Origin of the sequence: Agreia pratensis (assembly GCF_900177685.1) — a bacterium.
Classification (GTDB): Bacteria; Actinomycetota; Actinomycetes; order Actinomycetales; family Microbacteriaceae; genus Agreia; species Agreia pratensis.
Map to the genome: position 1 here is coordinate 1 of NZ_FXAY01000007.1, position 57,671 is coordinate 57,671.

52 protein-coding genes (1 of these 52 running past the window's edge) are annotated in these 57,671 nt (G+C 66.5%); 28 read left to right on the top strand and 24 right to left on the bottom strand.

Annotation, left to right across the window (positions count from 1 at the left end):
* Positions 1 to 170 precede the first annotated feature (170 nt).
* Both B9Y86_RS15875 and B9Y86_RS15880 read left to right on the top strand, forming a co-directional pair.
* Positions 171 to 1,640 (top strand): glycosyltransferase family 87 protein, encoded by a 1,470-nt coding sequence (locus B9Y86_RS15875; RefSeq protein ID WP_085487920.1) that lies wholly within the window; start codon positions 171 to 173, stop codon positions 1,638 to 1,640.
* Entirely contained in the window at positions 1,637 to 3,214 is a 1,578-nt protein-coding gene (locus B9Y86_RS15880; protein ID WP_085487922.1) for a glycosyltransferase family 39 protein, read from the top strand. The genes B9Y86_RS15875 and B9Y86_RS15880 overlap by 4 nt, the downstream gene beginning before the upstream one ends.
* 99 nt (positions 3,215 to 3,313) lie before the next feature.
* On the opposite strand, the gene B9Y86_RS15885 is transcribed toward B9Y86_RS15880, so the two are convergent.
* Positions 3,314 to 4,375 carry a LacI family DNA-binding transcriptional regulator gene (locus B9Y86_RS15885; protein ID WP_085487924.1) on the bottom strand — a complete coding sequence of 354 codons (1,062 nt, stop codon included), beginning with the start codon at positions 4,373 to 4,375 and terminating at the stop codon, positions 3,314 to 3,316.
* 67 nt (positions 4,376 to 4,442) lie between these two features.
* On the opposite strand from B9Y86_RS15885, the gene B9Y86_RS15890 reads away from it, so the two are divergent.
* The 7 genes from B9Y86_RS15890 to B9Y86_RS15920 all read left to right on the top strand — a co-directional run bounded on the left by B9Y86_RS15890 (position 4,443) and on the right by B9Y86_RS15920 (position 11,491).
* Positions 4,443 to 5,681 (top strand): MFS transporter, encoded by a 1,239-nt coding sequence (locus B9Y86_RS15890; protein WP_085487926.1) that lies wholly within the window; start codon positions 4,443 to 4,445, stop codon positions 5,679 to 5,681.
* A 104-nt stretch (positions 5,682 to 5,785) separates the two neighbouring features.
* The gene (locus tag B9Y86_RS15895) at positions 5,786 to 6,235 is read left to right on the top strand and encodes a hypothetical protein (RefSeq protein WP_085487928.1); all 450 of its coding nucleotides are present in this window, start codon (positions 5,786 to 5,788) and stop codon (positions 6,233 to 6,235) included.
* 27 nt (positions 6,236 to 6,262) lie between these two features.
* On the top strand, positions 6,263 to 6,958 hold the full coding sequence (nucS, locus tag B9Y86_RS15900; RefSeq protein ID WP_085488151.1) for an endonuclease NucS: 696 nt from the start codon (positions 6,263 to 6,265) through the stop codon (positions 6,956 to 6,958).
* A gap of 79 nt (positions 6,959 to 7,037) precedes the next feature.
* Positions 7,038 to 8,093 carry a sugar phosphate isomerase/epimerase family protein gene (locus tag B9Y86_RS15905; protein ID WP_244894798.1) on the top strand — a complete coding sequence of 352 codons (1,056 nt, stop codon included), beginning with the start codon at positions 7,038 to 7,040 and terminating at the stop codon, positions 8,091 to 8,093.
* 21 nt (positions 8,094 to 8,114) lie between these two features.
* The gene (locus B9Y86_RS15910) at positions 8,115 to 9,068 is read left to right on the top strand and encodes a 3-hydroxyacyl-CoA dehydrogenase family protein (RefSeq protein ID WP_085487930.1); all 954 of its coding nucleotides are present in this window, start codon (positions 8,115 to 8,117) and stop codon (positions 9,066 to 9,068) included.
* A 60-nt stretch (positions 9,069 to 9,128) separates the two neighbouring features.
* Complete coding sequence (locus B9Y86_RS15915) at positions 9,129 to 9,896, top strand: SDR family NAD(P)-dependent oxidoreductase (protein ID WP_085487932.1); 768 nt, start codon at positions 9,129 to 9,131, stop codon at positions 9,894 to 9,896.
* A 233-nt stretch (positions 9,897 to 10,129) separates the two neighbouring features.
* Complete coding sequence (locus tag B9Y86_RS15920) at positions 10,130 to 11,491, top strand: MFS transporter (RefSeq protein ID WP_085488155.1); 1,362 nt, start codon at positions 10,130 to 10,132, stop codon at positions 11,489 to 11,491.
* Positions 11,492 to 11,502: 11 nt separating this feature from the next.
* On the opposite strand, the gene B9Y86_RS15925 is transcribed toward B9Y86_RS15920, so the two are convergent.
* From B9Y86_RS15925 to B9Y86_RS15945, 5 genes are all read right to left on the bottom strand, one after another.
* Positions 11,503 to 12,216: a GntR family transcriptional regulator gene (locus tag B9Y86_RS15925; RefSeq protein ID WP_085487934.1), complete on the bottom strand. Its 714-nt coding sequence runs from the start codon at positions 12,214 to 12,216 to the stop codon at positions 11,503 to 11,505.
* 116 nt (positions 12,217 to 12,332) lie between these two features.
* The gene (locus tag B9Y86_RS15930) at positions 12,333 to 12,794 is read right to left on the bottom strand and encodes a ribose-5-phosphate isomerase (RefSeq protein ID WP_085487936.1); all 462 of its coding nucleotides are present in this window, start codon (positions 12,792 to 12,794) and stop codon (positions 12,333 to 12,335) included.
* Entirely contained in the window at positions 12,791 to 14,557 is a 1,767-nt protein-coding gene (locus tag B9Y86_RS15935; RefSeq protein WP_085488157.1) for a dihydroxyacetone kinase family protein, read from the bottom strand. The genes B9Y86_RS15930 and B9Y86_RS15935 overlap by 4 nt, the downstream gene beginning before the upstream one ends.
* A gap of 105 nt (positions 14,558 to 14,662) precedes the next feature.
* Entirely contained in the window at positions 14,663 to 15,562 is a 900-nt protein-coding gene (locus B9Y86_RS15940) for an NAD(P)-dependent oxidoreductase (RefSeq protein ID WP_085487938.1), read from the bottom strand.
* 14 nt (positions 15,563 to 15,576) lie between these two features.
* Positions 15,577 to 17,010, bottom strand: a complete 1,434-nt coding sequence (locus B9Y86_RS15945; protein ID WP_085487940.1) for a four-carbon acid sugar kinase family protein — start codon at positions 17,008 to 17,010, stop codon at positions 15,577 to 15,579.
* Positions 17,011 to 17,140: 130 nt separating this feature from the next.
* On the opposite strand from B9Y86_RS15945, the gene B9Y86_RS15950 reads away from it, so the two are divergent.
* The 6 genes from B9Y86_RS15950 (at position 17,141) to B9Y86_RS15975 (ending at position 22,724) form a co-directional block, all read left to right on the top strand.
* Positions 17,141 to 17,557 carry an SseB family protein gene (locus B9Y86_RS15950; protein WP_085488159.1) on the top strand — a complete coding sequence of 139 codons (417 nt, stop codon included), beginning with the start codon at positions 17,141 to 17,143 and terminating at the stop codon, positions 17,555 to 17,557.
* Between the two features lie 277 nt (positions 17,558 to 17,834).
* Positions 17,835 to 19,313 carry an MFS transporter gene (locus tag B9Y86_RS15955; RefSeq protein ID WP_085487942.1) on the top strand — a complete coding sequence of 493 codons (1,479 nt, stop codon included), beginning with the start codon at positions 17,835 to 17,837 and terminating at the stop codon, positions 19,311 to 19,313.
* A 57-nt stretch (positions 19,314 to 19,370) separates the two neighbouring features.
* Positions 19,371 to 20,270, top strand: a complete 900-nt coding sequence (locus tag B9Y86_RS15960) for an ABC transporter substrate-binding protein (RefSeq protein WP_085487945.1) — start codon at positions 19,371 to 19,373, stop codon at positions 20,268 to 20,270.
* Positions 20,267 to 21,310, top strand: coding sequence for an ornithine cyclodeaminase family protein (locus tag B9Y86_RS15965; protein ID WP_085487947.1), 1,044 nt, complete (start codon positions 20,267 to 20,269; stop codon positions 21,308 to 21,310). The genes B9Y86_RS15960 and B9Y86_RS15965 overlap by 4 nt, the downstream gene beginning before the upstream one ends.
* Positions 21,307 to 22,029 (top strand): aspartate/glutamate racemase family protein, encoded by a 723-nt coding sequence (locus B9Y86_RS15970; RefSeq protein ID WP_244894799.1) that lies wholly within the window; start codon positions 21,307 to 21,309, stop codon positions 22,027 to 22,029. The genes B9Y86_RS15965 and B9Y86_RS15970 overlap by 4 nt, the downstream gene beginning before the upstream one ends.
* Before the next feature lie 41 nt (positions 22,030 to 22,070).
* On the top strand, positions 22,071 to 22,724 hold the full coding sequence (locus tag B9Y86_RS15975; protein ID WP_176223398.1) for a GntR family transcriptional regulator: 654 nt from the start codon (positions 22,071 to 22,073) through the stop codon (positions 22,722 to 22,724).
* A gap of 33 nt (positions 22,725 to 22,757) precedes the next feature.
* Here B9Y86_RS15975 and B9Y86_RS15980 read toward each other — a convergent pair whose 3' ends face one another.
* The 5 genes from B9Y86_RS15980 to B9Y86_RS16000 form a co-directional block, all read right to left on the bottom strand.
* Entirely contained in the window at positions 22,758 to 24,491 is a 1,734-nt protein-coding gene (locus B9Y86_RS15980; RefSeq protein WP_085487951.1) for a hypothetical protein, read from the bottom strand.
* The gene (locus B9Y86_RS15985; RefSeq protein WP_085487953.1) at positions 24,488 to 27,571 is read right to left on the bottom strand and encodes an alpha-mannosidase; all 3,084 of its coding nucleotides are present in this window, start codon (positions 27,569 to 27,571) and stop codon (positions 24,488 to 24,490) included. Before B9Y86_RS15985 ends, B9Y86_RS15980 begins: the two co-directional genes overlap by 4 nt.
* A gap of 5 nt (positions 27,572 to 27,576) precedes the next feature.
* Entirely contained in the window at positions 27,577 to 28,410 is an 834-nt protein-coding gene (locus B9Y86_RS15990) for a carbohydrate ABC transporter permease (protein WP_228515941.1), read from the bottom strand.
* Between the two features lie 62 nt (positions 28,411 to 28,472).
* Entirely contained in the window at positions 28,473 to 29,432 is a 960-nt protein-coding gene (locus tag B9Y86_RS15995; protein ID WP_085487955.1) for a carbohydrate ABC transporter permease, read from the bottom strand.
* 107 nt (positions 29,433 to 29,539) lie between these two features.
* A complete protein-coding gene (locus B9Y86_RS16000) occupies positions 29,540 to 30,790 on the bottom strand; it encodes an ABC transporter substrate-binding protein (protein ID WP_244894800.1) in 1,251 nt (416 codons plus the stop codon).
* 313 nt (positions 30,791 to 31,103) lie between these two features.
* Here B9Y86_RS16000 and B9Y86_RS16005 point away from each other — a divergent pair, with 313 nt between their 5' ends.
* The 6 genes from B9Y86_RS16005 to B9Y86_RS16030 are packed head-to-tail and all read left to right on the top strand — an operon-like array spanning position 31,104 to position 38,783.
* A complete protein-coding gene (locus B9Y86_RS16005; protein ID WP_176223399.1) occupies positions 31,104 to 32,096 on the top strand; it encodes a BadF/BadG/BcrA/BcrD ATPase family protein in 993 nt (330 codons plus the stop codon).
* Positions 32,093 to 32,860, top strand: coding sequence for a glucosamine-6-phosphate deaminase (locus tag B9Y86_RS16010; RefSeq protein ID WP_176223400.1), 768 nt, complete (start codon positions 32,093 to 32,095; stop codon positions 32,858 to 32,860). Before B9Y86_RS16005 ends, B9Y86_RS16010 begins: the two co-directional genes overlap by 4 nt.
* Positions 32,861 to 32,905: 45 nt before the next feature.
* A complete protein-coding gene (locus tag B9Y86_RS16015; RefSeq protein WP_176223401.1) occupies positions 32,906 to 34,072 on the top strand; it encodes an ROK family transcriptional regulator in 1,167 nt (388 codons plus the stop codon).
* 28 nt (positions 34,073 to 34,100) lie between these two features.
* On the top strand, positions 34,101 to 35,273 hold the full coding sequence (locus tag B9Y86_RS16020; protein ID WP_085487961.1) for an MFS transporter: 1,173 nt from the start codon (positions 34,101 to 34,103) through the stop codon (positions 35,271 to 35,273).
* 41 nt (positions 35,274 to 35,314) lie between these two features.
* A complete protein-coding gene (locus tag B9Y86_RS16025) occupies positions 35,315 to 38,368 on the top strand; it encodes a glycoside hydrolase family 2 TIM barrel-domain containing protein (protein ID WP_085487963.1) in 3,054 nt (1,017 codons plus the stop codon).
* A 16-nt stretch (positions 38,369 to 38,384) separates the two neighbouring features.
* Positions 38,385 to 38,783, top strand: a complete 399-nt coding sequence (locus B9Y86_RS16030) for a hypothetical protein (protein WP_085487965.1) — start codon at positions 38,385 to 38,387, stop codon at positions 38,781 to 38,783.
* A gap of 63 nt (positions 38,784 to 38,846) precedes the next feature.
* On the opposite strand, the gene B9Y86_RS16035 is transcribed toward B9Y86_RS16030, so the two are convergent.
* The 4 genes from B9Y86_RS16035 to B9Y86_RS16045 are packed head-to-tail and all read right to left on the bottom strand — an operon-like array spanning position 38,847 to position 43,198.
* Positions 38,847 to 39,353 (bottom strand): hypothetical protein, encoded by a 507-nt coding sequence (locus tag B9Y86_RS16035; protein WP_085487967.1) that lies wholly within the window; start codon positions 39,351 to 39,353, stop codon positions 38,847 to 38,849.
* A gap of 22 nt (positions 39,354 to 39,375) precedes the next feature.
* A complete protein-coding gene (locus B9Y86_RS17680) occupies positions 39,376 to 41,079 on the bottom strand; it encodes an ADP-ribosylglycohydrolase family protein (protein WP_217809222.1) in 1,704 nt (567 codons plus the stop codon).
* Positions 41,076 to 41,231, bottom strand: coding sequence for a hypothetical protein (locus tag B9Y86_RS17620; protein ID WP_176223402.1), 156 nt, complete (start codon positions 41,229 to 41,231; stop codon positions 41,076 to 41,078). Before B9Y86_RS17620 ends, B9Y86_RS17680 begins: the two co-directional genes overlap by 4 nt.
* A 23-nt stretch (positions 41,232 to 41,254) precedes the next feature.
* A complete protein-coding gene (locus B9Y86_RS16045) occupies positions 41,255 to 43,198 on the bottom strand; it encodes an APC family permease (protein ID WP_244894801.1) in 1,944 nt (647 codons plus the stop codon).
* A 117-nt stretch (positions 43,199 to 43,315) separates the two neighbouring features.
* Here B9Y86_RS16045 and B9Y86_RS16050 point away from each other — a divergent pair, with 117 nt between their 5' ends.
* The 4 genes from B9Y86_RS16050 to B9Y86_RS16065 all read left to right on the top strand — a co-directional run bounded on the left by B9Y86_RS16050 (position 43,316) and on the right by B9Y86_RS16065 (position 47,964).
* A complete protein-coding gene (locus B9Y86_RS16050; protein ID WP_085487971.1) occupies positions 43,316 to 44,389 on the top strand; it encodes a LacI family DNA-binding transcriptional regulator in 1,074 nt (357 codons plus the stop codon).
* A 114-nt stretch (positions 44,390 to 44,503) separates the two neighbouring features.
* The gene (locus tag B9Y86_RS16055; RefSeq protein ID WP_085487973.1) at positions 44,504 to 45,817 is read left to right on the top strand and encodes an MFS transporter; all 1,314 of its coding nucleotides are present in this window, start codon (positions 44,504 to 44,506) and stop codon (positions 45,815 to 45,817) included.
* A gap of 15 nt (positions 45,818 to 45,832) precedes the next feature.
* A complete protein-coding gene (locus B9Y86_RS16060) occupies positions 45,833 to 46,675 on the top strand; it encodes an alpha/beta hydrolase (protein WP_228515945.1) in 843 nt (280 codons plus the stop codon).
* Positions 46,672 to 47,964: a GDSL-type esterase/lipase family protein gene (locus tag B9Y86_RS16065; RefSeq protein ID WP_085487977.1), complete on the top strand. Its 1,293-nt coding sequence runs from the start codon at positions 46,672 to 46,674 to the stop codon at positions 47,962 to 47,964. The genes B9Y86_RS16060 and B9Y86_RS16065 overlap by 4 nt, the downstream gene beginning before the upstream one ends.
* Here B9Y86_RS16065 and B9Y86_RS16070 read toward each other — a convergent pair.
* From B9Y86_RS16070 to B9Y86_RS16080, 3 genes are all read right to left on the bottom strand, one after another.
* Positions 47,864 to 48,334, bottom strand: a complete 471-nt coding sequence (locus tag B9Y86_RS16070) for an RDD family protein (protein WP_176223403.1) — start codon at positions 48,332 to 48,334, stop codon at positions 47,864 to 47,866. The two genes, B9Y86_RS16065 and B9Y86_RS16070, sit on opposite strands and share 101 nt — an antisense overlap.
* Positions 48,335 to 48,423: 89 nt before the next feature.
* On the bottom strand, positions 48,424 to 49,644 hold the full coding sequence (locus B9Y86_RS16075; RefSeq protein ID WP_410372132.1) for an SLC13 family permease: 1,221 nt from the start codon (positions 49,642 to 49,644) through the stop codon (positions 48,424 to 48,426).
* Between the two features lie 57 nt (positions 49,645 to 49,701).
* Positions 49,702 to 50,265 carry a DM13 domain-containing protein gene (locus tag B9Y86_RS16080; protein ID WP_085487983.1) on the bottom strand — a complete coding sequence of 188 codons (564 nt, stop codon included), beginning with the start codon at positions 50,263 to 50,265 and terminating at the stop codon, positions 49,702 to 49,704.
* Positions 50,266 to 50,345: 80 nt separating this feature from the next.
* Here B9Y86_RS16080 and B9Y86_RS16085 point away from each other — a divergent pair, with 80 nt between their 5' ends.
* Entirely contained in the window at positions 50,346 to 51,017 is a 672-nt protein-coding gene (locus tag B9Y86_RS16085; RefSeq protein ID WP_085487985.1) for an HAD hydrolase-like protein, read from the top strand.
* A gap of 9 nt (positions 51,018 to 51,026) precedes the next feature.
* Here the strand turns inward: B9Y86_RS16085 and B9Y86_RS16090 are convergent, their stop codons facing one another.
* Positions 51,027 to 52,037: an endonuclease/exonuclease/phosphatase family protein gene (locus B9Y86_RS16090; RefSeq protein ID WP_085487987.1), complete on the bottom strand. Its 1,011-nt coding sequence runs from the start codon at positions 52,035 to 52,037 to the stop codon at positions 51,027 to 51,029.
* Between the two features lie 11 nt (positions 52,038 to 52,048).
* Positions 52,049 to 52,924, bottom strand: coding sequence for a DMT family transporter (locus tag B9Y86_RS16095; RefSeq protein WP_244894803.1), 876 nt, complete (start codon positions 52,922 to 52,924; stop codon positions 52,049 to 52,051).
* Between the two features lie 55 nt (positions 52,925 to 52,979).
* Between B9Y86_RS16095 and B9Y86_RS16100 the strand changes: the two genes are divergently transcribed.
* On the top strand, positions 52,980 to 54,383 hold the full coding sequence (locus B9Y86_RS16100; RefSeq protein WP_085487991.1) for an aminotransferase-like domain-containing protein: 1,404 nt from the start codon (positions 52,980 to 52,982) through the stop codon (positions 54,381 to 54,383).
* 11 nt (positions 54,384 to 54,394) lie between these two features.
* Here the strand turns inward: B9Y86_RS16100 and B9Y86_RS17805 are convergent, their stop codons facing one another.
* The 4 genes from B9Y86_RS17805 to B9Y86_RS16120 all read right to left on the bottom strand — a co-directional run bounded on the left by B9Y86_RS17805 (position 54,395) and on the right by B9Y86_RS16120 (position 57,336).
* Positions 54,395 to 54,736: an SHOCT domain-containing protein gene (locus B9Y86_RS17805; RefSeq protein WP_085487993.1), complete on the bottom strand. Its 342-nt coding sequence runs from the start codon at positions 54,734 to 54,736 to the stop codon at positions 54,395 to 54,397.
* An 85-nt stretch (positions 54,737 to 54,821) separates the two neighbouring features.
* On the bottom strand, positions 54,822 to 55,598 hold the full coding sequence (locus tag B9Y86_RS16110; protein ID WP_085487995.1) for an SDR family NAD(P)-dependent oxidoreductase: 777 nt from the start codon (positions 55,596 to 55,598) through the stop codon (positions 54,822 to 54,824).
* A gap of 9 nt (positions 55,599 to 55,607) precedes the next feature.
* On the bottom strand, positions 55,608 to 56,456 hold the full coding sequence (locus B9Y86_RS16115) for a fumarylacetoacetate hydrolase family protein (protein WP_085487996.1): 849 nt from the start codon (positions 56,454 to 56,456) through the stop codon (positions 55,608 to 55,610).
* A 16-nt stretch (positions 56,457 to 56,472) separates the two neighbouring features.
* The gene (locus B9Y86_RS16120) at positions 56,473 to 57,336 is read right to left on the bottom strand and encodes an aminodeoxychorismate lyase (RefSeq protein WP_085487998.1); all 864 of its coding nucleotides are present in this window, start codon (positions 57,334 to 57,336) and stop codon (positions 56,473 to 56,475) included.
* 48 nt (positions 57,337 to 57,384) lie between these two features.
* Between B9Y86_RS16120 and B9Y86_RS16125 the strand changes: the two genes are divergently transcribed.
* Positions 57,385 to 57,671, top strand: partial view of a YbjQ family protein gene (locus B9Y86_RS16125; protein WP_085488000.1) — the 5' portion only. 124 nt of this gene lie beyond the right edge of the window; the window shows 287 of its 411 coding nt (coding positions 1-287); its start codon is at positions 57,385 to 57,387; the stop codon falls past the right edge of the window.

Below are 57,671 nucleotides of genomic sequence, written 5' to 3' on the forward strand. Positions count from 1 at the left end.
ACAAGACCTTCAAGACCGACGCCGTCAAGGCCGGCCTCCTCGTCGGAATCGCCAAGATCACCGTCAACACCAAGTAACACCCCAGCACAACCAGAACGGCCCGCCACAAACGTGGCGGGCCATTCTGCTACCCCCGAACATTCCCAGCCCGATGATGCAAGGATCAATCAGTGAGAACAGTCCTGACCCTTGCCGCCACCGCGGCCATCGCGGCAGCCATCGGCTTCGCGACGACCCAGTTGCAACTGTTCACTCGCGCTGACGCTCCCGCTTTCATCGTTGTCATCGGAGCGGCCTGGATCTTCTTCGCCCTCGCCTTTCTCGCCCTCAGAAAGGTTCCGGCCCGTCATGTGACGGCGGTCATCATCGCCGGATCCCTCGCCATCGGCGGAGCAGCGCTGCTCGGGCCGCCGAACACCAGCACCGATTCCGCGCGCTATGCCTGGGACGGCATCGTCACGAACGCCGGAGTCTCCCCCTACGCCCACATTCCGGTGGCCGACTCCATAAAAGAGTTGCGCCCAGACTGGCTCTTCCCCACCCCCGCGGGCACCGCCGTCGCCGACAGCGCCGCCGCCGGCAAGAACGACGTCGATCATGACGCAGACTGCCCGGGCGTCGGAAACCGGTACAACGACACCAAGTCGTCGCCGTCGCGAGAACTGCTCTGCACCGCCATCAACCGCCCGCACGACCCCACGATCTACCCGCCGATGGCCGAGCTCTACTTCGCCAGCGTGCGCTGGTTCGTCGATCCGAGCGTCCAATACTGGCCTTTCCAGGTCGGCGGCCTCCTCATCTCGCTCGGCATCACCTGGATGCTTCTGGTTGCCCTTCGCCGCCGCGGCATGGATCCGAGATGGGCGGCCCTCTGGGCCTGGTGCCCTCTGGTCGCGACGGAAGCGGTCACCAACTCGCACGTAGACGTTCTCGGCGTGGCTCTCGCCCTCGCGGCCAGCCTGCTCGTGGCATCCGGCAGACGCGTCTGGGGCGGAATCGCCCTCGGCGCGGCCATCGCGACCAAGCTCATTCCCGTGATCGTCGCTCCGCCTCTGCTCAAGAAGCGGCCACTCACCCTGATCCTGGTATCCGTCGCCACGTTCGCGGCGCTGTACGTTCCCTACGTGCTGAGCTCGGGCATCAAAGTGCTCGGTTATCTTCCCGGCTACCTGTCCGAAGAGGGCTACGAAGACGGGACCAGCTTCGCCCTGCTCTCGACGATCCTGCCCGGCAAGTCGGCCGTGATTGTGGCCGCGGCGCTGATCGCCGTGATCGCAGGACTCACCTGGTGGCGCGCCAGCCCGACCTCCCCCTGGCTGCCGCAGTTGGTTCTCATCGGAAGCATCCTCATCATCGTGAGCCCCCGCTACCCCTGGTACGCGCTGCTGCTCATCCCCTTCATCGTGCTCAGCCAGCATTGGGAGTGGTTCGCAGTCGCACTGGCCCTCACCGTGCGTCTGTTCGTGCCCACCGTCGACGTAATGCGCGGCGGGCTCGCGCTGGCCACACTGATCGTCGTCGCCGCATGGTTCTACCGACAGCGCCTCGCGAGGGGCGGCGGCGGTCTGCACCTACCGGGCAGAGGGCAGCCGTCGACCCGGCCCGACGCATCCGGTCGCATTCAGGAGGTGTCATCGTGACGCGCATCACAACACTGTTGGCTCGCCGCATCGAGATCCCTCTTCTGGCTTTCGCGGCCATTGTGATCGTCGCCATCGGCCTCGACACCCCGTCGATCTGGTACGACGAGGCAGCCACCATCGTGTCGGCCACGCGCACCTGGCCCGAACTGTGGGCGATGCTGCACACCGTCGACGCGGTGCACGGGCTGTACTACGCGTTCATCCATGTCTGGTTCGACATCGTCGGCTACTCGCCGTTCACGCTGCGACTGCCGAGCGCGATCGTCTCGGGTGGCACGGTGGCGCTCACGATGCTGCTCGCCTCGCGCTTCGGAACCCGCGGCTTCGCGCTGCTCGCTGGAGTCGTGCTCATCACGATCCCCCGCTTCACGTGGGCGGGTGGCGAGGGCCGCTCGTATGCCCTGACCGCGTTGCTCGCGGTGGCACTGACTCTGCTTCTGATGAGGGCGCTCGATGCCGCGAGAGCACCCTCGACCCGATGGGCGGCCGTCTGGCCCTGGCTCGTGTACGCCGCTGTCGGGCTGTTCTCGGTGGGCATCTTCGTCTATCTCTCGCTCGTCGTGGTGGCGCACGCCGTGACCGTGGCCGTGCTCACCATCTCGGGCACTCTCACCCGTCGACAGCTGTTCGCGTTCGGGCGCACGGTCATCCCGCTCGGAGTGGTCTGCATTCCCTTCGTGCTCGTCGTGGCCGGGCAGTCGGGCCAGCTCTCCTGGATCGACCCGATCAGCCAGCGCACCCTCACCGGAATCCTCGTCACCCAATTCGCCCCGAACAACGTGCCGTTCGCGATCTTCACCTGGGTCGTGGTGCTCGTCGGAATCACCACCTTCGTCGTGGCCCGGCACTCGTCCGCGGCCCGCGCCCGTGCCGCCCGCGACCTCATGGCCTGGGTTCTGCCGTGGCTGGTCGTGCCGACCGCGGTGCTCGTGCTCACCTCGGTTCTGATCACCCCGCTGTACTCGCCGCGCTATCTCACTTTCCTCATGCCGGCGCTTGCCGTCGCCATCGCGGGCGGCATCGTGGGCCTCGGCCGGTTGACCCGTCGGGCCGCTCGGCTCTCGACGGGGCCGCGTGCGGCCCGGATGCGATCGGTTCCGTGGACGGCATTGGCCGCGGTCGCCGGGGTGCTTGTTCTAGCCCTGCTCACTCAGCCGAGCTACGAGGGCCAGCGAACAACCGGCGCGAAGCAGAAGTCCTCGTGGTCGCAGGCGGCCTGGCGCGTGGGAGAGGTCACCTCGACCCTGCCGGCCGACGCAGACCCGGCCGTCGTCTTCGGAAGCGTCGCGTGGCATCCGACCGCCACCGCACGGGTGGTCGAGTACTCGTACCCATGGGCGTTCACCTCGCTCGACGATGTCGCCCTCGACAAGCCTGTCGGCTCACTGCCTCGACTCTGGGAGACGTCGCGCCCGGTCGACACACAGATGCTCGAGGGCCACGACACGGTGATCCTGGTGTCGAGCGGCCGCGACCGCGAGGTCAACGAGCAGGCGATCGAGGATGCGGGCTTCGTCGAGTCCGACAGCTGGCACTACCCGAACCTCTGGGTGATGGTCTTCACCCGCTGACGCGATCGATCTGACGAGAAACTGTGCAGCCTGAGCCTGCCCGTGTCGATATACGACGAGGATGGTCTCTACGTGAACAGAATCTGCACAGGGCGGGACTCACGACGAAGGGACTGGCCCCGTCGTCGATCCCACGTGGAGTTCGCACGTGAACGCGATCGGGGTATCGGGGCGCTCTCCCGCTAGCAGCGCGGTGACCGCGGCCCCCGCGGCGTGGCCCTTCGCGCTGGCGGGCTGCACCATGGTCGTGAGATCGTGCGCGAAGCCGTCGATGCGGATTCCGTCGAAGCCGATCACACTCACGTCGACCCCGACCACCAGCCCGAGTTCCTCGACCGCCTGGATCACTCCGACGGCGAGCAGGTCGGCCTGCGCCACGATCGCGGTCGGCCGCTGCGACGCTGCGACATCGAGCAAGGCCAGCGCCGCACGGCGACCGTCTTCGGGAGTGTTGTGCACCGACGAGTATGCCGGCGCATCCGGATATACCTCGCGGGTGCCCAGAAGTCTCTCGCGAGTGACCGACACCGCGATCGCCACGTCGTCGGTCACGGGCCCGGCTTCGTGCCCGTCGGCGATGCCCAGGGTGGCGATGCCCACGAGCTCGTGGCCCAGCGACTGCAGGTGCCGGGCAGCGACCACCGAGGCGGCGCGGTTGTCGAGGGTCACCTCGACGAGCTCGGGCCGAGACGGCCCCTCGACCGAGACGACCGGAATGTCGCGACGCCCGAAGACCTCGATCGAGTGGTCGACACGAGTGGAGCATCCGAGCAGGATCACGGCGTCGACCGCGGCCGTGTCGATCGTGGCCGCTCCCTCGCCCGAGTCGGTGAGCAGCAGCAGGCCGGCGCCCTGCGGGCCCAGCGCGGTGGCGACTCCGTCGAGGGTGATGGATGTCACGGGGTCGCGAAACGCGTACAGCAGGCTGCCCTCGAGAACGACGCCGATGACGCCGCTTCGCCCCTGACGCAGCGAGCGGGCCCGGGGGTCTGGACCGTCGTAGCCCAGCGAAGCCGCGGCGGCGAGCACGCGCTCGCGCGTCGCATCCGACACCGGGCCCGACCCGCTGAACGCGATCGACGCGGTCGAAACGGAGACTCCGGCGGCCTTGGCCACGTCTGCGAGAGTGGGACGGCGGGTGTGTTGATCGCTCGCGGTCATGTTGGTAGCGTAGTCGAATCGATTCGATCTCGCGCGATACCGCTCTCCAACGCATTCAGGACACCCCATGACCACTCCCACGAGCGACGTCGCCGTGCATCCTCCACGGACTCTCATCTCGTGGCGCAACGCAGTCTTCGTGATCTTCATCCTGAGCGGGGTGAGCATCGCCAGCTGGGTCGCTCGACTTCCTGCCGTGCGCGACGACCTCGAGCTGAACACGGCCAATGTCGGCGTGCTGATCTTCGGCATGTCCGCCGGATCCGTCGTGGGACTCATCGTGGCCCCGGCGATTCTGCGCCGCTTCGGACCGCGCGCCGGCATCACCTTCTGCATCTCGCTGATCTCCTCGGGACTCGTGCTCATCGGAGTCGGCGGCGGACTCGCACCCAGCGTGACGGTCGCCTTCATCGGCCTGGTGCTCTTCGGCTTCGGCAACGGAGCCTGCGACGTCATGATGAACGTTGAGGGCGCGGCTGCCGAGCGGGCTATCGGCAAGACCCTGATGCCGCTGATGCACGCCATGTTCTCTGGCGGCACGGTTCTCGGCGCCGGCATCGGCGCCCTCGCCTCGGCTCTCGCCATCCCGGTCTTCGCCCATCTGATCACGATCGCCGTTATTCTCGTCGTCGCGGTGATCGCCGCCGTCAGGTTCATCCCGCACGATCTGGATGCCGCAGATCAGGCCGACGCCGCCGGCTCGGCCCCGCGCATCCCGCTCGGCCAGCGACTCAAGGCGAGCCTGGCCGTCTGGGCCGACGCCCGCCTTCTGCTCATCGGAGCGGTGATGCTCGGAATGGCGTTCGCCGAGGGCAGCGCCAACGACTGGATCGCGATCGCGACGGTCGATGGCCACGAACAGTCCAACACCACGGGCGCCATCGTCTTCGGCATCTTCGTCGCGGCGATGACCGTCGGTCGCGTGGCGGGCGGCCCCTTGCTCGACCGCTTCGGACGGGTTCCGACGCTGCGCGCCACCGCCGTCGTAGGCATCGCGGGTCTGCTGCTCTTCATCCTCTCGACCGACCTCTGGGTCACGATCATCGGAGCGATCCTCTGGGGCATCGGCGCCTCGCTCGGATTCCCCGTGGGCATGAGCGCAGCCGCAGACGACGAGAAGAACTCGGCCGCACGCGTGAGCGCCGTGGCGATCGTGGGGTACACCGCGTTCCTCGCTGGCCCGCCGCTGCTCGGATTCCTCGGCGAACACTTCGGCATCCTGAATGCCCTCTACGTGATTCTCGCGCTACTGGTGCTGTCGTTCTTCGCGTCGCCGGCGACCCGAGAGCGCACGTACACGACATAGGTCCCGCGGGTCCGCGCAAGATTCCCACTTTCGTCACCGCGTTGCGGGTTCGCGTCTGACGCGGCACCACCAGGTGCGGTTGTGCCATGTGGTACAGAGATGGCATGAGTCTTTCCGATGACCCCTTCGCCGGACTCGGCGGCAATGGCAGTGCATTCACACCCGAAGAGCACTCGGGCTGGTATTCGCCAGGACGGCAAGATGCCTTCTGGACTGTCGCGGCCATCGGCACGGTGGTGGTCTGCCTGGCGTGGTTCTGGTACGGACTAGCGTTCTCCGAAGAAATGACCGAGCAGTGCAAAGCGGTGATGGCAAGCTCCTCGATGGCCGGCACAGGACTGCTCCTGGGCGGGGTTCCGTTGGTCTTCGCTCATCTTGCCGTGCTGCTCCCCCTGCTGCTGATCGCCGCGAAATATCGCTCGCCGCGCCGAACGGGGATTCTGGTCGCGGTTGTCGTTGTTCTGGTGGCGAGCGCTCTCGGTATCGCGGTGAATGAGTTGGTGTGGTCTGGCAACTTGTTCGCCATGTCTGCCGATGCCGCTCAGTGCTCGTGAACTGAGCCGACCCCGTACTCTGGGTTGGTGCGTCTTGTCATTGCGAACTGTTCCGTCGACTACGCGGGGCGGCTCTCCGCGCACCTGCCGTTGGCCACCCGACTTCTGATGCTGAAGAGCGACGGTTCGATCCTCGTGCACTCCGACGGCGGCAGCTATAAGCCGCTCAACTGGATGAGCCCGCCCTGCTACATCACCTTCGATGAGCCCGACCAGACGCAGACGGATGCCGGGATCACCCAGGTCTGGAAGGTCACCCAGAAGAAGACCGACGACGTTCTGGTCGTGAGTATCTACGACGTGCTGCACGATTCGTCGCATGAACTCGGCATCGACCCCGGCCTGCAGAAAGACGGCGTCGAGGCGCACCTTCAGAAGCTGCTCGCAGAGCAGATCACCCTGCTGGGCGACGGGCACACGCTCGTTCGTCGCGAATACATGACCGCCATCGGACCCGTCGACATCCTGGCCCGTGATTCGGGCGGTGCAGCGGTGGCCGTAGAGATCAAGCGTCGCGGCGATATCGACGGGGTCGAGCAGCTGACCCGCTACCTCGAGCTCATGAACCGCGACCCCCACCTGTCTCCGGTGCAGGGAGTCTTCGCGGCTCAAGAGATCAAGCCCCAGGCTCGCACCCTCGCGCAAGACCGCGGCATCCGCTGCGTTGTGCTCGACTACGACGCCATGCGCGGCCTCGACGACAGCGACTCCCGCCTCTTCTGATCTAGCCGAAACGGCCCGTCTCATCTGACCCCTTGCGCTGCCCAGGATCGCGACTATATTTCCTATAGGATCTTTTCTTGTGTTCACCGACGAACGCATCGAGCGCAATGGAGCACTGATGACCAAGACAACGACAGGCAGCGCGTCGACCACCGAGGCGAGCAGCGGAGCCCAATCCTGGGAGGGCGTCGACTGGAATCCATCCAACTGGACAGCCGAGACGTGGCCGATCGCCACGTGCCTGCACGGAATTCCTCCGGTCGGCCGCGATGGCGTCGCCCTGCACGACGCGGCTCCGGAGGTGTGGGACGACATGTTCGCTCAGGTGGAGGGCGTCGGATTCACCCTTGCCGAACTGGCAGACAGCCACGTTCGCCCCGCAGACCTCGAGCCGTCGCGCCGGGACGAGTTCCTGTCGATCGCTCGCTCTCACGGCATCGGTATACCCTCGGTGCACCTCCAGCGCCAGAGCGTGATCATGCCGGGTCACGAGGAGAAGAACCTCGCATACGCGCACCGCACGATCGACGCTGCAGCGGAGTGGGGCATGAAGGTCTTCTCGACCGGACTGCACCAGCCCTTCAGCGAAGCGCAGAAGCGCGCCCTCTGGTTCTGGACAGCAGAAGGCCCCAAAGACCCCGACGACGAAGAGGTCTGGAACGCGGCCGTCACCCGCATCCGCGAGTTGGGAAAGCACGCGGCCGACGTGGGCCTGCCCCTCGCCCTCGAACTGTATGAAGACACCTACCTCGGCACCGCCGACAGCGCCGTGCGCCTGGTCGAGGAGATCGGCCTCGACAACGTCGGCCTCAACCCCGACGTAGCGAACCTCATCCGCCTGCACCGTCCTGTAGAGGACTGGCGAGAACTGTTCGCGAAGACACTTCCGTACGCCAACTACATGCACGTGAAGAACTACACGCGTGACGAGTCCGCCGACGGCAGCTGGGCCACTTCCGTGCCCTCGACCATGGAGGCGGGTCTCATCAACTACCGCCAGGTGCTGCGCGATGCACTCGCGGGAGGGTTCCGCGGAATCATCCTCGCCGAGCACTACGGCGGCGACAGCCTCGGCATGTGCTCGACCAACCAGACATACATCCGCTCGCTGCTCCCCCGAGCGGCTCAGGCTTAGAGAAACGGACTCATCATCATCATGAACACACGCACCATCGCCGTCGTCGGATCCGGCTACATGGGCGGCGGCATCGCCCAGGTTCTCGCTCTTTCGGGTGCAACCGTCGTGATCGCCGATATCTCCGAAGAGATCGCCCGCAGCAACTACGAGCGGCTGCTCACGGAGACGGCCCAATTCGTCTCGGACGGCCTGTTCCCGGTCGACGCCGTCGAGCGAATCCGCGCTCATGTCTCGCCAGCGGCGTCGATCGAAGAGGCCGTCGCCGACGCCGACTTCATCGAGGAGGCTGTCCCCGAGAAGATCGAGATCAAGCACGCCACCCTGCGCCGAATCAGCGCCGCGGCCAGGCCCGATGCGGTCATCGGCTCCAACACCTCGACCATTCTGATCGACTCGCTGGCAGAGGCGGTCACAGGGCCAGAACGCTTCCTCGGTGTGCACTTCTCGAACCCGGCTCCGTTCATTCCCGGAGTCGAGCTCATCCCGCATGCCACCACGTCTGAGAGCTCGATCGCGCTGGCAGAGGAGATCGTGGCTGCAACCGGCAAGGAGACCGCGCGGGTCAAGGACAGCACGGGCTTCGTACTCAACCGTCTGCAGTACGCGCTGTTCCACGAGGCCACCCAGATCGTCGAGGAGGGCATCGCGACTCCCGAAGACATCGACACCATCGTGCGCACCACCTTCGGTTTCCGCCTGCCGGTCTTCGGCCCCTTCGCTATCGCCGACATGGCCGGCCTCGACGTGTACGCCTTCTGCTACGCGTCGCTGCAGACCCGCTGGCCGGAGCGGTTCGCGACGCCGGAGTCACTCAAGACCCTGGTCGACGCCGGCAAGTTCGGCACCAAGTCGGGCGCCGGATACCTCGACGTTCCGGCCGAGCGCACGGCGGAACTCATCGCCTACCGCAACAAGGCCTATGTCGCCATCAAGAAGCTCATGGACGAGCTCGGCCCCGCTCCGATCGGCTGAGCTGCCACCTCACTCTCACCCCCTTCGCATCTCCGACACCGTCGTCAGAAAGGCACGCACATGACCGCGTTTCCCCCATCCAGAACCGTCATCCTCACGGGTGCAGCCTCCCCTCGGGGCATCGGTCGTTACTCGGCCCACTACCTCGCCGAGCAGGGCTGGAACATCGGGATCATCGATCTCCGCTCCGAGGACGCCCAAGAAGTGGCTGCCGAGATCGCTGCCGAGCACGGCGTGCACACCGCGGGTGCAGGCGCAAACGTGGCCGATAACGCCCAGGTGCGGGCAGCTTTCGATGCCCTCGAGGCCGCGCTGCCTCCCGTGATCGCCCTCGTGAACCTGGCCGGCGTCGCCTCACCCGTTCCCTATCTCGAGGTCACCCCGGAAGAGTGGCAGCGCGTCATCGACATCAACCTCAACGGAGTGCACTTCAGCACTCGCCGCGCGGTCGAGTCGATGGTGGCGCTCGGCGTCGGACGCGTCGTCAACCTGTCATCCGTCTCCGCCCAGCGCGGAGGCGGCACCTTCTCGAAGACCGCGTACTCGGCAGCCAAGGCAGGCGTCATCGGCTTCACTCGAAGCACGGCCCGTGAGCTCGGCGAAGCGGGCATCACCGTCAACGCGATCTCGCCCGGCCCCATCGACACCGACATCATGGGCGGCACCCTCACCGACGAACGCAAGGCCGCGATGGCCTCCGACGGTGTCCTTCCCCGCATCGGCACACCCCGCGACATCGCTGCAGCCATCTCCTACCTCATCAGTGAGGACGCGGGCTTCGTGACAGGCCAGACCCTGAACGTCGACGGCGGCCTGTACATGCACTGATCAATTCCCCCCTCCCCCAAAAGAAAGGAACCACATGAACAGATACGTCGGAACCTGGTCGATCGGCCGATTCATCTTCCTCGGCGTCGGCATCATCCTCGTCGGCCTTGCCGCCGCGCAGATCGTGCCAGCCATCATCGCCTGACGCTCGGGGCGACTGCCGTTCGAGGCGACTGCCGCCATCCCCTCTGCACTCATGAATCTCAAAGGAGAGACCATTGTCCACACCGTCGCTGTCTGCGGCTATCGGCTCGACGCGCGATCCCGCGCTCAAGTCCGCGATCGCCAAGGCGTCCCGGCATCTCATGCCCATGCTCGTCATCCTGTACTTCGTCGCCTTCCTCGATCGCACCAATGTGGGGTTCGCTGAGGAGGCCTTGCGCGTCGATCGCGGAGTCTCCGACGGCGCCTTCGCGCTGGGCGCCGGAATCTTCTTCATCGGTTACGCGATCTTCGAGATTCCGAGCAATCTGTTGCTCAAGCGATTCGGGGCACGCTTCTGGCTCGCGCGGATCGCGGTGACCTGGGGAATCGTCGCAGCCCTGTTCGCCTTCACGACGAACGACACCATGTTCATCATCCTGCGCTTCCTCCTGGGCGTGACAGAGGCGGGCCTGTTCCCGGGCGTGATCATGTTCCTGTCCGAGTGGTTCCCCAACAAGGTGCGCGTGCAGATGTTCGCGATCTTCTACCTGGCGCAGCCTTTCTCACAGATGATCGGAGCACCGCTGAGCGGTGGCCTGATCAGCATCGGCAACCAGGTCACCCCGTGGGAGGGGTGGCAGGTCATGTTCTTCTCCGAAGGAATGCTGGCCGTGTTGGCCGGTCTCGCGGCGCTGAAGTTCTTGACCAATTCGCCGCAGAAAGCGAAATGGTTGTCGCAGAACGAGAAGGACTCGTTAACGGCCGCGATGAAACGAGAAGACGACGTGCGTTCCGCCGACGGGCCGAAGGGTGTCTGGCGCGCGATGGCGAGCGGCAAGGTCTGGTACTTCACCATCATCTACTTCTGCCTGCAGATCGCGGTGTACGGAACCACCTTCTACCTGCCGCAGCAGGTGTCCAACCTCATCGGCCAGGACGTCGGCTTCCAGGTGGGACTGGTTTCGGCCATTCCCTGGCTTGTCGGACTCTTCGCCTGCTACTTCGTCGGCCGACACGCGAACACCATCCGTCGTCGCCGTTCGTGGGGCAGCCTGTTCTACATCTTCACCGGACTGTCGATCTTCGGATCAGCCTGGGCGGGAGCGAACGGCCTGCCGATTCTCGGACTGCTCTTCATCACCCTCGCGGTGTCGAGCTTCCTCGCCGTCGGTCCGATCACCTGGGCCTACCCGACCGCATTCCTCACCGGAGCGGCCGCCGCGGCTGGCATCGGCCTCATCAACTCGCTCGGCAACCTGGGCGGCTTCGTCGCACCTCTGATGCGGAACGGCTTCAACGAGGCAGTGCCCACCGACAGCGGCGTGTGGGGAGTCGTCTCGCTCGGCGTCTTCGCCTTCCTCGCAGCCGGGATGATGTTCGGCACTCGGTTCTTCCGGGGCGCGAAAGCAGACGAGCTGCTAGAGACGACCAGCACGCCGGCGGTGCACTGACACCGAGAGGATCAGAGCACGGAGTCGCTGCGCGAGCGTTCGCGTACCCGTTCGATATGGGTGCGCATCGCGAGCGCAGCGGCATCCGCGCCCTCGGCGAACGCGTCGACGATCGCCCGGTGCTCGCGCACGGCGTCATCCGCGTCGCTGACCCCGGTCTGCAGCGTCTGGCGCATCCGGTGCACGCGCGTCGAGATGCCCGCGGACATGTCGATGAGAAAGGGATTGTGCGTTCCTTCGAAGATCAGGTGATGAAAATTCCAGTCGACGGCGAAGTAGTCGCGCAGCAGGTCGACGGGTAATTCGCCTGCGGTGGATGCCGCACGCACCACCGCGGTCATCGCCTCGTGCTCGGCGAGAGCGGCCCGCAACCGCGGCACGAGCGCGACCTCGTGGGCACTGGCCAGGGCTGCCGCTCCGCTCTCGAGCACGAGTCGGGCGTCGAAGAGGGCATCCAGCTGGTCGTCGGCGAGCTGCGGGGCCACCCGATATCCCTTGTTGGCCTCGCGCGTGACGAGACCGGTGCGCTCCAGCAACACGAGCGCCTCCCGCACGGGCGTGGGTGATACTCCGAGCTCGCGGGCCACCGCCTCGATCGAGAGCCGCATGCCAGGCGTGGTGTCGGAGCGCAGCAGCACGTCGAGCACACGGTCGTAGACCCTGTCGCGCAGCCCGCGCTGCTTGATGACGTCGGCACTCGCGAGGCGGAACACGGAGTCGGTCATCACAGCCTCGCGGGATCGTACGGCAGGGGAAAGAAGACCGCCATCACTGGCACGGCCCTGACGACAGCATACTTATATGCGCGAAGTCGAAGCCGAGAGACTCTCGATCACCGCTGTCACGACCGCTCGTAGGTGACGATCTCCTGCACTTTCTCGTTCGACGCACTGCTCGAATCGAAGACATAGCCGAGCCACTCGCGCACGTTTCGTCGGGCGAGCTCGATTCCGATCACGCGCTGTCCCATGCAGAGCACCTGAGCATCGTTCGAGAGCACGCTTCGCTCGACCGAGTAGCTGTCGTGCGCGGTGACGGCGCGGATGCCTCGAACCTTGTTCGCGGCGATGGCGACTCCGAGGCCGGTTCCGCAGATCAACACCGCGCGATCCGCCTCTCCCCTCGCGACCAGCTCGGCGGCCGTCGTGGCGACGGTGGGATAGGCCGTATGTCCGTTCGCATCCACACCGATGTCGACCACGGAGACGACACGGCCATCGGCCTCCAGGTCGCGCTTGATGATCTCCTTGTAGTCGTAGCCGGCATCGTCCGAGCCGATGACGAGTCTCCACGCGGTGCTCACGATGTCTCCTCCGTCGCTCCGCTCGTCGAGGGTGCTGGCGTGTCGAGAAGCGGGGCGACCGTCTCGACGATCAGAGCGAACGAGACCGCTCCGGGGTCGGGCGTACCGAGCGACTTCTCACCGTGCAGGCGGGCACGGCCGAGGCCGGGCATCATGTCCGCGGTGGCATCTGCGGCCTGACGGGCGGCACCGGACGCGGCCACCCACGCTGCCGACAGCGAATCACCCGCGGCAACCCGCGCATCCAGAGCGTTCGCAAAGGGCTCGAGCGCGTCGACCATGGTCTTGTCTCCCACGCTCGCCTTTCCGTAGGCCCGTACGGCATCGGATGCGGCGGTCACGCCGACACTCACCTCGGCGGCCGTCACGGCCTGGTCGTCGCCGAGGGCCTCGCCGAGGGTGCGCAGGATCTCTCCCCACAGCGCTCCCGAGGTTCCGCCGGCTCGATCGGACCACGCGTCACCCGCACGGACGAGCAGCGACCGGGCTCCGGCGCCGCGCTCGAGCACCGCCTGCGCCTCCGTTGCCGCAGCGCGTGCACCGCGCTGCATGCCGATGCCGTGATCGCCGTCGCCCGCGATCGAGTCCAATCGCCCGAGCTCGTCGGCGTTCTCGTCGATCACGTCCCGGATGGCGCCGAGGGCCTCAGCGGCGCGGGTGGCCGCCGCGCGCGACTCGTCACTCGCCTCTCCCACAACCTCGTCGACCGCGTCGTCGTCGGAGTCGACCACAGCGACGAGGGCACCTCCGTCGACCGCGCCGGTGCGGAAAGCGGGGGTGTCGCTGGGCGCGCTCCAGAGCGTCTCCAGCTCTTCGTCGACCCAGAGGAGAGTGAGCGAGGCACCGGCCATGTCGAAACTGGTGCAGAACTCCCCGACCTGCGGGTCGACGATGGTGACACCCCGCGCCTCCAGCAGGTCGGCGACCGTACTGAACACCACGAACAGCTCCTCGCTCTTGACAGATCCGAGGCCGTTGAGAATAGGCACCACCCGCGCACCGTCGAGGGACACCCCATCAGGGATCTCCGCCTCTGCGAGCAGGTGCGTGACGAACAGCTCGCCGAGTTCCGCGGCACTGGGGATGTCGACCTCGTCGGTGCCGGGCTCTCCGTGGATGCCGAGACCGATCGCCATCTTGCCTTCGGGCACCGAGAACAACGGCTCATCTGCGCCCGGAAGGGTACATCCGGTGAAGGCGACGCCCAACGAACGGGTACGGGCGTTGGCCAACCCAGCGACTCTCTCGACGCCGTCGATGTCATAGCCCGCCGCAGCCGCGGCTCCGGCGACTTTGAAGACGGTGAGATCGCCCGCTATGCCACGACGGCGGTGCGCCTCGCTCGGAGGGGCACTGAAGATGTCGTCGGTGACCACGACCGTTCGGCAATCCACACCCTCGGCTCGCACCACATCTTGCGCCGCGGTGAAGTGCAGAACGTCGCCCGCGTAGTTTCCGTAACTGAGCAGAACCCCACGGCCCTGCTCGCTGGCCCGAATCACGGACTCGACCTGGTGCGCCGACGGGGAGGCGAAGAGGTTGCCCATGGCCGCCCCGTGCGCGAGACCGGGCCCGACCAGGCCGGCGAAGGCGGGGTAGTGTCCCGATCCTCCGCCGATGACCACAGCCACCTCCGGCTCGTCAGAACGGGTGGAACGCGAGACGCCACCGTGCACCTTGCGCACCCAGCGCCCGTTCGCGCGGACGAAACCGTCCACCATCTCGTCGGCGAAATCCGCCGGTTCGTTCCATAGACGGGTCATGCGCGTCAGCTCCTCATCATCGAGTTCAGCGGCCCGAGGGCCAGACATAATCGATCCTATAGGATTCTCATGCCGGCGACCACCGACATCCGAGCCCCACGACACTCACCGCTGATTCGGCGCGACGACCCGGATGACGGCCGAGTCGTCCTCTGCCGCGAGACCGTTGGCCGCGCCGAGGATGTAAAGCTGCTCGGCCGCTGCCGCGACGGGAGTCGCTACCCCAGCAGATCGCGCCGCGGCCGTGACGATTCCCATGTCCTTCACGAAGATGTCGAGGCGGCTGAGAACCTCGGCGCCGCCTTCGTCGTAGGCCTGCAGCATCCGGGGGCCGCGATTGCCCAGCATGAACGAACCGGCAGCGCCGGCGGCGAGAGTCTCGAGGGTGGCGGCCGCGTCGAGCCCGAGAGCCTCCGCCAGAGCAAGCGCCTCGGCACCCGCGGCGATATGCACCCCGCAGAGCAGTTGGTTCACCGTCTTGAACGCTTGGCCGTCGCCAGGGCGATCGCCGATGACACTCAGAGTCGAGGCGAGCAGGTCCAACACGGGCTTCGCTTTCTCCCGGGCCACGGGCGTCGCGCCCACGACGACGAGGAGGTCGCCCTCACCCGCGCGAACCGGCCCGCCGCTCAGCGGAGCGTCGACGAGGTGCACTCCGCGCTCGGCCAAGAGATCACTGACGGCCACGACATCGTCGATGCCGACGGTACTGGTCATGATCACGACAGATCCGTCCAGGAGCGTCGAGGCGATGCCGTTCTCGCCGAACAGCACGTCTCGCAGCTGTGAGCCGTTGCGCACGGCGAGCACGACGGCATCCACCCCCGCAACGGCCTCTCTGGCCGAACCGAAGGGGGTGACGCCTGCGTCTGCCGCGAGCGCGAGTCGCGGCTCGGCGATGTCGAAGCCGTGCACGGTCAGTTCGGTAGCTAATCGGGTGGCCATCGGCAACCCCATGGCCCCCAGTCCGAGAACGGCGACGGAATACGAAGTGGTTTCGGGCATGATCTTCCTTACGTCTAGAGCGGTCGGTGCGTCAGCGTCGAGACGACGGTCGCCAGCGAGTCGTCGTCGCCCACGTTTCCGGCGAACACGACATAGGGGATTCCCTTCGCCGGGCCATCCACTGGCTCCCAGAGCGAGACCAGGCCTGGCAGCATCGGCCCCCGCACCATGGCATGCCGGATGCCCAGCCCGGCCGACGCGACGTCGCTCGACGTGATGCCGCCCTTGGCGACGACGAAACGCGGCGCCGTGCTGGCGAGGATGCGCTGCACGACGGCAACGACGGCCGCAGACACCGTTCGTGAGATGGCGAGGCTTTCTGCGGGGTCGTCGGTCTTCACGAGCATGCGGCTGGTGTGCATCGCGACGTCACCCAGGGCGAGGGCGGCGACGGCGCGCGCGCTGACGTCGTCGAGATGGGCGTCGATCGTCTCTGAATCGAGAACGAGCCCTGTGTCGATCTCGATCGTGTCCTCCAGTCGTCCAGCATCTCGGAGCACCCCGAGTTGACGCGAGGTGAGCCCCACATGCGACCCGACCACGATCAGCCCGCCGATTGCCCGGGAGCCGTCACCGTTGCCGAAGATCTCATCGGCCCTGAGCGGCGGTCGAACGGCCTGGCCGATACGAGCCCTCACGAAAGGAGGGCCGACTCGGTAGAGCAGATTCTTTCCGAGGTTCTCTGCTCGGGCGACGCCGAGCGCGAGCAGACGCAGATCGTTCTCGGTGACTGCGTCGACCACGACAGGGGTCGCGCCGCGCAGCCCGAGCAGGGCTTCCGTGATCGCATCCGGCCCGCTGCGGATGGTTGCGAGATCGAGCGTTACGACGGCATCTGCGGGCCAGCGCCCGTGCGTCTTCTCCTCGACCCACACGCGGAGGTCGGAGTTCTCGTAGCCGAAGGTCGCGTCCAGGGCGAACTCCGTCTCGGCGATCGGGGTGAGGCCGCCGTCGCCCCGCATGTAATGAACGCCGCCGATCGTGACGCGGCCCGCGTCAGGGAAAGCGGGGACGATGATCACCGCATCGACACTCTCGCCCGTGCCGGCGAGGACGGCCTCAGCGATAGCGTCCGTCTCGACCGGGTAGTGCCCGCGCAACGTGGAATCGCCCCTGCTCACAAAGGCGAGGCGCCGCCCCAGCGGCCCGGCCGCGCGCGACGCATTCTGCACGACCTCCCGATTGCGTGCGGCAGCAGCGTGCGGGTCGAGGCTGCGGGTGTTGGTGAGCACGTAGATCGCGGGCGTGTCCTCACCGAGCGCCCAGGCGAAGTCGCTCTGCTGCCACTTCGTGAGCACGGGCAGGTCGGCGACCGACTGCGTTCCTGTCGGATCGTCGTCCAAGACGATCAGGGTCGGACTCGATCCGGAGACCTCCGACGCGACGTCGCCGGCATCGACGGCGACCTCTTTCGGATACTCGGCCAGAAGGCTTTGCTCGTCGATCACCAATACTCCTGACGTGTCGTCGCAGCTCTGCAGTAGACACCAGCGATCCTACGAGTTCCGTCGACACTGTCAACACAGCACGATGCCCGTACAGTGGTTCGAAGCAGACCCCGACCCTCCGGAGCCTTCGATGCCCAAGCGCCCCATCCCCTTTCCACGCAGCTATGTCAACACCGCTGTGCGCGACGCCCTCGCCGCTTTCGAGGCCGAGCCGAGCGTGGCCGGCATCGAGAAGGTTCTGTCGCTGGCGACGGCGGGCGGGTTGGTTGTGGATGTGACGGGCTCGACCCCCGAGTCCGGCCCGCGTGTGCGCACACTCACCTCGACAGACGGCCAGCTGGTGCTGCCCCTGTTCACGAGCCTCGCCGAGCTCGGGCTGGCGGTTCCCGAGGCCGAACGCGCCGAGGTGCAGGGCACGATCCTGGCCGGTCGCGATGCACTCGCGATCGTGCAGAGCGCCGATATCGTCGCCGTGCAGTTCGATCCGGGCAGCCGTCAGGTGATCGTGAAGCGCAGCTTCGTCGACGAGGCGCTCGGCGCGCAGTAACGGCCCGTCTCCGGCTCAGCGGCGTTCACCCCTGGCCGGAGGCTCTTTGGCGCGCCTCGAGGCCAGTCACTCGCCAGTTCGTGCGCTTGTCATTTTGTATCCCAAATTTGAATCGCCACAAAATAAATGCGTGCGACAAGCCCGCTTGAATGCGGATATAATCAATTCGTAGCATGCAGGAAACCTGCCCGAAACAGCATCTGGGATACAAAGTAACTACACAGCGGAGATCAGTCCGATCAGGCCGCGCCCATACCTCACACGCTGGGAGTTACACATGACTGCTGTATCCCGCACCACCCCCGCGACAGGATCCACCTCCCCGACGACACCCTCCGTTGGGTCGGGTCACTCCGTCGCCTCCGTCCTCGACTCGATCGGGTTCACCCGCGCTCAGTTCTGGATCTTCCTTCTGATCCTGGCCGGGGAGTTCTTCAACACCCTCGAGCAGAACTCCGTCGGCGCGATGGCTACAAACATCAAGGCCTCATTGCAGATCGGCGATGTTCAACTCACCGCGATCAACACAGCTACCGTCGTCGGCGGCCTGATCGGTCGCGTGCTGGCAGGCTTTCTCGCCGATCGTTACGGTCGCAGGTTCTCACTCAGCCTCAACCTTCTCATCTACACGCTCGGCGGGCTCCTGAGCGCTCTCTCGTTCAATTACGACATGCTGCTGGTCAGCCGCCTCACCGTAGGTATCGGCATCGGCGGCGAGTTCATGATCGGCATCGTCATGATCTCCGAGATGGTGTCCACCCGCTTCCGTGGCACCGCTATCGGAGCGATCAATGTGGGGGCCGGCGGCCTCGGCAACTTCATCTCATACGGCCTGTTCCTCCTGTTGCTCGGTCCCCTCGCGATTCCGCTCGGAGGAGACGACACCGTCTGGCGCTGGTCGTTCGTGATCCTGGCCGTGCCCGCCCTACTAGTGGTGTTCTATCGCAGGCGACTGCCCGAGACCCCGCGCTTCCTGCTCTCGAAGGGTCGCGTCGACGAGGCGAACCGCTCGCTGGCGATCATCGCCTCGAACTCGCTCAAGCCCTCCGGCGCACGTCCCCCGGTCGAGCTCACGCCGGAGGACCTGCCGCCCGCTCAGATGCACTCCAACCCGGCCGTCCTGTTTCGCCGTCCTGTTCTGCGACGCACTGTCGCTCTCGGCGTCGCCTCGTGGATGGCCTTCGGATCACAGGTCACGTTGAACTTCCTTATGCCGACCCTGCTCGTCGAGCGCGGCTACTCCGTCTCGGAGAGCCTGCTGTACACGATGATCATGAACATAGGCTCACTCCTGGGAGCTACCGCCGCAGCTCTAATCGCAGGCAAGGTAGGCCGTCGCCCTGTTGTCACCACTGCAGGGGTGCTCGGATGCGTCACCGCCCTCTCGTTCGCCGCGTTCGGCAACGCGACGGGATCGATTCTCGTACTGGGAGCCTTGTTCCAATTCTTCACGATGGTCACGAACACGACCCTCGCCACATGGACCGCCGAGGTCTTCCCGACCGCCATCCGGGCATCCGGCGCATCGATCGTGAACGGAATCGGCAACATCGCCGGTGCAGTGATGCCCTTCCTCGCCGTCGCCCTCTACGGCTCGTTCGCCTTCGCAGGGGTCTTCGGACTCGCTGCAGTCATGTACGCGGTACTGGTACTCGCAGCCCGCTTTGCACCGGAGACGCGGGGTCGCACGCTCGAGGACGTCAACGAGAACGCCTTCGCGGCAGAAAGCACCACGCAAACGGCCGACACGAAGTAACCGAATCCACCCGAATCACCGACCATCCGAACCACCAACCCCTCCCGGAGGAACCCCATGGACCAACTCAACATCTCGGCCACCGCCAACGGCCTGAACTACCTGCCCGAGTACGTCGCGGACGTCGGCGGACTTTTCGCAGCGAACGATCTCTCGGTCACAGCTACCGCCTGCGACCCGTGGACGGGTGTGCTCGATGACCTCGAGTCTGGCGCTGCCGATCTGGCCCTTGGCGGGCTCTGGGTTCCCGGCATGTACGCCGGCATGGATCGCCGCCTCACTGTCGTCGGTCAGCTGAACCACGCCTTCCCCATGACGATCGTCGCCCGCGAGGCTGAAGCTCCGATCTCGCTCGACTGGCTCGCTGGCCGCGTCGTTCTCGCTCCGGGAGCCGGCGGCAGTGCACCGTTCGAATTCACCGCAGGCCTCATCCGCGAGGCAGGGCTCGACGTGGCCGCGACCCGGTGGGTGCGCGACCTGTCCACCGCCATGCTCATCGACCTCTACGAGGGCGGCCTCGGCGACGCGATCATCCTCGACCTGTTGTCGGCGAAGGAACTCGTCGCCGCGGGCCACGGCACGATCGTGTTCCAGCACCTCGATGCAGGCGTGATGCCGAACAGCGTCTACTACTGCCTCACCGAGCGCGTCGAGGAGCTCAGCGACCGCACTGCCCGATTCATGGATGCGATCGCCACGGCCATGGACACGATCACTGCAGGTACGGCGACCGACGCCATCGAGACGGTGTTGACCCAGCGCTTCGGTGACCGTGATCGTGGCCTCCTGCGCGAGGCCGCGGCGGAAATGGCTCTCGGCGGCGTGTGGGACACCACCGTCATCGACCCGGACGCATCTGATCGCTGGATGCGGATCCTCGCCGAAGCCGGCCTCATCGTTCGGGCGCCGTCCCTCGCCGAGCTCACGGGAGCTCGCCCCGTCGGCGCCTCCTCGTGACGCTCGTCCTCGGTGCCGACCAGCTCGCGGAGCTGGTTGGCACCGTCGACGTTCTCGGGGCGGTTGAGGCGATCTTCGCCGACCTCGGCACGGGCTCTATGCGGCAGCCCGCGCCCACAACCCTGGCGGCTGCCGGGGGCGGCAACGCATCCGGCGGAGATGCCATCCTGCTGCCGATGGTTGCCAGATCAGACAGGCTCGGCCTCGCCGCGGTGAAGTTGATGGCCGATATCCCCGAGAATGCGGGCCGGAATCTTCCGACCCAGCGCTCGACCATCATGGTCACCTCCGTAGAGACAGGCGAGTGCATCGCAGTTCTCGACGGCGCGATCATCACCCGGATGCGCACAGCGGCGGCGTCCGCGGTCGCCACCCGTCATCTCGCACGTCCTGAAAGCCGCGTACTCGGCCTCATCGGCGCGGGCAATCTCGCGATCGAACATGTTCGCGCACTCCGGGCGACAACAGGGATCGACGAGATCGTGGTCTGGTCTCGCTCGGCCGCAACCATCGAGCGTTTCAGAGTCGCGCTCGACTCGGGCCTTCGAAGCATGACGGTCGCCGCAGACCCCCGCTCCGTCGTCGAGAACTGCGATGTGCTGTGCACGTTGACACCATCGGTCGAGCCGATCATCGAGGGCGACTGGCTGCATCCCGGCCAGCACGTCAACGCGGTGGGCGCGCGACCACGGCCGACGCATCGTGAACTCGACGGCGCGGCAATCGCTCGAGGAACCCTGATCGTCGACAGCGCGGCCACGGCCCTGGCGAAGTCTGGCGACCTGCTGCAAGCGATCGCCGACGGAGCGGTGCCCGCTGACGCGTCGCTGCGCGAACTCGGCGCCGTCATCGCCGGCATCGAACCTGGCAGAGTCAGTGATGACGAGATCACCGTCTTCAACTCCGTCGGGCTCGCCGCGCAAGACCTCGCGGTCGCCGCCGAAGTGATCGAGCTGGCGCGACATCGCGGTTGTGGCACCGAGATCGCGATCTCGGCCGCGCCCTCGTTCGGGTGGAACCGCCCGGCGGTGAACGCATGATGCGCATCGCGGTCGTCAACTGCAACACCACGGAGTCGATGACAGAGACGGCCGCAGCGCGGGCCCGCCTGGCCGTCGGGCCCGACACGACCGTGGTCGCCATCACCCCGTCTTGGGGTGTCGCATCCGCCGAGGGCTGGTACGACAGCTTCATCAGCGCGGCCGCAGTTCTGCACACGCTCGAGCGCCTCCCCTCTGATATCGGCGGGATCGTGATGGCGGGGTTCGGCGAGCACGGCCGCGAGGGCGCCAGAGAGCTGCTCGACATTCCTGTGGTCGACATCACCGAGGCATCCGCCCATCTAGCCATGCTGCTCGGTCGCCGATACGGCGTCGTCACCACGGTTCGCCGAGCTGTAGGTCAGATCGAAGACAGCCTCATGAGTGCCGGATTGCTCGGCCACTGCGCCGCGATCGAGGACACGGGTCTCGGTGTTCTCGAGATCGATGCCGACCCCTTGGCAACAGCGGACGCGTTTGTGGCGGCGGGTGAACGTGCCATCGCACGAGGCGCCGAGGTCATCTGTCTCGGCTGCGCAGGCATGGCGGGCCTCGAGGAGCACGTCCGTGATCGACTGCCTGTTCCCGTGATCGACGGGGTCGCAGCTGCGGCCGCCCTGGTTGAGACCCTCATCCGGCAACGCCTCACCACAAGCAAGCTCGACAGTTACGCCCGACCCCTCGCCAAGGCACGTCGATGGCCCGGTGCCGACGGCTGAGAGTGTTAGATAGGAGCGTCGCCTATCGAAGGGAGTTCCACATGACCGTTCTGGCCCCCGAGGACTCTCTTGCCGAACAGACATACCGAACGCTCCGTCGCAACGTCATTCTGGGCCACTACCCTCAGGGATCGCGACTGGTGGAATCGGCGCTGGCGTCCGAGCTCGATGTATCCCGCCTGCCGATCCGGGAGGCGCTTCCGCAGCTCGAGAACGAGGGGTTCGTGCGCTCGCTTCCCCGCCGCAGCTCGCGCGTTATGCTCTGGACCGTCGCCGATGTCACCGAACTCTATGACGCCCGGCTGAGCCTCGAAACGCTCGCCGCTCGACTGGCCGCACGCGCGGTCGCAGCGGGAGCCTCGCTCGATCCGTTACAGGCGGCGATCGACGCCGAGCACCGCGCGCTCGACAGCCAGGACTGGTTGGAGGCGGCCGAAGCCTCGACGGTGGTGCACGAAGCGATCGTCGAGATCGGAGGCAGCACGCTTCTGACCTCCCTCATGCGCGGCATCTCCGGTCGCACTACCTGGCTCTCGTACCTCACCTCGAGCCGGGATCAGCATGTGCAGTGGGCCGGACATCACGGTCTCCTCGACGCCATCCGCACCGGCAACGACCGACTGGCCGAGTCGATCGCCTTCGCGCACATCGAGCAAGGACGCGAGCCGTCTCTCGCGATCCTCGCAAAGGCGTAACCGCGCCTGGCCAGCGATACGCCGTCGACCGGGTCAGACGAGGTCTATTCGCAGAGTCGATGGCGTCAGGGTCGAGCCGGAGAGCAGGATTCTGGTGCCGGGAATATCGTCGTTTCCGCCGACGTAGCCGAACACCTCGCCCTCGTCGAAGTCGGGACGCACATCGTCGAAGCCCGCGGCCTCGATCGTGGCGCCAAAACCCGAGCCTGCGAGCTCGGCGGCACTTCTTCGAAGCCACCAGCCCGCTCTGTCGTCTGAGCCAGAGAGCGGTTCGGCCCCGCTCACCGTGAGCTCACCGTCGAAGACGAGCTCGACGGCGTAGCGGGTGGCCACTCCCTCGAAGCCGACGTCGATGCTCACGCCGTGGTCATCGACGGTGGCGGTCACGATCGTCGTGAGCGACATGGCATCGATCGAACGGTTCTCGAAATCCATCGATGCGAAATAGCGCCCCTCGGACACAGGCTCGGACAGGTCACGTGGCGACCCCGCACCAAGTGGCTCGTAGTAGCCGGACCGGCGCGTCTCACTGAGAACCGCCCCGTTCTCGATCCGCTCCAGGCGCTGCGGGCGGACGCAGCCCATCGAGAAGAAGGTCGGGGCGAGCCGAACGGAACGGAGAACGGCGCCACCGCGACGGGCCCTCACCAGGGTCGCCGAATTGGCAAGCCCTGAAGCGATGCGCCCGGTGCGCGAGAAGTCGCTGCCGGCGAAGAGCGACGCCGATACCGGTCCTCGGCGCACGCGCAGGAGTCTGCTCTCAGGGTAGAAGGCATCCTCGGCACAGGGCGATCCAACAGCGACCGGCAGGTGCCGAGCCAGCGCGGGATGCCGAAGGATCTCGGCGAGGTGTCGCCCGGGGTGTCGCAGGCCTCTCGAGACGATCCCCGAAGCCAGCGCGGCCAATCTGCCGTCGTCGTGCTCGATCGCCAGCTGGCGCAGCGGAGAAAGGAACAGTTCGACGTCGTAGGCGAGCCGCTGATCCTGCCTGCGGGAGTGCACGTTCTCGACCTCGCCGTCGTCTTCGACGAGCCCCGTATAGGCGAGAAGATTGCGCAAGACCACGTCGCGTAACTCCGGGCGGTCGAGGTTGCGTGCGATGTTCAGGAGGCTCGGGTTCGTGACCTCGGCGGCATAGATTCCGCTTCGTTCCGAATAGAGCCCGTCGGCGTCGATGTCGATGCCCTCCGCCAGCCAGAGTTCGGCTCGAGCGCGCACCCTGTCGTCGGGCCAGAGAGAATTGAGGCCAGCGAGGGCGCTCGCCACCTCCCAGCGATGGTTGGGCGTGTGCACGCCTCCCGTGGCCAGAGCCGGGGCCGCGCGAAGCGCGATGTCTTCGAGCTGCCGCCGGATGCCCGACCATCGGTCCCTTTCGGGGTCATCGGCCCCGTCGACCAGCGACACGGCCGAACAGAGGTCGTTGATCGTGAACGCGGTGTCGGGCGGCGAGTCGAGGTTTCCCTCGCTCGAGAACAACCCACCGTCACCCTGCATGCCCGCGAGGGCATATACGAAACGTTCTGACGCCTCTAGCCACGATGACAGGCGCCCCGCGCCGTGCGCGATGTCTGTCGCGAGGAGGACGAGGACGGCACGCATCAGCTCACGATGCCCCCACGTCGCCACCTCGTCTGCCCCGGTCGTCGTCAATTCGGCAGCCTGGTCGAAGGCTCCTTGGAGCAGAGCCGATACAAAGTCCTGGTCGATCAGCGCCTCGTCCTCTCCGAGAATCCGCAGAAGGCTCGTGCTCGTCGTGTTCGCGCTCATGCGTTCTGGGCCTTTCGGATGCGGAGTGTGACGACCTCGAAGGGTCTCAATTCGAGGAGGAACCCGCCGTCGGGTTGGGCGGGAACTGCTGCGCCATCGGCTCGTGGACGTTCGAGGAGATCGACGATCGCGCACGACTCCGTAGCGAAGCCCGCCTCGATCCTGACACTCGATCGCCGCCCCTCGCTCTCGTACAGCCGCACGATCACATCGCCCGACGCATCTGCCGCCAGTTTCACCGTCTCGGCGATGACCGACGTCACCGTGCTTCCGGCCGGTGCGACTGCAGCGATGAGTCGGGATGGAACCCGGGCTCCACGCACGACGCGAGTCGGCGCATCCGCCGCTCGCCCGGCCCTGATCGCGTCGGCGATATCAGGGGCCACCGTGAGGGTGCTGGTGATGATGTGGTCGCCTTGATCCGCCTCGGGGTCGGGGAAGGTCGGCGCGCGCAGGAGGGACTGACGCACCACGGTGACGACGCGGCCATCGTCGACCTGGCGCGTGACATCGTGACCGTAGAGTCCGTCGTTGGCTATGGCGGCGCCGAATCCCGGCTCACCGACGTGAACCCAGCGGTGGGCGCAGACCTCGTAGCGGGCGGCATCCCATGACGTGTTCGTGTGAACGGGGCGACTCACGTGGCCGAACTGCGTCTCGTAGGCGGCTGCGGGCGCGTGCAGATCGAGTGGGAAGGCGAGCTTCAAGAGCTTGCGACGCTCGTGCCAGTCGATCTCCGAGCGAATGCGCACCGTCGGCGCGTCACCGTCGAGCTCGATGCGCTGCACGACACTGCTCGAGCCGAACTGTCGTCGAACGATCACGGCGTCGCCGTCGCGCACGGCAGTTCCCTCGATGAGATCGTGGGAACTGGCGCGGTACGAGGCGTCGAGATCCCAGGCGTCCCACTGGTTCGGTTCGTCTCGGTGCAGCTGCAGAAGATTCGCCCGTCGACCGTCGGCGATCAGATCGCGCCCGGTGACCTTGTCGCTCATGCGACTGATCGTGCCGTCGGCCTCGACCACGACCACGACCACGTCGTTCTCGAGTACGAACGAACCGGCTCCGCTGTGAGCGGGGGCGCTAGCGCTTCCCGTCATTGCCGATACCTGAGCCGCGTCTTCTTCGACGACGCGTGCCGCGCGCGCGCGGATGCCCCGCACGGTGACCGGCGAGGCGTTCAGCGCGATCGCCACCTCGCCCTCGCCGGTGAGGTGCCGCAGCGCGGTCGCGATGATCTTCTCGAGCCGTTCGGTGGTCTCGGCGTGGCTCGCCTCGGCCTCACGGTGAACCCAGGCGATGGCCGTTCCGGGCAGGATGTCGTGGAACTGCAGCAGCAGAACGGCCCGCCACAGCTCATCGAGCTCGGCGCCGGGGTAGGGCGCCCCCGTGAGCACCGTGGCCGCGGAAGCCCAGGTCTCCGCCTCGGCGAGCAACCGCTCGTTGCGACGGTTGCCGCGCTTGGTTCGGGCCTGGGAGGTGAAGATGCCGCGGTGGAACTCGAGGTACATCTCGCCCGACCAGACGGGTGGGTCGACATACTCAGCCTCGGCCTCGGTGAAGAACTCGCGCGCGGTGGCGAAGCGCAGCTTCGGCGATCCCTCGAGGTCGCCCTGCAGCCGGCCGGCCGCCATCATGTCGCGGGTGGGCCCGCCGCCGCCGTCGCCGTAGCCGAACGGCATCAGCGAGGTGCTTGCCATGCCGTGGTCGCTGAAGTTGCGGTTGTCGCGTGCCAGCTCAGTAGGGCGCATGTCGCCGCTGTAGGTGTTCACCGGCGGAAAGTGCGTGAAGATGCGCGAGCCGTCTATGCCCTCCCAGACGAAGGAGTGGTGCGGCATCGCATTGGTCTCGTTCCAACTCATCTTCTGAGTGAAGAACCAACGCAGGCCGGCCTGTCGAAGCAGCTGCGGCAGCGCACCGGAATACCCGAACGAGTCCGGAAGCCAGCCCACGTCAGCGGCTTGGCCGAACTCCTCGATAAAGAACCGGCCCCCCTCGAGGAGCTGACGTGCAAGCGACTCTCCGCTCGGCATCGTGACGTCGGACTCGACCCACATGTTTCCCACTGGAACGAAGCGCCCCTCGCTCACCCGAGCGGCGAGACGAGAGAACAGCTCTGGATCGGCGGCCTTCACCCAGGCGTACTGCTGAGCCGACGAGCACGTGAAGTTGAGTTCGGGATCACGATCCATGAGGTCGAGCACGTTCGAGAACGTGCGGATGCACTTCCGCACGGTTTCGCGGGTCGGCCACAGCCACGCGGAGTCGATATGCGCGTGCCCGGTCGCGACGATCCGATGGGCGGAGTGAGCAGCGGGCGCCGCAAGGACGGGCTCGAGGACGGCCCGACCCGCCGACACACTGCCACCGAGGTCGTCGGGATCGAGGGCGTCGAGCGCAGCGCCGAGGGCGAGGAGGATGCGGAGTCGACGCGGATCGGAGTCGGCGAGTTCGGCCATCAACCCCCTGAGCACCCTCAGCTCGAGCTCGAACGACTCGAGTTCTACGTCGATCAGTCGCAACTCCAACCGGCCCAGCGTGTATAGCTCACCCGCCGGCGCAGTGCTGCGGTCACCGAAGGGGGTCGGGGCGAAGGCCCGCTGGCTCTTGAAGTCGTCGCCGCCCGAGAGATCGGGATTGGAGGCGGCTTCGACATAGAACTCGAACGTCTCCCCCGGCAGCGCATCGAGGGGCACGTGGTGGTTGCGCGGCTCCAGTCCTTTGACCGCACGGCCGGCGGGGGTGCGCACGAGTCCCTCGCACTGGAATCCCGGTTTCGACTGAGAGAACCCGAGATCGAGGGAGAGTTCGATTCGGTAGCGACCGCCCTGCGTCTGCCACCGTTCGGGCACCGTTCCCGTGATGTGCAGCCAGGTCGTGCCCCACGGCTCGCCCCACCGGGTTCCGCTGGCCATCGGCGTGAAGTCCGCGTCGCGCGCTGCCGAGAACGGCACCGGTTCGCCCGCGACCGTCCAGGCTCCGGCAGCGACCGGCACGGACTCGTGGACGATGGCCGTGGGCAGGTATTCGCCGAGAAAGCGATCCACCCGTGCGGCGGACTTGTCTTGATCGAGGTGCATGAACGTCAGTCGCGGAGGCCCGTGTTGATGTCGGAACTGGTGATGTATTTCTGAAACACCAGATAGAGGAGTACGAGCGGAATCATCGAGATGACAGAAGCGGCCAAGAGGATGGCCCAATCGATGTTCTCCGACCCGAGCAGGGTGCGCAGCGCGATCTGCAGCGTGAAATTCTTCGGGTCGCTCAGAATGATGAGCGGGAAGATGTAGTCGTTCCACCGCCACTGGAACGAGATGATCGCCAGCGTCAGCATGATCGGCTTTGCGAGGGGCAGCATGATGCGGAAGAAGATCGACAGCTCGTTCGCGCCATCGATTCTGGCCGCGTCGAGCAGCTCGTCGGGCACCGTGATGAAGAACTGCCTGAACATGAATACCCCGGTGGGCGTCAGGATCGAGGGCAGGATGACGCCGATGAGCGAGTTGTAGAAGCCCAGGTCACGCACCACGGAGAAGGTCGGGCTCAGGATGACCTCGCCGGGCAGCATGGTCATCGACAGAATGCACAGAGCGAACACGGAGAGCCACGGAGCGCGGTACTTCGCGAGCGCATACCCCGCGGTCGCGCAGAAGAAGACGGTGAGAGCTGTCGTGAGGGTGGCCACGACGATCGTGTTTCCGAAGTAGCGCACGAAGTCGATGCGCTCCCACGCACGCATATACCCGTCGACCGTCCACTCTCGAGGCAGGAAGGAGAGCGGATAGGTGAAGAGCTCGCCGCCTCCCTTGAAGGAGGAGAGCAGGAACCACAGGAGCGGAAAAGCCATGAGGATGGCGAGCACCCAGAGCATGGTGGTCGGCAGGATGGACCGACGGATCTCGCCGGACTTCTTGCGCATGACAGCTCGGGGTGATCGACGGAATCGTGAAGCTGTCGCCTGGGGCATCGTCTCGGTCGCCATTAGCGAGTGGCCTTCCTGTTGATCGCGATCTGGATGAGTGCGATGACCATCAGAATGACGAGAAGCACCATCGACGCCGCGCTGGCGTAGCCCACATTCGATTGGGCGAAGCCCGTCTGGTAGATGTACTGCACGATGAGCTGGTTCGAGGTACCCGGGCCACCGTTGTTCAGGGCCTGGATCATGGCGAACTCCTTCATCTGACCCAGCGTCGACAGAAGGATCACCAGAACAGATGTGGGGGCGATTCCGGGGAGCGTGATTGACACGAAGCGCTGCCAGCCGTTGGCCCCGTCGAGTTCAGCGGCCTCGTAATACGACTTCGGCACGTTGTTCAGAGCGGCGATGAAGAGAAGCATGTTGAACGCCGCTCCGGCCCACGCTGAGGCCACGATGACCACCATCAGCGACAGGTTGGGGTCTGACGACCAGGGCACCGCGCCGCCACCGAGTGAGGTGATCACGTAGTTCACGAACCCGAAGTTCTCGCCGAACATCCAGCGCCAGATAACACCGGTGACGATCGGCGACACCAGCCAGGGCAGGAAGAAGATGATGCGGGCCGCCGTCTTTCCTCGCGCCCGCAGGTTGGTGAGGGCGACTGCGAGGGATAGCGACAGTGCGTATCCGAGTGGCACGGAGAAGACGGTATAGATGAGCGTGCGACCGAGCGCTGCGTAGAACGTGGGATCGCTGGCCAGCTTGGTGTAGTTGTCGAGGCCGATGAAGGTCATCGGCCCGAAACCCTTGTACGAGGTGAACGAGTATGTGAGGCCGAGCACACCCGGCCAGATGAAGAAGAGCGCCATGAGGATGATCACCCCGGCCGACAACACGAGAGGCGTCAGGCGATAACGCCGCTTCGCTCGGCGACGGCGAGGCTGCACCGTGCCGGTACTCACGTCGCCCGGCTCATCCTGGGCCTCTGCACCAACGACGCTGCGCATCGTGCTGGTCATGTTCTCTCCTCGGGTGGGGTGTACGGATGGCTCACGAATGCGACGTGCGACGCACGACCGCGGCCGGGTTCCGGTGCGCCGTGGGGACGGCGCACCGGAACCGTTTCTCAGCCGAGGGCTGCCTTGGTGGCCTTGGTGATCGCGTCGATCGTCTGGTCGATCGTCTGCTCACCGCTGAGATACTTGATGGTCTCGTCCTTCAGCGGCTCGACCTCGAGGCTCTTGCCCTCGTACCCCTGGCGCAGCTGATCTGTTGTCTGCACCGCGGACACGTCCGGTGAGGCCGCGATCTCCGCGTTGTACAGCGCGAATGCGTCGGCATTCTTCGGGTACGAGACATTCAGTCCGCTCACCGATGGCAGGCATCCCGCGATTTCGCAGTACGCGGTGTAGTTCTCAGGCTGGTACAGCCACGAGATGAACTTCGTCGTCGCCTCGTCTTTTCCTCGCCCGCTGAAACCGACGATCCACGATGCGGCGCCGTAGTTCGTCGCCTTGACCGGCTGCTGCGGAGTCGGAACGGAGGCCCAGGCGAAGTCGGTGATGTTGGCCTGGAAGTCCGCGATCTGCCACACGCCGGAGTAGTACGCGGCGACCTGTCCGCTCTTGAAGGTAGCGCTTGCGTCGTCGCCGGCTGTCCAGACCGACTTCGGCATGAAGCCGTCGTCGTTCATCGACTTGAAGTACTCGAGGGCGGTCTTGCCCTCATCATCGATAGAGAAGTCGTCGCCGTCCTGAACGACGCCCTGGCTGCCGAACTCGTAGAGGAACGAACGCAGGCGGTGGGCCGAGGCATCCATCGTGAGCCCGTACTGGGCACCCGCTCCGGCCTGGACCTGCTTGGCCTTGGCCACGAATTCGTCCCACGTCCACGTCTGACTCTCGTCGGTCGGGTAGCTCACTCCGGCCTTGTCCCACAGGTCTTTGTTGATGAACATGCCCACCGAGGTGAGGCTGGAGGGAAGAGCCTTCACCTTCTTGTCGGCCGGGTCCTCGACGGTCAGGGTGGGAAGCACATTGGCATCCTTGGAGATGCTCGTGAGGTCGAGCAGCTGGTCCTTCCACAGCGGGTCGACGTTTGCCGCCGCGGCGATGTTGGGAAGGTCGTCCGCCTGGGCGCTGTTGCGCAGACGCGTGGTGAGGTCGTCTCCCGGAACGTCGACGATCTCGACCTTGGTGCCGGTCTCCTCGAAGTACTTGTCGGCCATCTTCTGGTAGCCGCCGCCCTGAGTCGCGTCGCCCGAAAGCACGAACTTGAGGGGGGCCGAGTCGTCACTCGCACTGGAGCACGCGGTCATGGATGCCAGCAGCGCACCGAACGCGACAACTGTCGCAGCGACGCGAATTCTGTGATTCACAAGGAGCCTTTCATGGGGCGGGTGAGGGCGAAGCGCTGTAATTCATCGCTTCTCAGTTGATCTTTTGTATCAGTGCAAGGGTTATCTGGTCAACGACCAAAAGCACGCGAGTCCGCGAACTTCTTCGGCTTGAAACAGGCGTTTACACACATGAAACATTTGTTCTCACCTGTAAGGGCGTGATCTTCAGGAAGCTTGCAGTGAACGGAAGAGCGTGCTTTATTATCACTATGAGGCAATGATGCAGCCGATCGCCTCGCGAAAGGATGGACCTCCTCACCCGCTACTGACGAACGAAGAGAACCGGAGAGTCGTGCTTTCAGGCGCCCAACCACCCCGCCACCCGTCGTCGAACCCGAATGCGGGTGGTGACGAGGTGTCGCTCTCGGTCGTCGGGATCGATGTCGGTGGAACGAAGACCCACATCCGCGCCATCGACTCATCGGACTCCACGAGCGAGATCGTCGTGCCCTCCGCAGAGTGGAGACGCGGCTCACTCTTCTCTGATGACGACAATTTCGTTCGGCTCAGCGCGACCGTGCGCTCGCTCGGCTCTGTCACCCGAGACACGGTCATCGTCGCCGGCGTGCACGGATGCGACACCGACGAGCAGATCATGCTGGCCGAGGCCAGGCTCGGATCCCTTTTGGACGCCGAGGTGACCGTCGTCAACGACGCCCTGCTGTTGCACCACGCCACGACCATCCGACCGACAATCGAAATGATCGTCGGGACCGGCGCGGTGATCAGTGGAACGACCGCGGCCGGCACCCGTGTGACGGTCGACGGCTATGGCTGGCCCCTCGGCGACAAGGGGAGTTCTCACGATCTCGTCTCTGCGGCCCTGCGCGCCACCCTCGCCGCCGCAGACAGGGGCGAAGTCGATCAAGACTCCTTGTTCAGCGCGATGCTCGGCGCCTTTCGCGCCCGCGGTGCAGCAGAACTGGCGGAACAGGCGTCATCGGGCGCCAGCGGAGCGGCCTGGGGGCGGCACGCATCCATCGTCTTCGATCAGGCGGCAGCCGGCTCCCCCGCGGCGGCGGCGATCATCGACCGTGCCGCACTCGCCCTCGCCGAGGGTGCAGCACACGTGATCAGAAGAGGCGCCATCGGTCGCACCGTGGTGGCCGGCGGTGGCGTGATCGTCAATCAGCCGAGCTACGAGGCCGCGGTCCGCGCTCACCTCGAGCGGATTCTGCCGGGTGTAGATCTCCTGGTCGTTCGCACCCCTCCCGTGCAGGGCGCGGTGCAGTGGGCCGGCGAACGACGAGCCGCGCTCGCCGAGCGATCGGTGCTCGAGTCATGAGTTCCGCTTCTCTCGCTCGCCCGCTCACCTCGCTGAGGGTCTGCGTCGCCTCAGACGCCGAGGCCGCGGCAGAACTGGCGGCCACTCGCATCCTGGCCCTTCTCAGAGAAAAGCCGACGGCATCACTCGGCGTCGCCACCGGCTCTACGCCCTCGCCCGTCTATCGCGCCCTCGCACGGGCCATGCGGTCGACGCCCCTCGACCTCTCGCGGGCGAGAGCCTTCGCCCTGGACGAATACGTAGGCATCGACCCCCGCCTGCCCCAGAGCTACCGCAGTGTCATCGACGCAGAGGTGACCGAACCGCTCGGATTCGACCGCCGTCTCGTCTCCGTGCCCGATGGTTCGGCCACCGATCTCGCCGCGGCCGCCAGCGCCTACGAGGCAAGCATCGACTCGATAGGCGGTGTCGACCTGCAGATTCTCGGCATCGGCCACAACGGCCACATCGGATTCAACGAGCCCGGCTCCGCACACGACTCGCTGACCCGTGTCGTAGACCTGGCCGAGGAGACCCGAGAAGCGAACGCACGGTTCTTCGACGGCGACGTCGACCTCGTGCCGCGCCAGGCCATGACCCAGGGAATCGGCACGATTCTCAAGGCTCGTTCGATCGTGCTGCTCGCATTCGGCTCCGGCAAGGCCGAGGCAGTCGCCCAAGCACTCGAGGGCCCGATCGACCAGGCCAGTCCCGCGTCCGCGCTCCGGCGGCACGCCGACGTCACCATACTTCTAGACAAGGCCGCAGCGTCGTCGCTGAGCTGAGACCGCCGATACCGGGCCCGCTGTCGAAAGAAGAGATCGATGAACATGAAGAAGCGAACAGCAACGACCCGGGTCGTCACGCAGATCAACCGAACGGCGATTCTCGATTGCCTCGAAGAGAACGGGCCCCTCTCTCGCAAACAGATCGGTGCAAAGACCGGGCTGAGCCCGGCCACGGTCGAACGGCTCAGCGCGGCGATGCTCGCCGAAGGCATTCTGGCTCATGAGGGCATGCAGCAGTCCTCGGGCGGACGCCCATCCAACCTTCTTCGAGCCGCCGGCGAATCGCGAGTGATCGCGGCAATCGAGGTGCGGCGCGACTCGGCTCACGGGCTCCTGCGCGACTTCGGCCGCAAGACCGTCACCACCGAGGTCGTCGAATTCGACGAAGATCCGGCCACCGGCGCCGTTTCCGCCTCCACCCGGCTCGCAGGCACTCTCGCCCTGACGCAGAGACTCGTCGAGGCGGCCACGAGCGAAAAACGCGAGCTGATGGGGATCGGCATCTCTGTGCCCGGCATCGTGCACGACGGGCGGGTGATGAACACGGCTGAACTGGGCTGGCGCGACATCGCGCTCGCCTCGATCGTCGCGAGCGCGACCGACCTTCCCGTGCACGTCGAGAACGATGCCAACTGCATCGCCTTCGGCGAGTGGGCCCTCGGAGCGGGCAGGGGAACCCAGAGTGTGGCGTCCTACCTCCTCGGAGAGGGTGTCGGCGCTGGCATCGTGAACAACGGAGAGATCTACCGGGGGTTCCGCTCCGCTGCCGGCGAGGTCGGCTTCCTCTTCACCGAGCGCGGCGCCCTCGCTCGTTATTTCACCGACCAGGGAGACCTCGAATCGAGAATCGCGGGCGTCGCAAGCAGCCACGGTCAGGTGCGATTGGCGGCGCCAGAGGCGATGCAGAGGCTCCTCGACGATGCGGCCGACAAGATCCCCTCGGCAAAAGACGCCGCCGACGAGCTGTTCGACCTGCTCGCCTTCTCGTGCGGAGCGCTCGCGACCGTGCTCGACCCCGAGGTCATCATTCTCGCCGGACATCTCGCTCGGCATCCGGCTTTCGCGATTCGCGAGATCTCGGCTCGTCTCGTGGGACGCATCCCGTTTCCTCCGCGCCTCGTGGCGGGAACTCTCGGAGATGACGGAGCGCTCCTGGGTGTGGCGGAGATCATCACGAGACAGGTAAGAGGGTCAACCTATCTTGCGTGATTCGACCGTCAGGACGCCGTTCTCCTCCGTGCGAATCGGCATCCTGCTCGCCTATTTCTTCAATGGTCTCGCCCTGTCGTCGTGGATGGTCCGGCTTCCGGGAATCCGCGAGGGTCTCGACCTCTCGGTTTCCGAGGTCAGCCTGTTTCTGAGCGCCGGAGCCATCGGAACGCTGGTGATGGTGACCTTCGCCGGTGCAGCCGTCATGCGCTTCGGCCCGCTTCTGACCTACCAGATGGCCACCGGCGCTTTTGTGCTGGCGTACCTGCTGCTCGGCCTCTCCATGGATGTCGGCGGACTGCCCATCCTGCTTCTTGCGAACGTGCTGCACGGCGCCGCATTCGCCCTCACGAACGTGCCGCAATCGATCCTGGCAGCGGCGAACGAGCGATCCGTGGGGCGCACGATTCTGCCTCAGTTCCACGCCGGCTACTCGATCGGCTCGGCCGTGGGCGCCGCCACAGGAGGCGCCGCGGCGGCGCTCGGCGTGACTGTTCTTCCACAGCTCTTCGGACTCGCGGTCGTGGCCGTCATCATTCGCCAACTGGTGGCCCGGCTCGTGCGCCCGCTTGCACTCGAGGTGCAACAGAATCATGTGGCCGCAGCGCAAGCGCTTCCCATCGCCAAGGGCGCGTCGCTGCGCGTCTGGGGAGAGTCGCAGACACTGCTGCTCGGAGTGATCGTCTTCGCAGCCGCGCTCTCGGAGGGCACGGCGAACAACTGGGCGGCCCTCTCCGTGGTCGATGCCTTCAGCGCGCCCGAGAGCGAGGGCGCCATCGCGCTGACCGCGTTCCTCATCGCGCAGACCGTGGTGCGCCTCATCGGAGGGCCGGCGATTGACCGCCTCGGCCGACTGACGATGCTCCGGCTCTCCGGCGCCGTCTCCGTTCTGGGCCTCGGCATCTTCGCACTGGCGCCCTCGCTGCCCCTGGCCATCTGCGGGATGGCCTTGTGGGGCGCAGGGTCGGCCCTGAACGTGCCCATCGGAATCGCGCTCGCCGCCGCCGACCCTCTACGAGGGCCCGCCAAGGTCGCCGCGGTAACGTCGCTGTCGTCGATAGCGAACATCGTCGGCCCGCCGGCGGTCGGAGCTCTGGGCGAACGGATAGACATCCGGCTCGCCATGGCGTCGATCATCGCCGTCATAGCCGCGGCTGTCTCGGTTTCCGGTCGCGCCGTGCGGTCGCTGCCTCGGCCCTGAACCACTCCCCCGCATCCACCACCACGAGAAAGAATCTCGCCATGACAGAATCCCCCGATCACGAAACCTCTCTGTCGTCTGCCGATGCGCTCGTCGCGGAGCTCTCCGACCCGGGGCCCGGCCGCGGGTCGCTCGCGCCCCGCGCTCATCTGCAGAGCGACGCGCCGAAGCGGAGCCTCGACGGCGAATGGATGTTCCGCCGGTCGCTTTCTGCACGAACGGCACCCCAGGATGGCTGGATCCACGGCGCTGCCGCGAGTGGCGATGCCTCATCGAGCGCCTGGTCACCGATCACCGTTCCCGGCCACTGGAACCTCCAGGGACACGGCTCTCCCGCCTATTCGAATGTGGACTTCCCCTTCCCCGTCGACCCCCCGTACCCGCCCGACGCCAACCCCATCGGCGACTACCTGCTGGTCTTCGATGCCGAGCCGCAGTTTCTCGTCTCCCCGAGCATCCTGCGCTTCGACGGCATCGAGTCGGCCGCGACGATCTGGCTCAACGGCGCGGAGCTCGGCACGACTCGGGGCAGCCGACTGACCCACGAGTTCGACGCGAGCGCCGTGCTTCGCGCGACCGGCAATGTGCTCGCCGTGCGGGTGGCTCAGTTCTCAGCGGCGTCATACATCGAGGATCAAGACATGTGGTGGCTGCCCGGCATCTTCCGCAGCGTCACCCTCGAGGCGAGGCCGGCCGGCGGCATCCGCGACGCCCAGGTGCACGCCTCGTTCGACGCGGCAGACGGCTCCGGCCGACTGCGAGTGGATGTCTCGCTCGAGTCGGGCGCAGAGGCGCCGATTGCCCCGAACACCGACGCGCTCGTGTGGGCGCCGGCCCTCGGCATCCACGGATCGCCCGCTGGTGTGGAGCACGTGATCGCCGGGGTCGAGCCGTGGACCGCCGAGACACCGACGCTGCACGAGGTCGTTGTGAAGACAGCGAGCGAGACGGTCACGTTGCGCGTCGGATTCCGCTCGGTCTCGACCCGAGACGCGGTGCTGCTCGTGAACGATGCGCCGATCACGCTGCGCGGGGTCAACAGGCACGAGCACGACCCCGAGAGAGGGCGCGTCGTCTCTCTGGAGGCCGCGCGCCGTGAGCTGCTCCTGATGAAGGCGCATAACATCAATGCGATCCGCACCTCGCACTACCCGCCTCACCCCGACTTTCTCGACCTGGCAGACGAACTCGGCTTCTGGGTGATTCTCGAGAACGACCTCGAGTCGCATGGCTTCGAACCCGTCGGGTGGCGAGAGAACCCCAGCGATGTCGACCAGTGGCGCGAGGCCTATCTCGACCGCATGCAACGCACCGTCGAGCGCGACAAGAACCACCCCTCGGTCATCATGTGGTCTCTGGGCAATGAGGCAGGAACCGGGGCGAACCTCGAAGCCATCGCCGAGTGGACCCACCGCAGAGACTCCTCGCGGCTCGTGCACTACGAGGGCGACTGGAGCAGCACCTACGTCGATGTCTACTCGCGCATGTACGCCTCGGTCGCGGAGGTCGAGGCGATCGCACTCGAGCACGATGCTCCGGCACCGCCCGACGCCAGCCCCGAGGAGCTGCACCGCCGCGGCCTGCCCTTCGTACTGTGCGAATACGCGCATGCCATGGGCAACGGCCCGGGCGGGCTGACCGAGTATCAGCGCCTGATCGACGAATCGCCCCGTGTGGCGGGAGGATTCATCTGGGAATGGGTCGAGCACGGCCTCGCGGTCAGGGGCCCCGACGGACGACGCGTCATCCGCTACGGCGGGGATTTCGGGGAGGCGGTGCACGATGGCAACTTCGTGATCGACGGACTCGTCAGCGCCGATCGTGAGCCTCGACCCGGTCTCGCCGACTTCGCACAGCTCACGGCGCCCGTGAAGATCGAGGTGGATGCCGATGACCTCACGGTGACGATCGGCAACCGCTACGACACCGTCGCGCTCGACCACCTCGAATTCCGCTGGCAGCTCGAAACAGAAGACGGAGTGCTGCGCTCGGGAACTCTCGATGTTCCTCCGGCACCGGCACACAGCCGCATCGCGGCCGCGCTGCCTCCCGAAGCGCGTTTCGCATCCGTCGACGGGGGCCGGATGCATGCCGTGACGGTCCTCGCCATGCTGCGGCAGGCGACATCCTGGGCCCCCGCGGGCCACGTCGTGACCTGGGGCCAATCAGCCGTGCAATCGGTGGATCTCGACGCACCGGCACCCACGCGCGAGGCGAGCCTCGCTGTCAACCCACCAGCGGTGGCTGCCGACGGTATCGCTCTCGGCACCAGCCTGATCGATCCCGCAACCGGCCGACTCCTGCGGCTGAACGGCGTCGCCGTGAGCGGTCCTGCGGTCGGTGTCTGGAGGGCACCGGTCGACAACGACCGCGACGTCGGCTGGGACGAGCCCGAGCTCCCACCTCTCGCTGATCGCTGGCGCGACGCGGGCCTCGACCGTCTGGTTCCGCGCGTGCGCGGCATCCGCCTGGACGGCGACACGATCGTGGTCGACACCCGCTGGGCCCCGCCCATGCGCGACGTGGGCATCGACACCAGCTTTCGGTGGCATCAGACCGCGGAGGGGCTGCAGCTCGACGCGTCGTTCGAGCCTGTCGGCCCATGGCTCGTCGACTGGGCTCGGCTCGGAATCGACCTGACATTCGATGAGCCGACGAGCCGACTCGACTGGGTCGGGTTGGGCCCGGGAGCGGGCTACGCCGATACCGGCCAGGCAAATCGCTGGGGACACTGGTCGGCGGGGCTGGATCAGCTGCGCACCGCACACGTTCGCCCCCAGGAGAGCGGCGCGCGGCGAGGCGTCAGCGAGGCGCAGCTCCACCTTGTCGACGGAAACGTGATCGAGGTGCGCGCGCACGACGCCGAGACGCCGGAACAGGCGTTGATCGTGACCGTGTCGCCCTGGTCGAGGCAGCAGCTCGACGCGGCTCTCCACGCCGATGAGCTGGCCCCGAGCACACGCACCCACCTGTCGATCGACGTGCTGCAGAACGGGGTGGGCACCGCGACATGCGGTCCGGGTATCCTGCCCGCCTACCGTGTCGCGCCGCAGTCGGCGCGCCTCTCGGTCACCTTCGTGGCGCAGGGCGTGTGACAGTAAGCTCCCACCCATGGAACCAGAAAAGAGCGCGCTCAAGCTGCTTCCGAAACCGATCGTCAACAGGCAGGCCCGCGTCGCCGCCGTCAACGCCACGCTCGCGGGCACCCTCGCCGCGATCGGCTTCATCGTGCTCTGGGCGCCGCTCTATCTGCTCCGCGCAGACGGCCAGCTCGTGCTCGCGCCCTTCGTCTTCATCTCCATCCCGGTGATCTGGTACTTCGCCATCCGCGCGATCGTCTTCGCGCGACGCGGCCTGCGCTGGGCGACAACTCCCGAGGCCGCCGGAGCCACGGGATTGGGTGTCCGCGCCGCTCGCCGCAGCCTCATCGGAGGTATCGCAGCTGTCGTCCTCCCGGTGCCGCTGTTCCTCTTGGGCGGGCTCCCATTGACACTGCTCGGTCTCGGCTGAGCGAGACAGCGCAGCTGGCGCCCATGCCCAGAAGGGCACGCCCGGAACCCTAAACCGAGCGACTCACCCTGCGGGAAGGATCGCTGAGCTGAACTTACCCGGCGACGAGACCGCCGCCGCGGGAGTAGACAGAGACTCCCCCACGCGCGCGTGGGCGTTCGCCACGATCTCTTCCACAGACGAAGGAATACGGCCACCACGCGTCGGCTCGACCCACGACCCGGCCGGGCTTGACTCGACCTCATCCAACACGACCACTGTCATCGGGCCGACCTGGAACTGACTCAGCGGACAGAGCAGGAGGCCCGGAAGAATCACGACCTCTTCATCACCCGCCTCACGTGAAAGAGGCCCCAACACTCGGCCGTTCGCACTCACGATGCACAACAGCACCGGAGAAGTGAAATTCTCACTCGCCACGCGCGGATTCTGAGAAGCCGGCAGCAAGCCATTCGTCACAAACGGAGCCACCGCCGCCGCAAGAGCCGGGTGCCCCCGGAACACGAGGTCTTGCACCCGCGGCAGGCTCCGCACAATCTCCATGAACTGCTCAAAATCCGGATTAGCCACGATGTTCCTTTACTCGTTGGTTCTACGCTGCAGACAGGGCATCAGCAACGCGGGTGATCGTCGGCAGGCCCTCGAGCCGCGCGACAAGACCGGCGGGCAGCGCCTCCTCGCCGTGCAGAGCGCCGAGCAGGTTGCCGCAGATCGCTCCGGTCGAGTCGCTGTCGCCGGAGTGGGAGACCGCGAGCGCCAGCGCATCCAGAATCTGGTGCTCACGCGGATACACCAAAGCGCAATAGACGGCGATGCCCAGCGCCTCTTCGGCGATCCAGCCGCCGCCGAACTCCTCGATGCGCTGCGGGCTCGGGACACCCGTCGTTGCTGCGTGCAACGCCCACGACAGAGCCTTCGCCGTGGCCTCGTCGCTGTAGAGACCGGTGCGCACCTCGAGGCTCAACAGTCCCGCGAACACGCTCTGCTGCAGATCGCCTCCGGCGAGCAGCAGCCGCACGATTCGAGAGAAGACACCTGCCGAAGCGGCGGCAGTGGCGTGGCCGTGCGTGATGCGGGCTGCATCGGCGGAGTGCCGGGCGGCCTCATCCGGAGTCCAGTCGGCCACCAGCCCGAAGGGCGCGCTCCGCATGACGGTGCCGCATCCCTTGCTGTCATTGACGGCATCCGGCACCGGTGTGCCCACGGCTCTGGATGCGGCCCGGTCGAGCGCGCCCATGATCGTTGTGCCCGGCGCGCGTCGGCTGTAGAGCCAGCGCTCGGCGAGCAGGCTGTCGGCTGGCGCCGACACCGCTCGGCCGAGCGAACCGCCGAGCTGCGTGTCGTACCAGTCGAGGTAGGCCTCGGCCTCGGCGTCACGCAGGCTCGTCGAGCCGTCACCGCCGTCGAGGAGGCGACTGATCGCATCCGCCGTGAACAGGGTCATCTGAGTGTCGTCACTGATCGCACCATCGGGCAGGCCCGAGATGGGCAGGTAGTCGCGTACCGCCCCTCCCGCCCGGTTCGTGAGCGCCGCGAGCGAGTCGAACTCCACGGGAAACCCCAGCGCGTCGCCGACAGCGCCGCCGAGCAACGAGCCGCGCACACGAGACACACGCCCAGGCCAGGGAGACGACCGCCGCACGTGTTGCTCCAGCGAGTTCTGCGTGATGTACGCGATCGTGTCATCCACAGACATGGCCCCGGCAAGCGCGACCAGTCGGGCCTTCTCCTCGTCCTCCGCGACAGGCCAGAATCCGACGATGCCTGCGGGCGGCTCGACGACCCAGCCCGGAGACCACGGATGCGTGGACGGCGAGATGGTCAGCGGCTGCCGCGGACGAAGAGGGCCCTCGAGCACGGGGATCCCTGCGGCAGTGGCGGCCAGCACAAGAAGCACCCGCGCGTAGACCTCGTTGCCCGAGAAATCCGCGACCGTGGTCAACTGCTTCGCAGAGCCGATGCGCACGATCTTTCGCCCGATTTCGAACGCAACAGCGACGACACCACCCGACGCAAAGCTGAGTGTGACCGTCGCCTCGTCAAGCGCCAGGTCGGTGCCGTCGAAGAGGTCGGCTATATCGAGCAGAATCTGCGCCTGGTGACGCATAGCGCGCTCCCACTCCGCAACGCCGGTTCCATCGTCGCCGCCGAAACCGTCCTCGCCCATCCACTTGCGAAAATCCTTTCCGTGGATGGCGCCGCCGTTGTAGTCGAAGCGGATGCGGGTGGCCAGCAATTCGCCGAGAGCAGCCGCGTGCGCCGTGACCTCGTGTCCGAATGGCATCGCGGCGCTCACGAGTTGAACACGATCCAGGCAGGCCACTCGGCCGGGTCTGTCACGGACACAACGAACACTCCGTGGATCGGTTCTTCAGGCCGGAAGCCGAATTCATAAGACGCGATCGTGTCATCCGAGAAGGTCTTCTTCGCATAAGCCATAAAAGCCATGGATCAATCCTCCACCCAGTCGGTCAGCTCACATGGACGTCTGGCCTGCGCCGCGGATTCGGCTCCGCGCGGCGCAATACCTCTCGGGTGACCGGGGCCACCTCGCCGCCGCCCGTGATGAGGTACTTGAACATGTTCGAGATCGGGTTTCCCTCTGTCCACTCGAAGTAGATGTCGGGCACCGTTCCCGTGAGGTCGCGGATCTCGAGCAGCACCGTGGCGACCGTGTTCGGAATATTGCCGCTCGACACCTCGAGCACCCGGTTGCCGTGCTTGACGACCCCACGCACCTCCAGGTCTTCCTCGAAGTTCGACGAGTCGGTCGGGTACACCTCGAGAAAGATCACAGGTCGGCGCTGCGGAATCCCACTGTCGCGACGCTCGTCCGAGATCTTCTGCCGATACTCGTGAGCGCTGCCGTCGTCGGGCTCGTTGGCCACGATGAGAACCTGGTCGTACGCATCCGCGTCGGCCAGCACGAAGTCTTGCGCCGTCGCATCCAATGTCACGCTCGTCGCGCGCAACTGGAACGAACGCTGCACCCGCGACACGATCGACACCACGAGAATGCCGAGGATGAACAGCGCCGCGATGCGCACGCCATCGGGCCGCTCGAAGACATTCGTGATGGTCGTATAGACGAAGACCACCGCGATCGCGCCGAAGCCGACCGTGCGCTTTCGCTGCTTCTTGTTCAGGGCAGACAGCGTGACGGCCACGGATGCCGAGGTGATCAGCACCAGCACGCCGGTGGCGTAAGCACCGCCCTGCGCATCGACGTTCGCCTCGAACACGATCGTGATCACGAAGGCGATCAGGGTGAACACGATCACCATCGGACGCACGGCCCGCGCCCACTGCGGCGCCATTCCGTAGCGCGGCAGGTAGCGGGGCACCAGGTTGAGTAGACCGGCCATCGCCGAGGCGCCGGCGAACCACAGGATGCAGATGGTGCTGATGTCATAGGCCGTGCCGAACGCGGGCCCCAGGTATTCGTGCGCGAGGTAGGCGAGGGCACGCCCGTTCGCCTCGCCGCCGGCCTTGAACTCCTTTTGCGGAATGAGGAACGTCGTCACGATGCTCGAGGTGATGAGGAACGTCGACATGATGATCGCGGCCGTCGTGAGCAGCCGCTGCGCGCCCCGGATGCGACCGGCCGGGTTGGCCTCGGTGTCGCCGGGCTTTCCTGAGATCTGCGGCATCACCGCCACTCCCGTCTCGAAACCGGAGAGGCCGAGAGCGAGCTTCGGGAAGACGATGAGCGCGATGCCGACCATCACGACCGGGTTGCCATGCTGGGCCGTGAGCGCCGCCCACCAGTCGGTGATCACGACGGCGTTCTGGGCGACGTGCCCGATCGAGACAGCGATGACGATGGCGTTGAGCACGAGGAACACGGCGACGAGCACCACGGCGATGTTGATGGCCTCTTTGAATCCGCGCAGGAACACGGCGGCGAGCAGCGCCACGAGAACGAGCGTGATCACGACCTCGTTGCCGTGGAACCAGCTCGGCGCGAACGGGTTTTCCACGGCGTGCGCCGTCGCATCCGCGGCCGACAGCGTGATCGTGATCATGAAGTCGGTGACGGCGAAGCCCAGCAGCACGAGCACGAAGAGCTTGCCACCCCACCACGGCAGCAGGCGCTCGAGCATGGCGATCGAGCCCTCTCCGCGGAAGCTCTCGCGGGCGACTCTTCTGTATACGGGGAGGGCCCCGAAGAGCGTGAGCAGCACGAGCACGACAGTGGCGAAGGGCGAGAGCAGGCCCGCAGCAACGGCAGCGATCGCCGGCTGGTAGCCGAGGGTCGAGAAATAATCGACGCCGGTGAGGCACATCACCCGCCACCACGAGTGCGTCTTCTCGATCTTCGCCGCGTGCGGACCCTGATGCGCACCGGAATCGTCGGTCAGGCCATCGAGAAGCCATGCCCCGAAGCCGCGACGCCGCGCAGAGGTAGTCGTCATATGTACAGCTTGCATGGTTCTGATGAAGCGGATGCGCTCAGATACTCAGCATCACTACAGTCCTAACGAATTCCTAACGGGCCGACCCGCGTACCGTTCCTCGCATACTCTTGGCTGATGGGCGCCGAATCTGCAGCCGCGCGAGCACCTCGGCGCCGCGTGACGCTCGCGCAGGTCGCTGAACGAGCGGGCGTCTCTCGCAGCGCGGTGTCGTTCGTATTGACGGGCCGAACCGACCAGCGGCTCTCGGTCGAGACGACGGAACGTGTGCGCAAGGCGGCCGAAGAACTCGGCTATCGACCCAACATGACGGCCCGCACGCTGCGCACGGGCAGGTCGGGCACGGTCGCCCTGGTGTCCGACTTCGTGAGCAGCACGTCGCATGCCAACTCGATGGTTCGCGGAGCGCTCGACGCCTTACGTGAGCGGGACACCATCCTGTTCACGGTCGATACGCAGGGCGATGCCGGCCAAGAGAAACAGGTGATCGACAGCCTGCTCGACCGCACGATCGACGGGGTGCTCTACGCCTCCATGTTCACCCGTGCGGTGACCCCGCCTGCCCTGCTCACCCAGGTTCCCTTCGTGCTGCTGAATTGTGTTCCAGCGGTCGGCGTCGCGCGCGCGGTGGTGCCGGATGAGGTGGCCGCTGGAAGAGACTCAGCCAACGAGCTCCTTCGGTTCGGCCACCGCGATCACATCTGGTTCATCGGAACCCTCCCCCCTGGCGTGACCGGGGGTCTCTCCTGGCGCGGCTGGGCGCCGCTCGCCCTCTCCGAGCGACTCGAAGGCATTCGACAGGCTCTCGCCGATGTCGGTGCGGAGCTGGCCGGAACACAGATGGTCGACGACGACTGGACCACCGAGGACGGACGGGAGGCGGTGACCCGGCTACTCGCAACGGGCGCCCACCCGTCCGCACTGATCTGCGCGAACGACGCCGTGGCGGCGGGCGCATACCAGGCGCTGCACCGGGCCGAGTTGCGCGTGCCCGAAGATGTGTCGGTCGTCGCCTTCGATGGCAGCCCGATCAGCCGGGCGATCGATCCGCCTCTCACCTCGATCGCACTGCCCCAGGTCGAGCTCGGTCGACGTGCCGTCGAACTCCTTTTCGATAAAGAAGCTCAGCCGGTCATCCATCGCATCGCGATGACGATGGTGCGTGGCGGATCGGTCGGCCCAGCCCGCTGAAGACACCCGATAATTTTCGTGTCGATTTCTCAGCTATATCGATATAGCATCTGGTCTGACGCGGATTGCACTGAGCTCTCAGACTGCGGCGCGGCTTATACAAAGGGGTATGACATGACGACGACGGCACCGACGCGGAGCGGCCCGAATGCGTGGTGGGTGGGATTCGTGTGCGGTATGGCCACGTTTGTCGACGCCGCGGCGACGACGGGCATCGGCATCGCGCTCGTTCTCTTCTTGGCTCCCGGGCCAGGCGCACCCGGCCTCACGAACGATCAGCTCGGCCTTCTTACCGGAGTGCTCACCGCTGGCGTCGCAGCCGGAGCGCTGATCGGCGGCCGTCTGGGCGACCGATACGGTCGCCGAAAGGTGTTTCTGGTCACGATGTCCATCATCGTGATCGGCGCGGCCACCCCCTTCATCGGCGTCTCGATAGCAGTGCTGCTACCCGGGGTCGCACTCATCGGCCTGGGCGTCGGCGCAGATCTTCCCGTCGCGCTCGCGACGATCTCAGAGGCCGCCACCGACAAGAATCGCGGCAAGATCCTCGTCTTCTCGAATCTGCTCGGTGGCTTCGGCATTCTGCTGGCCGTTCTCATCGGCATCTTCTTCGGCTCCGCCGGAGCCACCGGCGGTCACATCATGTTCGCCTCTTTCGGCATCGTCGGCGTCGTCGTGCTCGTGTTGAGGCTCACGATCCCCGAGTCGGCCTCCTGGTCTGTGGCCAGAGAGGAACGCATCGAGGGCGTACGAACCGTGCGTGCCCAGCGCGGGCGCATCGCAGACTTCGGCCGACGCCCCTACCGCAGGGCCTTCATCACCCTGCTCATCTTCTACACGCTCACGTCGATCTCGATCAGCGTGGCCGGCAGCTTCGGCACGTTCGTCGCTGTCAGTGTCGCCTCCATCCCGGTCAATGAGTACCAGTCCTGGACCATCCTCGCGATGCCCGCAGCAGTGCTCGGCGCGCTCTGGTTCATGAGCGTCGCCGACACCCGGTTCCGCATGAAGTACTTCGTCATCGGCTCGATCGCCGTCGTCGTCTTCAACCTCGTGCCCGTCGTGTTCGGCTTCACCCTGCCCACGCTGGTCGTCTCGGTCGTCGGCTCGACGTTCGCCGGTGCCTTCTGCTTCGAGACGATCATGAAGGTGTGGACCCAGGAGTCCTTCCCGACTCTGCTGCGCTCCACCGCTCAGGGCACGATCTATGGAGTCGCGCGCTTCGCTACCGCGGGCTTCAACGTCGTGACGCCCGCTCTCATCATTCTCAACCCACAGGCCGTGTACGTCGCCGTCTCGGCCGTCGGAGCCGCAGGATTCCTCATCGGCTGGATCGGCTTCCGGCGTGGAACCGGAACAGCCTTCGACACCGAAGACCACACAGTGCCGCTCACCGCGGCGACTCCAGCAGTGCACGCGACCGCGTAGAGATCGTGACGCAGAATGATCGACACAACAACCTATAGAGGAAGCACCGTGAACATCCGACCCTTCGAAGCCCGAGTTCGCGGTCTTGCACTGCGCGGGTCCCACCACCTCGTTGATCAGCCGGGGCAGCACCCCACAGCAGTGTTGATGCACGGATTCGGCGGCTCCCGAGTCGAGACGACCGGCGTCTTCGTCGAGCTCGCTCGGCGCCTCGTGCGATCGGGAATCGGCGTCGTGGCATTCGACCGTGCCGGCCACGGAGAGAGCGACGGCGACTTCTTCGACACAAGCGCATCGGGAGACGTGGCCGACACGCTCGCGGTGCTGGAACAGATAGCGGCCCTGCCCGAGGTCGACGCGCAGAACCTGCACCTCGTGGGCATGAGCCTGGGCTCCGTGATCTCTGCAACGGCGGCAGCCCGCGTGGCCGAGCAAGAGGGCGGCGGCGGGCCAGGCATCCGGTCGCTCACGATGTGGTCGACGGCGGCCGTCTTCGTCGACGACATCCGAGGCGGGTCGATTCAGGGCCGCCCGCTCGACAGCCTCGACACCCTCGGCTATTTCGACTTCGCGGGCATGCGCATGGGCCCGGCGATGCGAGACGACGCGCTCGGATTCGACCCCTACGCCAGCGCCGCCGCGTACCGGGGGCCGGCGCTGCTGCTGCACGGCACGGCAGACTTCGTGCCGGTCTCCTACGCCGAGGCCTACCTGGCGCCAGACGTCTTCGCAGATCGCGCAGAACTCGTGGTGGTCGAGGGCGCGGATCACGGCTGGGCCCAACTTCCTCAGCGCGACGAGGTGCTCGATCGCACCGTCGCGTTCGTCCGTGCGCACGCCGCCCCGGTGGCCTCATGACGGGCGAAGCAGCAACGGCCACATCCGCTCTGGTCGTCGAGCTCGGCGGCGGTTCCGTTCTGCTCGAGGGACACCTCGACGTGATGCCGGTGGCGGGCGGCGTGCGACCCGTGCGGCTTCCGCTGGATGCCTGGAGATTCTTTCCGCCCGCCGGCGAGCTGCTGGGCGCGACGGTCTCCACCGCCAGCGGTGTGCGCATCCGCTTCGATACCGATGCCCAGCAGGTCGAGCTGCGTGTGCGCTGCACCCGGCTGCAGTACGACGAGTTGCCCGGGCCGCGGAATACCTTTGTGGCCGAGGTGAACGGGATCGATCTCGAACCCGTCGACGCTCCCATCGATGCGCTGCGTCGCATCACGATGCTGGGTGACCAGGCGACGGATCTGCCGAGGAGCGAGTCTTCAGCCGTTGTCCTCGATGGCCTCGGCACACACGAGAAGAGCGTCACGGTGTGGTTTCCGCAGGGTCTGATCGTCGACCTGCTCGATGTCATGGCCGCGACACCCGTGCGAGCATCGGCGCCCTCGGCGGCTGCGCGCTGGATTCATCACGGCAGCTCGATCAGTCACTGCGTCGAGACACCCCACCCCACCGGAACCTGGCCGGTGGTCGCCGCACGACGGGCGGGCCTTGATCTGGTGAACCTCGGCTTCGGTGGTCAGTGCATGCTCGACCCGTTCGTCGCCGATGCCATCGCCGCGCAGCCGGCCGACGTCATCTCGCTCAAGGTGGGCATCAATATCGTGGGGGCACGATCCATGGATCAGCGCACCTTCGCCCCGGCACTGCACGGCTTCCTCGACCGGGTACGCACCGGCCACCCCGACACACCGATCGTTCTGGCCTCATCGATCTTCTGGCCCGGCAGTGAAGACACTCCCGGCCCTCCCGGGGTGGAGTTCGAGGAAGAGAACGTGCGCTGCTTCGCCGCCGGCGACCCGACAGACGTCGCCAAGGGCGCGCTCACTCTCGCGCAGTCACGACTGCAGATCGAGCATGTCGTGCGCGTCAGAGAGGCCGCGGGAGAGAACATCCACTACCTCGACGGACTCGCGCTGTATGGCCCCGACGACACCGATCGCTTCACCCTGCCCGATGGTCTCCATCCCGACGCCGCACTCTACGCAGAGATGGGCGCGCGCTGGGCAGAACTCGCCTTCGGGGCACGCGGCCTGGTGCCGATGTCGGCTATCTCGGGTCGAGCCCGTGGCGCACGTTCAACACCATCGTTCGCGAGAGCGAATCGTGCAGACCCTGATGCCGCCCCGACTTGTCCCGCACCGCGGTGACGAGCAGCATCACCAGCCAGGGCCAGAAGAAGATCGGGAGCAAGAGGATTCCGCGCCCCAGTGCGCGCCCGATACCGGCTCGCATCAGCGTGTCTTCGCGAACGACCCGCAGGCCCAGAATGATCAGGCCCGGGGTCCATCCGGCCAATCCGAGCGTCACGATCAGAGCGATGAGGTAGGCACCAATCACAATTCCGAGAGCCGTGAAGATGACCCCGCCTTCACCCGACGTCGATCCATTGATGAGGGCTCCGACTCCAACCCCGATGTTCGCGACGATGCCGAGAAAAACGATATCGAGGGCGAACGCGATGATCCGCGCTCCGATGCCGCCGACGACGAGTTCGGTTTTCGCAGAGTCAACAGTCACCGTGGCATCGTAGCGAACGACGCTCGGCAGTAGTTCCCGACGCGGACAAGATGTACCAGTGTGCCGGCAACTATTGTCCGCGTCGGGGACTAGTGGCTGCCGGCGACCAGCCAGAGCGCAAGCGTCGCCAACGGCACAGTCAGAAGCACCACTCCGAGGCCGGCCAGCATGAACTTCGGCCACGACAGTGTCACCCCGAGGCCGGTGATCTTCTGGTGCCAGAGCAGAGTCGCGAGCGAAGCCCAGGGGGTCACGAGCGGGCCGAGATTCACGCCGATCAGCAGCGCGGCGAGCCGCACGGGCGAGTGGCCGATCGGTTCGAGCACGAGATAGGCCGGCAGATTGTTGATCGCGTTCGACGAGACCGTGCCGAGAGCCGAGAGCTGCAGCAGGCTCAGCAGATCGGTTCCGTTTCCGCCGATGTTCGATATGAAGGCCGTGAGCCCGCGAGCATGGGCAGTCTCGACGAGCACGAAGAGACCTGCCGCTATGCCGAGCGGCTGCCAGGGCACGAGGTTCACGCTGAGGGCGCCGGGGCGCCGGATGCCGAACAGCACCACGATCACTACTGCAGCGACGGCGGCCGGAATCCAGACGGGAAGACCCGACACCAGCAGCGGAAGCAGCGCCGCGACGACGATCGCGCTGACGAGGAGGAGAGTGCGATCGGGAGCGCGCTCGACCGGCGGCGCGGAGTAGCGCCCACGCAGCTCCTTGCGGAACATCAGGCTGAGCACGATCACCGGAACCAGGATGCCGACGGCGGCAGGAGCGGCGACGAGGGCAGCGAATGCGGCCGGGCCACCGACATCCATTCGCCCTTCGGCGAGCAGATTCGTGAGATTCGACACCGGCAGCAGCAGCGATGCGGTGTTCGCCAGCCACACCGTGGCGAGCGCGAACGGCAGCGGCGGCAGACGCGCGTGCAACGCGAGCAGAACGACCACCGGCGTCACGAGAACCGCCGTGGTGTCGAGCGAGAGGAAGATCGTCGAGACCACCGCGAGCGCCAGCACGAAGAGCCAGAGCAGGATGCGGCGACCGCGACCCCAGAGCGCCAGTCTGCCGGCGAGCGCAGAGAAGACACCGGCCTCGGCAGCCAGCTCGGTGACGATCGTGATCGCGGCCACGAAGCCGAGAACGGGCACGACGCGGTCGGCCAGCACAAGGGTGTCGCGCCACGGCAGGATGCCTGTGGCGATCACCACGAAGGAGGCCGCTAGGAGAGAGACGACGACAATGAGACCGCGGCGACCGGGGGGCTGTGGCGTGGAGGCGGAATCCGACGCGGCCGAGGAGTGCTTTTCGATGTCGCGATTCTATGACTCCGACGCTGACAAGAGAGCGAGTCTTCGCCCATGCGGCGACTACCCCAGTTGCGCCGCCCCGAATCCGACGCTGAACTGCACGCACCAGAGTGACACGCTGCGGTAGGCGCTCAGGTCGACATCAGCGGGAATCTCATAGAGCTGGTTGCCCTGATTGCCCTTGATGACGCCGAGGTCGACGTAGGCGGCACCGCCCGCCAGGAACCAGCCGTCGTAGCCCTCGACCGCATCCGCCGCACTCAGCCAGACGTGAACATCCGGACCATTGCTGGTGTCGAGATTCTCGATAGCGAGCACGCGCGTGCCATCGGGGTTCTGGATGATGGTGGCCGTGCCCGTGGTCGAATGCTCCTGGCTGACGAACGAGCCCGAGGCGAGCGCTACGGGCACCGGATCGGGAGTCGGCGTTGCCGACGGTGGCGCGCTGGCGTCTGGCGTTGCGACCGGTTCTGACGTTGCCGCGGGTTGAGAACGCTGCGCAGTGGGCAGCGTCTCGTCGACCCGCACGTCAGTGAACAGCAGCCACGGCTTGAACACGACCAGCCCGACAACCAGGGCGGCCGCGATCACAATGCCGCCGATGACCAGAACTGACCGCTTCATGGCTGCAGTGTAACGGCGCGACCTCCGCCCCACGATCGTGCAAGAGGGACCTCGCCGTGCCGCCCAATAGGATGTCTGCGATGACTAGCCACGCCCCCTCCAAGCCCTGGTCGACGATTCTGTTCGATCTCGACGGCACGATCACCGACTCGGCCCCGGGCATCCTGCACCGGTTGGCGCGCACCCTCGAGATACTCGGCCATCCCGTGCCGCCGCCCAGCGACTTGGTCAAGTTCGTCGGCCCGCCGATTCTCGACGGCTTCCGCGCCGTCGCTGACATCGACGCGGAGGGCGCCCAGGAGGCGCTCGTCGTGTATCGCGAGCTTGCCGCGACAGACGGGCCCGAGGGCGACAGCGTGGTCTACCCCGGAATTCTGGGGATCCTTCGCGAGATCCACGCGGCGGGCATCCCCCTCGCGATCACGACCTCGAAGTCCGAGGTACAGGCCGTGCGCATTCTGCAGCACCTCGGCATCTCCGACCTCTTCGCCACCATCACCGGCTCGAGCGAAGACGAGACGCGCAGCGCCAAGGCAGATGTGGTGGCCGAGGCTCTTGTGCGGCTGCGTGCCAAGAACGTCGACCTGTCGAACACGGTTCTCGTGGGCGACCGCCACCACGATATCGAGGGCGCGGCCGAGCATGGCATTCCCACGATCATGGTGGAGTGGGGCTACGGCTCCCCCGCCGAGGCGGCCGGTGCGATCCACATCGTGCACTCGATGGAGCAGCTGCGCGGGCAACTGCTCTAGTCAGCTGCCTTAACCGGCGCGGATGCCCAGGGTCGCCACGACCGGGCGGTGATCGCTCCCGGCCGCGTCCTCCGTGCTCAGAACCTGAGCCGCGGCGGCGTGCCAGTCGCCCGTCGTGAGCACGTGGTCTATCGGGGATGAAAGAAGCGGCGGCAGCGACGTGGGCCAACTCCCCTCAGCACCGGCGCCCGCCTCGGCGAGTGCGTCGGAGCATCCGCCCAATGGGCCGAGGTGATCGAGCGTCGCGTTGAGGTCGCCGCCGAGAACGAGGTCGGGCTGGCCGCAAAGCGACAGCACCCAGTCGAGGTCGCTGCGCCATAACGACATGATCGAGGGCAGCGGGGGCATCGGATGCGCCGCCACGATCACGGGGCCGGTGCCGTCGGCGGGCCGCGCCACGACGCTCGGCATCGTGCCCGTGTCGCCGAGCTCGTCGGTGATCTCGTAGGCGCCCAGCTCGTCGGACACGAGCAGGGACGTCGGAGGGGTCTCGGCGGGATCGCCGCGCTCGGCTGTGAAGACCTGCATGGGCCGGCCCGCGGCATCCATGGCACGCCCGACGGCCTCGGCCGTCTCGCGCGAGGTCTCGGGCAGCGTCACCACCGTCGACCGCTCGGCGAGGGCCACCCGGGCGATGTCGTCGGCGGTGACCGTGTCGTAGGTGTTCCAGGTGAGAACGCGCATGCTCGTGGCCGGGTCTGCCGCGTCGGTCACCGATGCCGGTGCCGCGTCTGATCCGAATCCTCGGCCCGCCTGCACGGCGATGTTTCCACCCGCCGCGAGCAACGCGATCGCGGCCAGCCCGGCGACGACAGGGCGGGCCGTGCGCGCCCGGCCCCGCAGCATCCAGAACAGCAGCGCGCCGACGACGCCGAGCGCCACGAAGCCGAGCGCGAGAAGCCCGCGGAACGCGATCAGCTGCGCGAACACGAACTGGCGCTGCAGCCCGAAGAGTCCGGGTGCACTGACGAGAAACACGGTGCCGGCGAACACCACGAGCAGAACAATCCGACCCCACATGCCGCCCGACCCTACCGGCTCAGCATCCGCGCGCGCACCGCCGTCGCCGCGCAGACGACCACGACCACCGCGCCCAGCCAGACCAGCAGATCGAGGCGCTCGCCCACGATGAGGGCCGACCAGATGATGGTGAGCACCGGTTGCACGAGCTGAATCTGGCTGACCTGGGAGATCGGCCCGATGGCGAGACCGCGATACCAGGCGAAGAACCCCAGAAACATGCTCACCAGCGCGAGGTATCCGAAGGCCAGCCAGTGCGAGGCCTCCGCCTGGGGCCAGCCCTTCGCAGAGACCGAGACCGCCGTGAGCGGAATCATCACCGGCAGCGCCACGAGCAGCGCCCAGCAGATCGTCTGCCACGAGCCGAGCTCGCGCGACAGGAGAGCGCCTTCGGCGTAGCCGATTGCCGCCAGGACCACGGCGCCGAGCAGCAGCAGATCGCTCGGATGCAGCCCCTCGAGGCCACCGCCCGCGAGGGCGATGAACGCGATCACCGCCGCGACGCCGGCGCCCGACGCGATCCAGAAAGCAATGGATGGCCGCTCTTTCGCGCGGATCACCGCCGCGATGGCCGTCGCCGCCGGCAGCAGGCCGATGACCACGGCGCCGTGCGCGGCCGGAACCGTCTGCAGCGCGAAGCTCGTGAGCAGCGGAAACCCGACGACGACTCCGATCGCGACGACAGAGAGGCGCAGCCATTGAGCACCTCTGGGCAGGCGCTGCCTGCTCGCTGCGAGCACCAGTGCGGCGAGGGCAGCGGCCACGATGGCGCGACCGGCGCCGATGAACAGCGGATCGATCTGTTCGACCGCGATGCGGGTGAACGGCAGCGTGAACGAGAACGCGAGAACCCCGAGGAATCCGAAGACCAGGCCTCCGCGGGTCATGTTCGGTCTCGATAGCGCTGGTGAAGCGGAAAGAGTAGCGCTACTGTCATTATTCATGAACGACGATAGCACTTCACTGGTCGAGCGCCATCTGCGGCGCCTCGTGGAGTCCAGCCCGGCGGGATTCCGCCTGCCCTCGACCCGTGCGCTCGTCGCCGAGCACGCGGTCAGTCCACTCACCGTGCAGCGAGCGGTTCAGCGCCTGGTCGGCGAGGGTCTCATCGAGACCCGTCCCGGCGCCGGTAGCTTCGTGGCGCGACCGCGGGCCGTACGGCAGGCCGACTTCGCGTGGCAGACTACCGCGCTGGGAGCGCCCCGGGTCGACACCTCCGCTGTCGGCACGGCCATGGCGGCGGTCGGGCCCTCAGTCATCGCGATGCACTCGGGGTATCCGGCAGAGGAACTGCTTCCCGGCCGCCTCGTGCGCGCGGCTCTCGTGCGCGCGGCGCGCGGCGCATCCGCTCTGGCCCGCGGCCCGGTCGATGGCCTGCATGAGCTGCGCACCTGGTTCGCCGCCGAGATCGCGCCGATCGGGGCATCCGCGCCCGCGCCCGTCTCGCACGACGACGTCATGATCACTCCCGGTGGGCAGAGCGCACTCGCCTCGATCTTTCGTGCGTTGGCAGCCCCCGGCGACGCGGTCGTCGTGGAGTCGCCCACCTACTGGGGCGCGATCGCCGCGGCCCGACAGGCGGGTCTACGCATCATTCCCCTGGCCCGCGGCTCGCGTGCCCCGTCTGCGGCCGACCTCGACGAGGCATTCGCGTCGACCGGCGCGAGACTCTTCTATGCGCAGCCGCACTTCGCGAACCCCACGGGCGCCCAGTGGAACGCAGAGGAGCGGCGCGACATCATGTCTGTCGTGACGGCGAGGGGCGCATATCTCATCGAAGACGACTGGGCGCACGACTTCGCCATCGAGGGTGACGTTCTGCCACTGCTCACCGAGGATGCCGACGGTCACGTCGTGTACATCCGTTCGCTGACCAAGAGCCTCAGCCCGTCGTTACGGGTGGGCGCGGTCATCGCGCGGGGGCCTGCGCTCGCGCGCATCCAGGCCGATCGAACCGTCGACGACCTCTATGTGAGCGGCGTGCTGCAGTCGGCGGCGGTCGATGTGCTGCGTGACCCGGGGTGGCGCAGCCACCTCGTTCGCCTGCGTTCCCAGCTGCGCGACCGACGCGACGAGCTCGCCCGCCAGGTCGAGGCGCACCTCGGGCCCGACTCGCTGACGTTTCTGCCGCGCGGCGGGCTCAATCTCTGGGTCCGTCTCGCCGACAACGTGGATGTCACGGGGCTCGTCGAGCGCAGCCGGAACGCGGGCGTGATGGTCGCGCCGGGCGCAGACTGGTTCCCGGCCGAGCCGACCGGGGCGTTTATTCGCCTGAACTACTCGGGCGCCAGGCCCGAGCAGTTCGCCGGAGCGATGGAGACGGTGGCGGCTGCGCTAGTCGAGTAGGCCGCCTGCCGCTATGCGTCGTTCGGCTTGTCTTTCTTGGAGCGGGACTCGCGGGCCTCCTCGTGGGCAGCCCGACCTTCGGCCTGCACCTCGCGAAGCACGGCAATGCGCTCCCGGTACTCCGCCGCGTCGATCTCGCCGCGGGCGAAGCGCTCGGCGAGAACGACCTCGCCGAGGTGTCCGCCGAGTCCTCGTGCACCGCGGAAGCCGCGCGGCCCGAAGTGGCCGCCACGCCCGCCGAAGCCGGGGCCGCCGAACGGGAAGCCGGGGCCGAACCCTGGCCGCTGGCCGCGTCGATCGGAGTTGCTGTTGTCTGTTTCGGGCTCGTGGCCCTCATCGAAGTTGTGTGTCATGACTTAGATATTCCTCCGATCGCTCGAAAACGGAATCCTCCCGCGGGATGCACCTCGCGCACTCCCCCGGCGGTAGCTGCCTCCTCTACTTCTGGGCGTCTGGGCGCAGGCGCAGGTCCTGCATCCCTCCGTCGACAGCGATGCTCGTGCCGGTGGTCGAGCGACTGCGCGGGCTCGCCAGGTAGCAGACGGCATCGGCGACCTCGGATGCCGCCACCAGGCGACCGTGCGGCTGTCGCGCCTCGAGCGCCAGGCGCTCGGCCTCTGGATCGTCGGCGCTGTCGAGCAGGCGACCTACCCACGGAGTGTCGGCGGTTCCGGGTGACACACAGTTGACCCGCACGCCCTCTCGCAGATGATCGGCTGCCATCGCGCGCGTGAGCGAGAGCACAGCCCCTTTCGATGCGGTGTACAGCGCGCGCTGGGGCAGGCCGGCGGTGGCGGCCACCGAGCACGTGTTCACGATCGCCGCCGATGACGAGCCGCGGAGGTGCGGAAGGGCAGCGCGACTGACCCGGGCGATGCCCACCACGTTCACGTTGAGCACACGCATCCACTCGTCATCGGAGTTGTCTTCGACGGTTCCCTGGGCGCCGATGCCGGCGTTGTTGATGACGATGTCGAGCGATCCGTACTCGGCGACAACGGCGTCGATCGCCGCCCGAACCGAGGCGTCGTCGCCGATGTCGGTCTGCACGGCGAGAGCATCGGCGTGCACGCCCTCGGTCTTCAGATCGAGTACGGCGACCCGAGCGCCACGATCGAGCAGTTCGGCCGCGATCGCGGCTCCGATGCCCGAGGCTCCTCCGGTGACGAGCGCCACGAGTCCGTCGAATTCCTGCGCGGTGAGTTGCTGCGACATGATCTGCTCCTATGCCTGGCCGAAGAGCTGACGCTGGCGGCCGAGGCCCTCGATCTCGACTTCGACCACGTCGCCTTGCGCGATGTAGGGGAACCGGCCAGAGAGGGCCACGCCCTCGGGTGTGCCGGTGAGAATCACGTCGCCGGGGTCGAGTGCCAAATACTGACTGAGGTGCCAGACGAGGTAGTCGACATCGAAGATGAGATCGGCGGTCGTCGAGTCTTGACGCGCTCCGCCGTTGACCCAGCTGCGCAGTCGCAGCTCGCTGGCATCGACCTCGTCTGCCGTGACGAGCCACGGGCCCAGAGGTGTGAAGCCGGGGGCCGACTTGCCCTTGCTCCATTGTCCGCCCGACTCCGCGAGTTGAAAGTCGCGCTCAGAGAGGTCGTTGGCTGTGACGTAGCCCGCGATATGACGCGCCGAGTCGGCCGGTGAGTCGAGATACAGAGCACGCGTACCGATCACCACTCCCAGCTCGACCTCCCAGTCGGTCTTCACGCTGCGCTTCGGAATGTCGACCTCGTCGAACGGCCCGCTCACCGAGTTGGTGGACTTGAGAAACAGAATCGGAAGCTGTGGCGGCTCGGCGCCCGACTCGGCAGCGTGCGCCGCGTAGTTCTGGCCGATGCACAGGATCGCCCCGGGCCGCGCTACGGGCGCACCCACACGCAGATCCGCCGCTCCGTCGAGCACGGGCAGGGTCGCCGCGTCGCGAGCGGCCGCGATCTCTTCGAGCACGGCGGATGCGAGGTGTGCGCCGTCGAGATCGGTCACGATGCCACGCAGATCGAGATGGCGATCGCCATCGATCAACACGGGGATCTCGTGGCCGACGGGGCCCAGTCTGGCGAGTTTCATCGGTGCTTCCTCATCATCAGTCTCGACGGTCGAGCAGGTACGACGTCATCGAGGTGGAGAGCTCGACGTCGATCGAGCGCTTCACACCGTCGAGCCTGTTGATAGGCACGGCCTGTCGCACGCTCGACACCAACCACAGCGCGTCTGCGGAAAGGAGATCGGCGGCCGGGATGACCGCGTACTCGGTGTTCATGCCCTCAGCTTGGGCGAACTCGAAGACGCTGGCCTGGGTTGTTCCAGGGAGAATGCCCTGATCTGTGCGAGGGGTCACGAGCGTGCTGCCTTTTCTCAGGATCACGTTCGCCGTCGGGCCCTCGAGAACGAAGCCGTCGCTCGAGACGAAGATCACGTCGTCGGCGTCACGGCGCTCGGCCTCGCGCAGCGCGGCGCGGTTCACCGCGTACGACAGCGTCTTCGCCCCCTGGAGCAGCCACGGCGAGGTCTGCGCCACATCGTGCCTCAGCCCACGATCGAGGGTGACGGCCCGGATTCCCTCTGTGCGCGCAGTCGTGAAGTCGGCGGCGGCGGCCGCGTAGACCCACCCGGTCGGCACCCCCGTGCCTTCGATGCCCCGGGTCATCACGGTCTTGACGTAGAGCTCGGCGAGGTCGTCGTGGGCCTCGATCGCAGCGAGAATCGCCTGGCGGTAGAGGCCGAGATCGGGCTCCGGCAGGTCGAGGAGTCGTGCCGAGCGGGCGAAGCGGTCGAGGTGCGGCTCGAGCGCCTGGGCGCGGCCGTCGCACACACTGATCGTCTCGAAGATTCCGTCGCCGCGGGTCACCCCGAGGTCCATGACCGACACGTGCGGCGCGTCTGGATCGGCCCTCACGCATCCGGAATCGGCAGAGACGAGAAAAAGTACGGGGTGCGGCGAATTCATATCACGAAGGTACTCGCACCCTGCGACGTCCAGAGCTAGCATCGAGCCATGATCGTCGTGACAACCAATGAGATCCCAGGCCACCGCATCGATGCCGTCTTCGGCGAGGTCATGGGCCTCACCGTGAGATCGCGCGACATCGGCGCGCAGTTCACTGCCAGCTTCCGTGCTCTCGGGGGTGGCGAACTCCCCGAGATGACCAAGGCTCTTTATGAGAGCCGCCAGGAGGTCATGCACCGCATGGTGGTCGAGGCCGAGTCGAAGGGTGCGAACGCGATCGTCGCCATGCGCTTCGACACGTCGGAGATGGGCACCAACTGGACAGAGGTCTGCGC

Coding starts and splice junctions, on each gene's coding strand:
- B9Y86_RS15890 (WP_085487926.1), top strand. CDS start 4,443: ATGACCACTCCCACGAGCGACGTCGCCGTGCATCCTCCACGGACTCTC.
- B9Y86_RS15955 (WP_085487942.1), top strand. CDS start 17,835: ATGACTGCTGTATCCCGCACCACCCCCGCGACAGGATCCACCTCCCCG.
- B9Y86_RS15935 (WP_085488157.1), bottom strand. CDS start 14,557: ATGACCCGTCTATGGAACGAACCGGCGGATTTCGCCGACGAGATGGTG.
- B9Y86_RS16055 (WP_085487973.1), top strand. CDS start 44,504: ATGACGACGACGGCACCGACGCGGAGCGGCCCGAATGCGTGGTGGGTG.
- B9Y86_RS15975 (WP_176223398.1), top strand. CDS start 22,071: ATGACCGTTCTGGCCCCCGAGGACTCTCTTGCCGAACAGACATACCGA.
- B9Y86_RS16015 (WP_176223401.1), top strand. CDS start 32,906: ATGAAGAAGCGAACAGCAACGACCCGGGTCGTCACGCAGATCAACCGA.
- B9Y86_RS16045 (WP_244894801.1), bottom strand. CDS start 43,198: ATGACGACTACCTCTGCGCGGCGTCGCGGCTTCGGGGCATGGCTTCTC.
- B9Y86_RS16110 (WP_085487995.1), bottom strand. CDS start 55,598: ATGTCGCAGCAACTCACCGCGCAGGAATTCGACGGACTCGTGGCGCTC.
- B9Y86_RS16085 (WP_085487985.1), top strand. CDS start 50,346: ATGACTAGCCACGCCCCCTCCAAGCCCTGGTCGACGATTCTGTTCGAT.
- B9Y86_RS15970 (WP_244894799.1), top strand. CDS start 21,307: ATGATGCGCATCGCGGTCGTCAACTGCAACACCACGGAGTCGATGACA.
- B9Y86_RS17620 (WP_176223402.1), bottom strand. CDS start 41,231: ATGGCTTTTATGGCTTATGCGAAGAAGACCTTCTCGGATGACACGATC.
- B9Y86_RS16065 (WP_085487977.1), top strand. CDS start 46,672: ATGACGGGCGAAGCAGCAACGGCCACATCCGCTCTGGTCGTCGAGCTC.
- B9Y86_RS16100 (WP_085487991.1), top strand. CDS start 52,980: ATGAACGACGATAGCACTTCACTGGTCGAGCGCCATCTGCGGCGCCTC.
- B9Y86_RS15990 (WP_228515941.1), bottom strand. CDS start 28,410: ATGCGCAAGAAGTCCGGCGAGATCCGTCGGTCCATCCTGCCGACCACC.
- B9Y86_RS16095 (WP_244894803.1), bottom strand. CDS start 52,924: ATGACCCGCGGAGGCCTGGTCTTCGGATTCCTCGGGGTTCTCGCGTTC.
- B9Y86_RS16090 (WP_085487987.1), bottom strand. CDS start 52,037: ATGTGGGGTCGGATTGTTCTGCTCGTGGTGTTCGCCGGCACCGTGTTT.
- B9Y86_RS15940 (WP_085487938.1), bottom strand. CDS start 15,562: ATGCCCGAAACCACTTCGTATTCCGTCGCCGTTCTCGGACTGGGGGCC.
- B9Y86_RS16050 (WP_085487971.1), top strand. CDS start 43,316: ATGGGCGCCGAATCTGCAGCCGCGCGAGCACCTCGGCGCCGCGTGACG.
- B9Y86_RS15895 (WP_085487928.1), top strand. CDS start 5,786: ATGAGTCTTTCCGATGACCCCTTCGCCGGACTCGGCGGCAATGGCAGT.
- B9Y86_RS16060 (WP_228515945.1), top strand. CDS start 45,833: ATGATCGACACAACAACCTATAGAGGAAGCACCGTGAACATCCGACCC.
- B9Y86_RS16025 (WP_085487963.1), top strand. CDS start 35,315: ATGACAGAATCCCCCGATCACGAAACCTCTCTGTCGTCTGCCGATGCG.
- B9Y86_RS15960 (WP_085487945.1), top strand. CDS start 19,371: ATGGACCAACTCAACATCTCGGCCACCGCCAACGGCCTGAACTACCTG.
- B9Y86_RS15915 (WP_085487932.1), top strand. CDS start 9,129: ATGACCGCGTTTCCCCCATCCAGAACCGTCATCCTCACGGGTGCAGCC.
- B9Y86_RS15985 (WP_085487953.1), bottom strand. CDS start 27,571: ATGCACCTCGATCAAGACAAGTCCGCCGCACGGGTGGATCGCTTTCTC.
- B9Y86_RS15885 (WP_085487924.1), bottom strand. CDS start 4,375: ATGACCGCGAGCGATCAACACACCCGCCGTCCCACTCTCGCAGACGTG.
- B9Y86_RS15950 (WP_085488159.1), top strand. CDS start 17,141: ATGCCCAAGCGCCCCATCCCCTTTCCACGCAGCTATGTCAACACCGCT.
- B9Y86_RS15925 (WP_085487934.1), bottom strand. CDS start 12,216: ATGACCGACTCCGTGTTCCGCCTCGCGAGTGCCGACGTCATCAAGCAG.
- B9Y86_RS17805 (WP_085487993.1), bottom strand. CDS start 54,736: ATGACACACAACTTCGATGAGGGCCACGAGCCCGAAACAGACAACAGC.
- B9Y86_RS15980 (WP_085487951.1), bottom strand. CDS start 24,491: ATGAGCGCGAACACGACGAGCACGAGCCTTCTGCGGATTCTCGGAGAG.
- B9Y86_RS16080 (WP_085487983.1), bottom strand. CDS start 50,265: ATGAAGCGGTCAGTTCTGGTCATCGGCGGCATTGTGATCGCGGCCGCC.
- B9Y86_RS15995 (WP_085487955.1), bottom strand. CDS start 29,432: ATGACCAGCACGATGCGCAGCGTCGTTGGTGCAGAGGCCCAGGATGAG.
- B9Y86_RS16120 (WP_085487998.1), bottom strand. CDS start 57,336: ATGAATTCGCCGCACCCCGTACTTTTTCTCGTCTCTGCCGATTCCGGA.
- B9Y86_RS16115 (WP_085487996.1), bottom strand. CDS start 56,456: ATGAAACTCGCCAGACTGGGCCCCGTCGGCCACGAGATCCCCGTGTTG.
- B9Y86_RS16030 (WP_085487965.1), top strand. CDS start 38,385: ATGGAACCAGAAAAGAGCGCGCTCAAGCTGCTTCCGAAACCGATCGTC.
- B9Y86_RS15910 (WP_085487930.1), top strand. CDS start 8,115: ATGAACACACGCACCATCGCCGTCGTCGGATCCGGCTACATGGGCGGC.
- B9Y86_RS16010 (WP_176223400.1), top strand. CDS start 32,093: ATGAGTTCCGCTTCTCTCGCTCGCCCGCTCACCTCGCTGAGGGTCTGC.